The following is a 54,684-nucleotide window of genomic DNA, read 5'->3' on the forward strand; positions in this document are numbered from 1 at the left end:
CGGGCGAGAAGCGCGAGATGGCCGTGGTGTTCTATGTCGATCCGGCGCTGGCGAAAGACAGCGAGAACGACACGCTGAAGACGATCACTTTGTCCTACACCTTCTTCCCGGTGCGCGATGCTGCGCCGAAGCCGGTGGCGGCGGGCGAGGCGGATCAGCGCAAGGGCAATTTGTGATGCGGGCATGATCGGCGCGAACGCGGGGCGGTTGCGCGGGATCATGGTCGAGAGATAACGATGAGAGTTAAGACGTGCCTTGCGGCACGCGAATGGAGAGGCGGCAATGGCTGAGGCGCACGTCAAGCATCACGACTACCATCTGGTCGATCCGAGCCCGTGGCCGGTGGTCGGCTCGGTGTCGGCCTTCATCATGGCGCTCGGCGCGATCGGCTGGATGCATCACATGTACTCCGGCGCCCCGATCGTGTTCGGCATCGGCACCATCGGCGTGCTCTACACCATGGCGAGCTGGTGGGGCGACGTGATCAAGGAAGCCCAGTACAAGGGCGACCACACCCGCGTGGTGCAGATCAGCCACCGCTATGGCATGATCCTGTTCATCGCCTCCGAGGTGATGTTCTTCGTCGCCTGGTTCTGGGCGTTCTTCAATTCAGCGCTGTTCCCGGCCGACGCAGTGCATGCCACGCGCGATGCGGTGTTCGGCTGCGGTCCCGGCACGGCGATGGGCGCTTGCAGCGTCCCCGGCACCTGGCCGCCGAAGGGCATCGAGACCTTCGACCCCTGGCATCTGCCGCTGCTCAATACGCTGCTGCTCTTGACCTCGGGCACCACGGTGACCTGGGCGCATCACGCGCTGCTGGAGGGCGACCGCCAGGGCCTCAAGCAGGGCTTGATCCTGACCGTCATCCTCGGCGCCTGCTTTACCTGCGTGCAGGCCTATGAGTACGCCCACGCGACGTTCTCGTTCGGCGGCAACGTGTACGGCTCGACCTTCTTCATGGCGACCGGGTTCCACGGCTTTCACGTGCTGGTTGGTACCATCTTCCTGTTGGTCTGCCTGTTCCGCGCCTATGCCGGCCACTTCACGCCGAAGCAGCACCTCGGCTTCGAGTTCGCCGCCTGGTACTGGCATTTCGTCGACGTGGTCTGGCTGTTCCTGTTCGTCTGCATCTACGTGTGGGGCCGCGGCGCCGAAGCCATGGCGCACGGCGCGCACTGACCGCACCTCCGACGTGCTAAGAGGGGGCGGCCGAACGGCCGCCCCTTTTGCTTTTGAGCGCTCCAACAAGAGAACCGATGACCGAGCCCCTGCCCACCGTGACCCAGAGCGCCGTGCGCGGCATCGCCTGCCGCTGCCCGCGCTGCGGCAAGGGCAGACTGTATGCGGGCTTCCTGACGCTGGCGCCGGCCTGCGAGAATTGCGGCCTCGACTACGCCTTCATCGATGCGGGCGACGGCCCGGCGGTCTTCATCATCATGCTGGCCGGCGCCATCGTGGTTGCGGCGGCGCTGATCGTCGAGGTGAAGTACCAGCCGCCGTTCTGGGTTCATGCGGCGCTGTGGCTGCCGCTGATCGTGGTGACCACGATCCTGCCGCTGCGTTCGATGAAAGCGCTCCTGATCGCGCTGCAATTCCACCACAAGGCGGCCGAAGGCCAGTTGATCCAGCGCGAACCGAAATAAATGAACGACACAGCAACCCGCCGGCCGAGTGCCGCCGGCTTCGGCATCTTCACCCTGATCCTGATCGCGGTCTGTATCTGCCTCGGCGTCTGGCAGTTGCAGCGCCGGGTCCAGAAGCACGCGCTGATCGCGACGCTCGAGACCAAACTGGCAGCCGCGCCCGAGGTGATGCCGCCGCCGTCGGCCTGGCCGACGACGACATCCGAGAAGGATGAATTCCGCCGCGTCACCCTCACCGCCACCTATGCGAAGCTGCCGGACGCCATGGTCTACAGCTCCGGTTCCGCGGTGCGCGACGACATCGCCGGCCCAGGCACCTGGGCGTTCCTGCCGGCGAAGCTCTCGAGCGGCGAGACCGTCGTGATCAACACGGGCTTCGTGCAGAACACGATGCAGGACCGCGCCTTCGAGGATCGCGTCACCGGGCGCCTCGTCACCGGCGAACCCGTCGCGCTCTCGGGCTACATCCGGTTTCCCGAGCCGCCGGGCCGGCTGACGCCGAAGCCGGATGCCGCGAAGCGGCTGTGGTTCTCGCGCGATCACCGCGCGATGGCGCAGGCGCTCGGCTGGGGTGAGGTCGCGCCGTTCTACATCGATCTGGAAACGCCGGTGCCGGACAGCGGCACGCCGAAGCCGGGCCCACTCAAGGTGCGTCTCAAGGACGACCACATGCAGTACGCAATCACCTGGTTCTCGCTCGCCGCCGCCGTCACCATTGCCTTCGGCCTATGGTGGCGCGGCCAGCGGCGGAAGGCGTAGCGCCGTCTTGAGACAATCGTGCTGCAAGCAGTTACGGCGCGCGTGCCTTGCTCCACGCCCCGCTCAGTGCCCGGCGCGCATCGGACCGCCGAGCCTGACCTTACGAAGTGTCAGTGCCAGCGGCACGGCGCAGAGCGAGATCAGCATCAGCACCCAGAACGCATCCATGTAGGACAGGAACGAGGCCTGGTTCTGCACCTGCTGGCCGATCCACTGGATCGCCTGGCTGTGCGCCTCTGCCAGCGACGAGCCCTGGGCTGAGAAGAAATTCGTCACCTGCTGCAGCGTGTCCTGATATTGCACACTTGACGGCGTCACCTGCTCGACCAGCCGGCTCTGGTGGAACTGCTCGCGATGCGTCAGCACGTTGGACACCAGCGAGACGCCGATCGAGCCGCCGGTGTTGCGTGCCGCGTTGATCAGCGCGGAGGCCTGGTCGGTCTTGTCGGGCGGAATGCCGTCATAGGACGCCGCCATGATCGGCACGAAGATCAGCGGCAGACCGACGCCGAGCAGCATGCGCGAGCGCGCCATGAACCAGAAGCCGAGATCGGCATAGACGCTGGTCATGCTGTACATCGAGGCCGCGACCACCAGCGCGCCGGCGGCGATCAGATATTTCGGCTGCACCTTGGCGGCGAGGCGGCCGACCACGAACATCATCGTCATGGTGACGAGGCCGCCCGGCGACAGCACGAGGCCGGCCCAGGTTGCGGTGTAGCCGAAATCCTGCTGCACCAGCTGCGGCAGGAACTGCGTCGTCGCCAGCAGGATCGCGCCGGTCGCCAGCATCACCAGGAAGCAGGCGCCGAACTGCCGGGTCGCCACCATGCGCAGGTCGATCATCGGATTGCGCCGGGTCATCTCCCACGGGATCATCAGCACGAACGCCGAGCCGCAGATCACGGCGAAGGTGACGATGAAGGGCGAGGCAAACCAGTCGTCCTCGAGGCCGCGGTCGAGCATCACCTCGAGCGCGCCGAGAAAGGTCGCAACCAGCATGAAGCCGATGAAGTCAAATCCGGCGTCCTGCGGCTTCGGCGCCTCGTTCTTCGCCGGCAGCACCGCGGCGATCAGCGCGATCGCGAACACGCCGACCGGACCGTTGATCAGGAAGCACCAGTGCCAGGACAGATTGTCGGACAGCCAGCCGCCAAGCGTCGGCCCGACCACCGGCGCCACCACCACGGCGACACCGAACACCGCGAAGGCTTGGCCGCGCTTGGCCGGCGGAAACGCATCGGCGAGGATCGACTGCGCCACCGGCACCATGCCGCCGCCGCCGAGCCCCTGCAGGATGCGGAACAGCAGCAGCGCGTTCAGGTTCGGCGCGAAGCCGCACAAGATCGAACTCACCGTGAAGATGCCGAGGCAGGTCAGGAAGAACGTCTTGCGCCCCAGCAGTCTGGCGAGAAAGCTCGAGACGGTCAGGATGATGGCGTTGGAAACGAGATATGTGGTGACCACCCAGGAGGCTTCGTCCGAGCTCACGCCCATGCCGCCCGCGATATAGGGTAGCGCGACGTTGGCGATGGTGGTGTCGAGCACCTCCATGAAGCTCGCCAGCGCGACCACGATCGCGATCAGCCAGGGATTGGGCGCGATGCTCGGGGCCGCCAGCGCCTTGGCGTCGATGGCGGCGGCACTCATAGCATCCTCCCGAGACTCAGCTTGCCGAGCCGCTCGATCAGCGACGGTGCGGCATCGACCCGCACCGTCGGCACCACTGACATGCCCGGGCCGAGCGCGACGTCGGTCGACGGATTGTCCATCACGATCTTCACCGGCACGCGCTGCACGATCTTGACGTAGTTGCCGGTGGCGTTCTGCGCCGGCAGCAGCGAGAACGCGGTGCCGGAGCCGGGCTGCACGCTCTCGACATGGCCGTGGATCTCGCGGTTCGGATAGGCGTCGATCCGCAGCGTCACCTTCTCGCCCGGCCGCATCCGGTCGAGCTGGATCTCCTTGAAGTTCGCGGTCACCCAGCTCTGGTCGGGCACGAACATCGAGAGGTTGGTGCCGGCCTGCGCGAACTGGCCGACCGCGGCGGTGAGATTGACGACCCGGCCGGGCTGCGCCGCCCGCACCGTGGTGTAGGACAGATTGAGCTCGGCCTGGTCGCGCTGTGCCTGCATCTGCGCGAGGTTCGCCACCGCGCTCTTGCGCTGCGCATTCAGCGCCTCGATCTGCCGCTGCGCCAGGTTGAGGGTTGCCTTCGCGCTCAGCAGCGCGGCCTGCTGCTGATGCAGTTGCGAGGTGAACTGTTCGGAGTTCTGCACCGTGCCGTAGCCGGTCTGCTCCAGATGCTGGAAGCGTGTTGCCTGCTGCTGCGCGAACACCAGCGCCGCCTGCGCCTGGTCGACCTGCGCCTGGCTGGCGTCGATCTGGGCCCGCTGCACGTCGAGTTGCGCGTCTGCGTTCTGGATGTTGGCCTGCGCAGCCGCGACCTGCGCCTCGGCCTGTGCCAGCGCGACGCGATAGTCACGGTCGTCGAGCCGGGCGATCACGTCGCCGGCGTTGACATGCTGGTTGTCGGTGACGGGAACGGCGACGATGTAGCCGGCGACCTTCGGGGCGAGGGCGGACTGCCGCGCGGCGATGAAGGCGTCGTCGGTCGATTCGAAATGATCGGCGTAGTCCATGTAGAGATAGCCGCCGCCGATGGTGGCCGCGATCAGCACGGCGCCGATCGCGGAAACAACGGGACGACGGCGCAGCAAGCCGCTCCGCGGCGCCTTGCCGGTTGTCTCTGGGCGGGCTGCCGCAGGCCCGGCGGGCTCCTTGCCGACCGGACGCTCGGGCGCGGGCGCCCGCGTGGTCTCCGGCAAGCCGAAGTCCGGCTCATATGAGGCCGGAATCGAGGACGAGCCGTCGATGCCCGCGCGCCTCGCCTCGCCACGTTCCAGAACAGTGTCGTCGTACATGGTGGCTGCTCCTGCTTGTCAGGCGAGGTCCGGACGGGCCTGCATAAGGGAACGAAACAGTTTCGTTTCTATGCGGCAAATAGTCCTGCAGTGTCGCAGCGTCAATAGAAACGGTACTGTACCGTTCTATTTACAACCAGATGTGATGAAGGTATGTTGAGCGATGTTGCCAGTATGGGTGGTCAACGGAACCCGGATTTAGCCGCCATGAAAGCCAGTACCCTGAAGCAACCGGCCGCGCCCAAGGCCAAGCGCATCGAGGTCCGCGCCGGACGTCCGCCGAAGGAGCTGGCCGGTGAGGTCGACGGGCGCATCCTCGATGCCGCCCGCCGGGTGTTCCTGCTGCGCGGCTTCGAAGGCGCCAGCATCGACGAGATCGCCGAGGCCGCGCGCTCCGGCAAGCGCACGATCTATGCGCGCTTCCGCGACAAGCGCGCGCTGTTCACCGAGGTGGTGACGCACGACATCCTGGCCCGCATCGCGGAGTTCAAGGTCGGGGCGCCGATCGGCACCACGGTGGAAGAGCGGCTGACCAGCGCTGCGGCCACGCTGTTGCATTGGGGGCTCGATGCCGACCGGATGGGCCTGATGCGGCTCGCGATCGCCGAAGCGCACCGCTTCCCCGAGCTCGCCGCCACCGTCAACCGCCGGGCCCGTGAGCTCAGCACCGAGCTCGGCGTCCACCTGCTGCGCGAGCTGACGCAATCGGACGAGATCGGAAAATTGCCGGCCTTCGGCGCGGATCGCCTGCACGAGACGGCGCGGCTGTTTCTCGATCTGATCGCCGTGCCGATGCTGCTGCGGGCGCTGTTCGAGGTCGATCTCAAGGTCCTCGACGAGGAGATCGACGCGCATGTCGCGCGCGGCGTCGCGTTCTTCCTCGCCGCGTGCCGGAACGAGTGTTGAGCGGCTCGGGAAGCCGGCTCCTCCGGGGCGCTTATCCCGCCGCGCGCTCCACGGCGTGACGCAGCCACACCATTCCGCCCTCGAGAGTCTCGCAGTGGGTCAGCCGCAGCGCCTGTCCGGCGCCGGGGCGATCGCCTTCGGGACCGTGATAGTCGACGATGCATTGCGAGCCGGCGACGCCGTCGACCGCCGGGAAAATCAATGTGCTGAATTCGTCGATCAGGCTGTGCTTGAGGAACGCGCCGTTGATGCCGCCGCCGCCTTCCAGCAGCAGCGTCCTGGCGCCGAACAGTGAAGCCAGCTGCGCCATCGCGCCGGGCAGATCGCCGCCCTTCGCGCCGGCAAACAGATAGGAAGCGCCGTCCTCGCGCAGTTCGGCGAGATGGGCGTCGGAGACCTGCTCGCCCAGCACCGCGACCGCATGATCTCCGCCGACATTGTCCTTGCCGAAATGCACCTTGCCCGACGGATCGATGCCGATCGCAAGCTTGCGGCCGTTGCGGTTGCCGAGATGCGCATCGCGCGAAAACTTCGGCGCATTGGCGATCTGGCGCTGCGTTCCCTTGGCCATCTCGTTCATGGTGACGCGGCCGATGATCCAGCCGTCTGCGTCGAACGCGTCGTGGATCCGCTCATAGTGCGAGCGCAGCACCTCGCGCGAGATGCCGGAAGCCGTCTGCGTGAAGCGGCTCGGATGCAGGCGGCCGTCGATCGACGTGCCCATGTGGCAGATGATGTGGGGGCGCATGAGGCTGCTCTTGTTGCAAGGGGCAGGAAACAGGCCGCGGGCGCGGCGGGTTCGTGGGCACTCTCCATTTAGGTTGCTGCAACGGCGCACTCAACGGCCATCGCGATCCGACGTGTCAACTTTGGTAGTGCCGTGTGAGGCGAGCAAGCCGCACTCAGTGAGGCGAGCACGTCAGTCAGGCTCCCTCCCCCCTTGCGGGGGAGGGTGGGGAGAGGGGTAGCCCCGAGCGAGATGATCGATGGGAGCAGAGCCTTCGCAATCTCGCGCACATGATCGAATGCACATGGAGAGAGCGCACCGTGTGGCACCCCTCTCCCTAACCCTCCCCCGCAAGGGGAGAGGGAACCCTTCCGCCGGTGGCTCCATCACGCTGCTTCCGATTGAAGACCATCAAGGCTCTCACGCGCGGCGTCTTGAAACCTGCGCGAGCTCGTCTAAACTCATCGCCACGGGGACAAGCCAGACTCCCCGTGAGACTTCGGTCCAAGCTCTGCGCGAGACACGATTCGTCGTGGAGCTTTGCACATGGACACCGAACAGCAGACATCCCTTCGTTCCAAGACCCCACTTCGTTCCAGGATTGCCATCCTGTGGCGTGGCGATGCCGCGGCGCGCCGGGAGACGACGGCGCACAACAACCGCTTCGTGCGCGTCTTCGAGGCGCTCGCCGCGTCCGGCATCGAGGCCATTCCCGTCGTCTACGACGAGGCGTTCGCAGATGACGTCCGGGACCAACTCCTGACGATGGACGGCGTCCTCGTCTGGGTCGATCCGATCCATCAGGGCAAGACGCGCGCCGCGCTCGATCCGCTGCTCCGCGAGATCGCGACGCAACGCCCCTGGGTGAGCGCACATCCGGACGTCATCCTCAAGATGGGCGTCAAGGAGGTGCTCTACCGCACGCGCCATCTCGGCTGGGGCACCGATACGCACCGTTACGACACCACGGACACCTTCCGCGCCGAATTCCCGTCACGCCTGCTTGCGGCCGGCCCGCGTGTCCTCAAGCAGAATCGCGGCAATGGCGGGCAGGGCGTCTGGAAGGTCGAAGCCTTGTCGAAAGAATCTTCGCCCAATGCAGATGCGATGGTTCGCGTGCTGCACGCGCAGCGCGGCAGTTACCCTGAGGACATGCCGCTGCAAGCGTTCATGGCGCGCTGCGAGCCGTATTTCGGATGGGGCGGCTGCATCATCGATCAGGCATTCCAGCCGCGATTGCCGGAAGGCATGATCCGTTGCTACGTCAGCGGGTCGAAGGTGGCCGGCTTCGGCCATCAGCTGATCAAGGCGCTGATCCCGCCGCCCCCACAGGGACCCGATTCCCCGGAGGCTCAGCCCGGCCCTCGCATCATGCACGGTCCCGATGCCGCGCAATTCCAGACGTTGCGCAGGCTGATGGAGGACGAATGGATTCCGCAGTTGATCGAGCTGCTGGCGATCGACGGGGCATCGCTGCCGGTGATCTGGGACGCGGATTTCCTCTATGGTCCGCGCGATCTCGATGGCGCCGACACCTATGTGCTCTGCGAGATCAACGCGAGTTCATGCTTTGCCATCCCCGACGAGGCGCCGTTGGCCATCGCCCGGACGGTCAGGGATCGCATCGGAGCCGGCCTTCTGCCTAAGCCGGCTTCCTGACGATCTCGAAGCCTCTGGTCGCCAATTCTCTCAAGATGCTCTGCGCCAAATGAGAGCACTCATCCGGCTTGATCCAGCATGAGCTGCGCCACTCCGGATCGTCCTCTTTGGAATACGCGGTGAACGCTGACCGAATTCCGGCCTCGATTGCATCGGTGGCATCGGCTGGCATGAACGTCTCCACGGCATCCTGGCGAGGCAGGCTTCATGGATATTATGTGGCGGCGTTGATCTGGATCAATGCCGCCGCCGGGTGGTTGCAACCGCGACCGGAAGCTCGGGCAACTCATGTCGCGAGAATGCGAAGCCGCATCCCCGTCACAGCTGTCATCGCCCGGTTCAACCGGGCGATCCAGTAACGCCGCGGCCCATCGATTTACAACGACCGCCTCTGGAATACCGGATCACCCGCATGCGAGGGTGATGACGCCGCGTTGTTGGGCGGACGATCGCGCAACCCGCAATCAACCCGAGCGACCCCGGGACGCATGGTTCGGGCTACCCTTTGCCGGTCCGATCTTCTATGGTGACCGTCCGGTTCGCGCCAAGCGGACACGATAATTCCATGATATCAAAGGCTTGAAGGTTAGGCTGAGGGCCTTTGGAGGGCAGTTTGACGCGGTATATTTCGACCAGGGGCGAAGCCCCGGCATTGGGCTTCTGCGACGTGATGCTGACCGGGCTTGCCCGTGACGGCGGGCTCTACGTGCCCGAGACCTGGCCGGTTCTGTCGCCCGAAACCATCGCGTCGTTGTTCGGCCGGCCCTATTGGGAAGTCGCGGTCGAGATCATCCGTCCGTTCGTTGCCGGCGAGATTTCCGACGCCGAACTCGGGCGCATGGCGAACGAGGCCTATGCCACCTTCCGCCATCCCGCGGTGGTACCGCTCGATCAGGCCGGGCCGAACCAGTTCCTGCTCGAGCTGTTTCACGGTCCGACGCTGGCGTTCAAGGACGTCGCGATGCAGCTGATCTCGCGGCTAATGGATCACGTGCTGGCCAAGCGTGCGCAGCGCACCACCATCGTGGTCGCGACCTCGGGCGACACCGGCGGCGCGGCGGTCGAGGCGTTTGCCAATCTCGACAATGTCGATCTCGTCGTGCTGTTTCCGAACGGCCGCATCTCCGACGTGCAGCGCCGGATGATGACGACGACCGGCGCCGCCAATGTCCACGCGCTGGCGATCGAAGGCACCTTCGACGATTGCCAGGCGCTGGTGAAGGCGATGTTCAACAACCATCGCTTCCGCGACACCGTCGCGCTGTCCGGCGTCAACTCGATCAACTGGGCGCGCATCGTCGCGCAAGTGGTCTACTATTTCACTTCGGCGGTCGCGGTCGGTTCACCCCAGCGCACCGTCGACTTCACGGTGCCCACAGGCAATTTCGGCGACATCTTCGCCGGCTATGTCGCCAAGCGGATGGGGCTGCCGATCCGCTGGCTGCGGATCGCCGCCAACGTCAACGACATCCTGCCGCGCACGCTGAAGACCGGCATCTACGAGGTGCGCGAGGTGCACGCCACGACGTCGCCATCGATGGACATCCAGGTGTCCTCGAATTTCGAGCGCCTGTTGTTCGAGGCCAGCGGCCGCGACGCCGAACAGGTCCGCCGCCTGATGGCCTCGCTGAAGCAGTCCGGCCGCTTCGTGCTGCCGGACGCGACGCTGGCTGCCGTGCGGAAAGATTTCGACGCCGGCCGTGCCGACGAGACCGAGACCGCGGCTGCGATCCGCGCCGCCTGGCGCGAGGCCGGCGATCTGGTCGATCCGCACACCGCCGTTGCTCTCGCGGTCGCCGATCGCGACACGTCCGACTCGAAGATCCCGAACATCTTGCTGTCGACCGCGCATGCGGCGAAATTCCCCGATGCGGTCGAGGCCGCCTGCGGGGTGCGCCCGCAGCTGCCGGCCTGGCTCGGCGGCCTGATGTCGAAGTCAGAGCATATGACTGTCATGAAGAACGATTCCGACGAGATCGAGCGCTTCGTGCTGTCGGTCAGCCGCGCCGCCAAGCAAGGAGCCATCGGATGAGCGTTGAAATCACCAAGCTTCCAAGCGGCCTCACCATCGTCACCGACACCATGCCGCATCTGGAAACCGCGGCGCTCGGCGTCTGGGCCGGAGTCGGCGGCCGCGACGAGAAGCCGAACGAGCACGGCATCTCGCATTTGCTGGAACACATGGCGTTCAAGGGCACCACGCGGCGCTCCTCGCGCGAGATCGTCGAGGAGATCGAGGCGGTCGGCGGCGACCTCAATGCCGGCACCTCGACCGAGACCACGGCCTATTATGCGCGGGTGTTGAAGGCGGACGTGCCGTTGGCGCTCGACGTGCTGTCCGACATCCTCGCCAATCCGTCCTTCCTGCCGGACGAGCTGGAGCGCGAGAAGAGCGTGATCGTGCAGGAGATCGGCGCGGCGCAGGATACGCCCGACGACGTCGTGTTCGAGCATCTCAACGAGCTCTGCTTTCCGGAGCAGCCGATGGGCCGCTCGCTGCTCGGCACCGCCAAGACGCTGAAGGCCTTCAACCGCGACATGTTGCGCGGCTATCTCTCGACGCATTACCGCGCACCCGACATGGTGGTGGCCGCCGCCGGCGCCGTCGATCACAAGCGCATCGTCGAGGACGTCACGCAGAAGTTTTCAAGCTTCGAGGCGACGCCGGCGCCGAAGCCGCAGCCGGCGAAGTTCGGCAAGGGCGGCTCCAAGGTCGTGCATCGCGAGCTCGAGCAGGCGCATCTGACGCTGGCGCTCGAGGGCGTGCCGCAGGCCGATCCGTCGCTGTTCTCGCTGCAGGTGTTCACCAACACGCTCGGCGGCGGGATGTCGTCGCGGCTGTTCCAGGAGGTGCGCGAGAAGCGCGGCCTGTGCTACTCGATCTACTCCTTCCACGCGCCCTACAGCGACACCGGTTTCTTCGGCCTCTACACCGGAACCGATCCCGCCGACGCGCCCGAGATGATGGAAGTCATCGTCGACGTCATCAACGACGCCGTGGAAACCCTGACCGAGGCCGAGGTGGCGCGCGCCAAGGCGCAGATGAAGGCCGGCCTCCTGATGGCGCTGGAAAGCTGCTCGTCGCGGGCCGAACAATTGGCCCGCCACGTGCTTGCCTACGGCCGGCCGCAGACGGTGGAGGAACTGGTGGCGCGGATCGACGGCGTCAGCGTCGAATCGAGCCGCAACGCCGCCCGTGCGCTGCTGTTGCGCAGCCGGCCCGCCGTGGTCGCGCTCGGCAGCGGCAGGGGTCTGGACACGGCGGTGGCTTTTGCGGAAGGATTGACCAGGTCGAAGGCGAAGACGTTGCTGCATTGAGAATTTACCTCTCCCCGCCTGCGGGGAGAGGTCGGATTGCGCTAGGCGATGCGAAGCATCGTCCGGAGCAATCCGGGTGAGGGGGTACAGGTCCCACTAATCGGCTCGCTCGTGGATGGAGCCCCTCACCCGACCCTCTCCCCGCAAGGGCGGGGCGAGGGAGCGCAGGCGGGGGAGTATCGGGCCATGGCCCTGTTTCGTTTGCCATCCAGCGGACCGGCTGCATTGATGCCGCGCGGTCACGGGCTGCTGCTGCGGGCGCCGCAGATGTCGGACTTTCCGCAATGGGCGCAGCTGCGCGAGCTCAGCCGGGCCTATCTCACGCCATGGGAACCGATCTGGCCGTCCGACGACCTGACCCGCTCGGGTTTCCGCCGCCGCCTGCGCCGCTATACCGAGGACATCGCCGCCGACCGCTCCTATCCGTTCATCATCTTCCGCGAGGCGGACGGGGTGATGATCGGCGGCATCACGCTCGCCAATGTCCGGCGCGGCATCGTGCAGGCCGGCACCATCGGCTATTGGGTCGGCCAGCCGCATGCGCATCGCGGCTATATGACGACGGCACTGCGGGTGCTGCTGCCGTCGCTGTTCGGCGAGCTCAATCTGCATCGGATCGAGGCCGCCTGCATCCCCTCCAACGCGCCGTCGATCCGGGTGCTGGAGAAGTGCGGCTTCACCCGCGAGGGCCTGGCGCGGCGCTACCTCTGCATCAACGGGATCTGGCAGGACCACCTGCTGTTCGGCCTGCTGCATGAGGATTTCCGCGGTTGATCTTCGCCTAATGGAACGGCAGGCAGCCCCGCACCAGCTTTGATGCCTTGGGTTCGCCGCCATTGGCTTGCTATAACGCCGGCGAAATCGGCATTTTTGGTTGGAGGCGGTTGAAGCTGACATGGGTGACAAGGGCGTAATCAGGCTCGCGGTTGCGGCGGCGGTTGCGATCGGGCTGGGCTCGGGAATGTTTGCTTCCACGGCATCGGCGCAGTCCCTCAGCGACCGCTTCAAGAGCCTGTTCGGCGGCTCGTCCGAATCGGACAAGCCGGCCACGCCCTCGGCACCGCCGGTACTCGACGACAGCGCCGCCGAGCTGACCTGCCCGCAGGTCACGATCCGCTCCGGCGCCTCGACCTATGCGGTGGCTGCCCCCGGCAAGCAACCGGTCGGCAACGACATCAAGTTCCAGGCCTCGATCTCGCGCACGGCGCGGCAATGCAGCCTGAACAACGGCGAGATCACCGCCAAGATCGGCATCCAGGGCCGGGTGATCGTCGGGCCGTCCGGCGCGCCGCCGACCGTCGAGGTGCCGCTGCGCGTCGCCGTGGTGAAGGGCGGCATCGGCGAGCGGACGGTCATGACCAAGGCCTATGTCACCACGGTGCAGGTCGACGAAAGCGGCAGCGTGCCGTTCAGTCTGGTCGCCGAGGACGTCGTCTACCCGGCGCCGTCGCCGGCCGACAACGACAGCTACGTGTTCTATATCGGCTTCGATCCGCAGGCCCTGAAGGGCGAGCCCAAGGCGCGGCCCCACAAGAAGAAATAGCGGGCCCGGCTGCGGCGACGATGTCGTGCCCGCCGGGACGAACAAGCCCGCCAGGACAGACAAGCTAGGACAAACTAGTCAGGACAAACAAAAAGGCCGGTGCGATCGCTCGCACCAGCCTTTTGTTTGGATCGGGTCTGCGTCAGTTCAGCTTGGAGCGGACTTCGGCGATGCCCTTGCTGACGAGATCGTCGGCGACCGGGCCCTTGACCTGTTGCGCCAGGATGGTCGAGGCGGCGGTGACCGCGGCGTTGGCCGCGGCGGCGCGGACATCGGCCACGGCCTGGGCCTCGGCGAGGGCGATCTTGCTCTCGGCGGTCTTGGTCCGCCGCGCGACAAAATCCTCCATCTTGGTCTTGGCTTCGGCCGCAATCCGTTCGGCCTCGGCCTTGGCGCTGGAGATGATCTCCTCGGCCTCGCGCTCGGCGCTGGTACGGCGGGCCTTGTACTCGCCGAGCAGCTTGGCGGCCTCTTCCTTCAGACGGCGGGCGTCGTCCAGTTCGGCCCTGATGCGGTCGGCGCGATGATCGAGCGCCGTCAGCAGCGTGCGGTGGACGCCGAGATAGCCGAACACGATCATCAGCAGGATGAAGGCGATCGCAACCCAGGTTTCCGGTTCATAGAACATTCGCTTATCCCTTCAGCGAAGCATCGACGGCGCTGCCGACCACGTTCGCGTCCGGCGTCACGCCGGCGAGCCGCTGGACGATGGCGCCGGCGGCATCCGCCGCGATGCCGCGGACGTTGCTCATGGCGTTCGCCCGGGTCGTTGCGATCTGCTTCTCGGCGTCGGCGAGCTTGACGGCCAGCTTGTCCTCCAGCGCCTTGCGTTCGGCTTCGGAGGCCGCGTTCAGCTTCTCGCGGGTCTCGTTGCCAATTGCCTGGGCGCGGGAACGCGCATTCGCCAGTTCGCTTTCATAGGCCTTCAGCGCCGCGTCGGACTCGTCCTTCAGCTTCTGCGCCTCGGCCAGATCGCCCTCGATCTTGTCCTGACGTGCATCGATCGTCCCGCCGACGCGCGGCAGTGCGATACGCGACACGATCAGATAGAGCGCGACGAATGCAATCGCCAGCGACACCAGCTGCGAGGCGAAATTGGACGAATCGAACGGCGGAAAGGCTCCGCCGTGATGTCCGCCATCGGCCTCGGTGTGGGCGCCGGCTTTCTGGCCTTTTGCCTCGCCATGACTCTCAGCCATGGTGTTCTCCTGTTGCTGTCATGCGCGCCGCCCCTGGAATGATCCTTGGAACGATCCTTTGGGCGGCGCGAAGGTTACCGCAGAGCGGAACCGGGGTGCCGCTCAGAGCGGAACGAACAGCAGCAGCAGCGCGATCAGCAGCGAGAAGATGCCGAGCGCTTCGGTCACGGCGAAGCCGAAGATCAGGTTGCCGAACTGGCCCTGAGCGGCCGAGGGGTTGCGCACCGCAGCGGCGAGGTAGTTGCCGAAGATGATGCCCACGCCGACGCCCGCACCGCCCATGCCGATGCACGCGATGCCCGCGCCGATAAGTTTTGCTGCTGCCGGTTCCATATGTAGCTCCTTGAGAGATAGACAGATTGGTGGGTGGAGATTCCCCGGACCGCTTAGTGTCCCGGATGAATGGCGTCGTTGAGGTAGATGCAGGTCAGGATCGCGAACACGTAGGCCTGCAGGAACGCGACCAGCAGTTCGAGGGCGTACAGCGCAATCGTGAGCGCCAGCGGCAGGACGCCGCCGACCCAGCCGAGCGCACCCAGCGAGAAGCCGAGCATCGCGACGAAGCCCGCGAACACCTTGAGCGCGATGTGGCCGGCCAGCATGTTGGCGAACAGACGAACGCTGTGCGAGACCGGCCGCAGGAAGAACGACAGGATCTCGATGAACATGACCAGCGGCAGGATGTAGATCGGAACGCCGTGGGGGACGAAGATGCTGAAGAATTTCAGGCCGTTCTTGTAGACGCCGTAGATCAGGACGGTGAAGAACACCAGCAGCGCAAGGGCTGCGGTGACGATCAGGTGGCTCGCAATCGTGAAGGTGTAGGGAATAACACCGACCAGATTCGAGACGCAGAGGAACATGAACAGCGAGAAGATCAGCGGGAAGAACTTCATGCCTTCCGCGCCGGCCGTGCTGCGGATCGTGGTCGCCACGAACTCGTAGGAGATCTCGGCGACCGACTGCAGCCGTCCGGGGATCAGCTCCCGACCGCTCGCCAGCATCAGCAGTGCGATCAGGAGCACCGCGATGAGCATGAAGAGCGACGAATTGGTGAAGGCGATCGTGTGATTGCCGATGTGGCCGAGCGTGAAGAAGGGCTCGATGTTGAACTGGTGGATAGGGTCGATTTTCATCCGCGCGGCTCTTGGTCCACCGGCCGTGTCGCCGGTTATCGAATTTCAAATGTCGTGACTTCCGTCGGCGCTCAGCGCTTGCCCGAGGCCACGCCCGCGGACCTCACCACGTTGACCACCCCGGCGACGAAGCCGAGCAGCGTTAACACGATGAAGCCGAATGGCGACGTCGACAGCCAACGGTCGACTCCCCAGCCAATCGCCGCCCCGACGGCAACGCCCGCGATCAGCTCCGAAGAAAGACGAAAACCGAGCGCCATCGCCGAAGCTCTGGCCGCACTGTCCCCGCCTTCAGTACCGGATTGATCAGTCTTGCTCCTGCGGCTGTCGCGAATTTCTGACAACCGATGATCGAGACTTCCGAGCCTTGCGGAAAGCGCAGCTTCGTCAGGAGACGATGGATCGCGATTTCCACTTGTGCGGTCGTTGGTGTTTTCAGCCATGCTGCAAACACTAACCGAAGCCGCGGATGATGGAAATTACGCCCGTCCCCGTCAAAAGCCGCGCGGACCATACTTACCGCGTCCAATCAAGTCAAGATTGCGTCGTAACCAGTTATTGCTTTGATTCTGCTGGATTTATTTGGAGATATTCAAGGTCAGAGTGACGCAGTGATCGCGGTGCAACAGCTCGCGCGCGCGAAAGCTCCGCGCCGGCTTTGTAAGCCGTTACGATCGCAGGCAAATTGTCCGGCGGCGCCAGGGGCGCTGCGAATCCGCGGTCGGACGGCGACGAGCGGAACTTCACCGACACATCCCGATTGGCGGCGCGCAAGATCGGCCGCTAGCCGCGCTCATGCGCGTTGAATTCGGTTGGCGAGGCCCATAGTTCACTTAAACAGGGGCAGAATCAGGTTGAGGCGGAGCGAGCCATGCCGACAGCGATATCGCCCTTGAAAATATCCGCCGCGCTTGCCGTTGTGTCCGTTGTCGCCGCCGGCCCGGCGATGGCGCAATCGGCGCCCGACACCGAGAACGGCCGTTACACATTATCCCCGGCAGGCAGCGGCTTCCTGCGGCTCGACACCCGCACCGGCGCGGTGTCGACCTGCACCAACTCGAGCGCCGGCTGGGCCTGCTACATGGTGCCTGACGAGCGCGCGGCCCTGGATGCCGAGATCGGGCGGCTGCAGGCCGACAACGATAAACTGAGGACCGACCTTGCGGCCCGCCAGCCCGCCACATCGGACAAGACCGACGAGGCGCTGCCGAAATCGGACCAACTGAAGAAGGCCGATCCGAAGACGGCCGAGAACGAGCGCAAGATCGAGATCCCGCTGCCGAGCGATCAAGATATGGATCGCGTGATGTCGTTCGTGGAGCGCGCGTGGCGGCGGCTGATCGAGATGGCCAACCGCGTGCAGCGCGACGTCAACGGCGGCAAGATCTGATCGTCTCTTTCCGCAGCGTCGTCCCGGCGAAGGCCGGGACCCATAACCACTGCTGTTCGTTGGTTATGAGAGTGTTACTCCGAGTCTTCGAAATCGAGGGGCTGCGGAGTATGGGTCCCGGCTTTCGCCGGGACGACGCTCGAGAGTGTTGAAAGACTACAGATGAACTCAACAAAGACAATTTCGCGCTCGGCGCCATCTTCAATCACGGCCCCCAGCATCGTCTCATCGCGCCTGACGTTGCAGACATCGGGCGCCGGCTTTACCGACATCACGGCCGAGGTCGAAGAATTCCTGCGCGAAGCGCGTGCCGGCGAGGGCGCGGTGACCCTGTTCATCCGCCACACCTCGGCCTCGCTGACGATCCAGGAGAATGCCGATCCCACGGTGCTCGCCGACCTGATGACGGCGCTCGATCGGGCCGCGCCTGAAGATGGCGGCTGGCGTCACGACACCGAGGGTCCCGACGACATGCCGGCGCATATCAAGACCATGCTGACCGCAACCTCGCTGCAGATTCCGGTGCTCGACGGCGAGATGATGCTCGGCAACTGGCAGGGCATCTATCTCATCGAGCATCGCGCCCGTCCGCACCGCCGCGAGATCGTGCTGCAGTTCATCGGCGCCACGCGCTGACCCGTCCTGAACGCTTCTCAAAAAAACATCGGCCGCGGATCGCTCCGCGGCCGATGCATTTGGAATGCGGATTCCAGTCGATCAGATCTTGCTGATGTCGACGTCCTTGGTTTCCGGAACGAACAGCGCGCCGATCACGACGGTGATCGATGCGAAGATGATCGGGTACCACAGGCCGGAATAGATATCGCCGGTCGAGGCGGTGATCGCGAAGGCGGTGGCCGGGAGCAGGCCGCCGAACCAGCCGTTGCCGATGTGATAGGGCAGCGACATCGAGGTGTAGCGGATGCGGGTCGGGAACAGTTCGACCAGCATCGCGGCGATCGGGCCGTAGACCATGGTGACGTAGATCACCAGGATCAGCAGCAGGCCGATGATCGCGGCCACCTGCGGACGGAAGATGTCGAACGGATGCGCCATCTTCACGATGCCGGCGTCACCCACCTTCGGATAGCCTGCCGCCTGGATCGCCGCGGTGATCGCGGGATTCGACGTCTTGGCGTCCGTGTAGGGGACCTCCTTGTCGTTGACCATGATCTTTACCGGCGCACCAGCGGTGCCCGCGACGGTCGAGTAATTCACCGACGACTGGGCGAGGAAGGCGCGGGCGGTGTCGCAGGGCGCCGTGAAGACACGCGTGCCGACCGGGTTGAACAAGTCGCCGCAGCCCTTCGGATCCGCAACCACCTGCACCTTGACCGTCTCATAGGCCTTTTCCAGCGCCGGGTTGGCGTTGGTCGAGATCATGCGGAAGATCGGGAACAGCGTGAGCGCGCCAATCAGGCAGCCCGCCAGGATGATCGGCTTGCGGCCGATCCGGTCTGACAGGGCGCCGAACACCAGGAAGAAGCCGGTGCCGAGCAGCAGCGACCAGGCGATCAGGAGGTTGGCGGTGTAGCCGTCGACCTTCAGGATCGATTGCAGGAAGAACAGCGCGTAAAACTGGCCGGTGTACCAGATCACGGCCTGGCCCATGGTCAGGCCGAGCAGCGCGAGGATCACGATCTTGGCGTTGCTCCAGGTCCCGAAGGCCTCGGTCAGCGGGGCCTTGGAGCCCTTGCCCTCTTCCTTCATGCGCTGGAACACCGGCGATTCATTGAGCCGCAGCCGGATCCAGACCGAGATGCCGAGCAGCAGCACCGACACCAGGAACGGAATGCGCCAGCCCCATTCGGCGAATTCCTTTTCGCCGACGGCGCTACGGGTGAACAGGATCACCAGCAGCGACAGGAACAGGCCGAGCGTTGCCGTGGTCTGGATGAACGAGGTGTAGTAGCCGCGCTTGCCCTGCGGGGCGTGCTCGGCCACGTAGGTCGCCGCGCCGCCATATTCGCCGCCGAGTGCGAGGCCCTGCAGCAGCCGCAGCGCGATCAGGATGATCGGCGCCGCGATGCCGATCGTGGCCGCGTTGGGCAGCAGGCCGACGATGAAAGTCGACAGACCCATGATCAGGATGGTGACGAGGAAGGTGTATTTGCGGCCGACGATGTCGCCGACCCGGCCGAACACGATCGCGCCGAACGGGCGGACCAGGAAGCCGGCGGCGAAGGCCAGCAGCGCGAAGATGTCGCGGGTCGCGGGCGGATAGGCCGAGAAGAACTGGGCGCCGATGATGCTGGCGAGCGAACCGTAGAGATAGAAGTCGTACCACTCGAAGACGGTGCCGAGCGACGACGCGAGGATGACGAAGCGTTCATCCTTGGTCATGCCTGCCGGGCGCGCCGAAGTTGCAGTCACTGTGGACATCTGGATAGCTCCCCCCGATTTTTGCTGCCAAGCTCGCCCCCGCCTGCCGGGTTCGGGCCGAATAAGCCTTAGGCTTGGTTTCAAGGTAACATCGCAGTGAAACCCGCCCCAATAAGACTTTCGGCTTTTGCACGGCCGATCATATCGTCAGCAAAGAGAATGGGATGCAGGGCTGCCGGGCGCAGCTATTGCGCCGCACAAGCCGGGCGCGGGTTAACCGCGTTGGCATGTGGTATTATCCAGCGCTTGCATGATACAGCCGCGCGAGACACAACCGGGTTGCGCGGGTTTGCCGAAATTCGCTAGTGGGACTGAGATGTCTGCTGCTGTCACTACTCATCTGGTCATTGCCGACGACCATCCGCTGTTCCGCGATGCGTTGCGTCAAGCGGTGTCGAGTGTCGTGACCTCGGCCACCATCAGCGAGGCCGGATCGTTCGAGGACCTCACCGCGCTGCTGGAGCGGGACTCCGAGGTCGACCTGATCCTGCTCGACCTGACGATGCCGGGGATCAGCGGTTTCTCCGGCCTGATCTATCTGCGCGCGCAATACCCGGCGATCCCGGTGGTCATCGTGTCCGCCACCGATGACATCGGAACCATCCGCCGCTCGCTCGATTTCGGCGCTTCCGGTTTCATCCCCAAGCGGTTCGGCGTCGAGACGCTGCGGGATGCCATCATGAAGGTGATGGACGGCGACGTCTGGGTTCCGCCGGACACCGATTTGTCGGCGGCCGGCGACCCCGAGATGACGCGGCTGCGCGACCGCCTGGTGACGCTGACCCCGCAGCAAGTGCGGGTGCTGATGATGCTGTCGGAGGGGCTGCTCAACAAGCAGATCGCCTACGAGCTCGGCGTCTCCGAGGCGACCATCAAGGCGCATGTCTCGGCCATCCTGCAGAAGCTTGGTGTCGAAAGCCGCACCCAGGCCGTGATCGCCGCCGCCCGCATCGCCGGCGGTCAGTGGCGCCAGGGCACCCCGACGACCTGACAGGAAGCGTAGGATGGGTGGAGCGAAGCGATACCCATCATCTCGCCCCGGCACGCAGGCATGACCGGCTACCGCCGCAATTTCGTTGCCGGCGGCTGCTATTTCTTCACGGTCAACCTCGCGGATCGGCGGCAGGAGCTGTTGACCGAAAATGTCGAAGCACTGCGGACCTCCTTCCGCGAGACGCAACAACGCCATCCATTCTCAATCGATGCGATCGTGGTGCTGCCTGACCATCTCCATGCCGTCTGGACATTGCCGGAAGGGGATACGGACTTTTCCATGCGGTGGCGGCTTATCAAAACCTCGTTCTCGCGGAGGCTGACCGCTGGCGAGGCGGTCTCAGACAGCCGCGCCGCAAAAGGGGAGCGAGGTATCTGGCAGCGACGCTACTGGGAACACACGATCCGCGATGAGGGCGATTTCGCGCGCCACATCGATTACGTTCATATCAATCCCGTCAAGCACGGGCTGGTAACGCGCGTGAGCGATTGGCCGTATTCGTCGTTCCATCGCATGGTGAGGGACGGTGCTTATCCGGAAGACTGGGCGGGTGACGCTACTGGTCTCGACGGGGAGTTTGGTGAAAGACGCTAGTGCTGAGTGGAGAGGTGATGGGTATCGCTGCGCTCCACCCATCCTACGGTCTTTACTGCCTTTGCGCTTCCGCTACTCCGCCGCCACCATCTGCTGCGTTCGCCACTGTCCGAGCAAGGCGCGCAGCGAGGCGGGCTTCACCGGCTTGTTCAGCACCGCGATGTTCTCCTCGCGCGCGGCGGCGCGGACGGCGGGGCTGCGGTCGGCGGTGATCAGGATCGCCGGGATGCTGTCGCCGAAGCGGCGGCGGATCTCGCGGATCGCGGCGACGCCGTTGCCGCGATCGAGATGGTAGTCGACCAAGACGCCGGTGACGCGGCCGCCGGCGGCCTCGATCGCGCTCATCGCGCCCTCGGCGTCGAGCACCGCGATGACCTCGGCATCCCACGCCGTCAGCAGCGTCTTCATGCCGTCGAGGATGGCCGGATCGTTCTCGATGCAGACGATCAGCGCGCCGCTCATCGGCGTCTTCGACAGCGGGGTGGCGCTGGTGACGGCCGCGGTGTGGTTGACGGCGGTCGCGATCGGGACCGTGACCGAGAACGCCGAGCCGCCGCCGGCATTGGCCGAGATCGCGATGCGATGGTTGAGCACGCGCGCCAGCCGCTCGACGATCGACAGGCCGAGGCCGAGGCCGCGCGCGATCCGCGCGCCCTGTTCGAGACGGTGGAACTCCTTGAAGATCTCGCCGCGCTTCTGCACGGGGATGCCGACGCCGGTGTCGTAGATGCTGATCTGCAGGTGCTCGCCGCGGCGGCGGCAGCCGACCAGCACGCGGCCGCGCGGGGTATACTTGATCGCGTTGGAGATGAAGTTCTGCAACAGCCGGCGCAGCAGCGAGCGGTCGGACTCGGCCGCGAGCGAGCAGGGCACGAAGCGCAGGTCGAGGCCCTTGTCGCGGGCGATCGGCAGGAACTCGATCTCCAGCGAGCGCATCAGGTCGGCCATCCGGAAGCTCGTGATCGACGGCGTCATGGCGCCGGCATCGAGCCTGCTGATATCGAGCAGCGCGCCCAGAATGTCCTCGATCGCCTCGAGCGAGTCGTCGATGTTCTCGACCAGGCGGGAATCCTCGCCGCCGTTCTGGCGCTCGACGAGGCTCGTGACGTAGAGCCGCGCCGCATTGAGCGGCTGCAGGATGTCGTGGCTCGCCGCGGCAAGGAAGCGCGTCTTGGAAGCGTTGGCGTCTTCCGCGATACCCTTGGCGAGCGCGAGCTCGGAGTTCAGCCGCGTCAACTCCTCGGTACGGTCGCGCACCCGCTTTTCCAGCGTCGCATTGGCGCGCTCCAGCGCCTCGGCGGCTTCGAAGCTCGGCGTGACGTCGGAGAAGGTGATGACGAGGCCGCCGCCGGGCATCCGGTTGGCGCGCACCTCGATCACCAGATGGCGGTCGGTGAAGCGCTCCAGATAGGGCTCGCCCTCGGTGGTGTAGGCGCGCAGGCGCTGCTGCAGCAGGAAATCGCTGTCGACGGCCGCCGTCGGGCTGACCGCAGCCATGAATTCGAGGATCTCGGGCAGCGGAATGCCGAGTTGCATCAGATGCGGCGGCAGCGCGAGCAATTCGGCGAACTGCCGGTTGGAGCAGATCAGCTGCAGGTCGGCATCGAACACCGCGATGCCCTGGCGCACATGGTTGAGCGCGGTCTGCAGGATCTCGCGGTTGAAATGCAGTGCGGCGTGGGAATCGTCGAGCAGCTTGAGCGCGGCCTTGGCCGACACGGTGCGCCGCTGCAGCAACAGCGACATCACGAGGCGCGAGGAGGCCGCGCCGATCGACGAGGCGATCAGCCGCTCGGCGTGCTGCAGCAGCTCGAAATCCGCCGGCGCCGCCGGGTCGAGCGCGATGTTGCGGTCGGCGGCGAACGCGATGAAAGCCTCGCGGGCGCGGTCGGGGCCGAGATATTGCGTCACCGTGCTCTGGATGTCCTGCACCGTCACGGTGGTGCGCCAGCGGCGGAAGCTGGGTGCGATCGGGGCGAGTGCATTCGGCACGAACACGTCGGCCTGCAGCAGCTCGATCGACGACGGCGCGTGCGCCAGCGAGAACACGACATAGGTGAGGATGTTGAGCGCAAGGCTCCACAGCACGCCGTGCAGCAGCGGCGGCAGGTCGGCGCCGAACAGCGCCTGCGGCCGCAGCGCTTCGATGCCGAACGGCCCGTGCTGCAGCAGCATCAGCCCGGCGGTCGAGGTTTCCAGGAAGCTCGGCACGAACAGCGTGTAGAGCCACATCGCAAAGCCGACCAGCATGCCGGCCATGGCGCCGCGCGCGGTGGCCCGGCGCCAGAACAGGCCGCCGAAGAACGCCGGCGCCAGTTGCGCGATCGCGGCAAACGACAGCAGGCCGATCGAGACCAGCTGGGTGTTGCCGAGCGCGCGGTAATAGAAATACGCCATCACCATGATGGCGAAGATCGAGAAGCGGCGCGCCTTCAGCAGGAAGTCGCCGAAATCCTTGTGGCCGGCGCGCGCATCGTCGCTGCGCGGCAACACCAGCGGCAGCACGATGTCGTTGGAGACCATGATCGAGAGCGCGACGCATTCGACGATCACCATCGCGGTGCCGGCCGACAGGCCGCCGACGAACACGGCGAGGCTGAGCAGCTGCGAATTGCCTTCCATCGGCAGCGCCAGCACGAACATGTCGGCGTCGACGGCGCCGAACGGGAAGATGACGAGGCCGGCGATCGCAATCGGGATCACGAACAGGTTGATCAGCACGAGGTAGAGCGGGAACAGCCAGCGCGCCCGGCTGACGTCGGCGCTGGTCGAATTCTCCACCACGCTGACATGGAACTGGCGCGGCAGCAGCATGATCGCGCAGAACGACAGCAGCGTCATGATCAGGAAATTGCCGATCGACGGCACATATTCGATCGCACGCAGCGCCTCCGGCGTCTTCAGCGCGCGCTCGTAGAGCTCGCCGGGGGAGAACATCCAGAAGGTGACGAAGGCGCCCGCGGCGATGAAGGCGACCAGCTTGACGATGGATTCGGTCGCAATCGCCAGGATCAGGCCGTGCTGGTGCTCGGTCGCGTCGGTGTGGCGGGTGCCGAACAGCACCGCGAACACCGCCATCGCCAGCGTCACCATCAGCGCGATGTCGCCGATGATCGGGATCTTGGAGAAGGCCTGGTCCTCGCTCAGGATGGTCTCCAGCGAGGACGCCATCGCCTTGAGCTGCAGCGCGATGTAGGGCACCGAGCCGATGATCGCGATGCAGGCGACCGTTGCCGCCACCGCCTGGCTCTTGCCGTAGCGGGCGGCGATGAAGTCGGCGATCGAGGTGATGTTCTGCGACTTGGCGAGCGCGATGACCCGGCGCAGCAGCGGCGTGCACAGCCCGACCATCACGATCGGGCCGACATAGATCGCGAGGAAGTCGATGCTGGTGCGGGTGGCGAAGCCGACCGAGCCGAAGAAGGTCCAGGAGGTGCAGTAGATCGCCAGCGACAGTGGATAGATCCACTGGCTGGCGCGGCCGCGCTCGCCCGGCGCCATGCGGTCGCCGCGGCTGGCCACGAAGAACAACAATCCGATGTAGGCGAACGCCGTAGCGATGACGCCCCAGTCGTGCAGCATCGCTGCTCATCTCCCGTCCCGGCCGGGGGAGAGGCCGGGTGCAGGATTATAAACGCATTGGGCCGGCCGCGCATCGCACGACCGGCCCAAATTCGGTGGGAACGAAGATACGGTTACTCGGCCGCCAGCGGCTTCTGGTGCAGGGGCAGGCCGAGCCGGTCCCAGACCTGGAGCAGGGCCTCGGCAAGCGCGTCGATCAGGCCGTCCTCGTGATAGGGCGAGGGGGTGATGCGCAGCCGCTCGGTGCCCTTGGCGACCGTCGGATAGTTGATCGGCTGGATGTAGATGCCGTGCTCCTCCAGCAGCAGGTCGGAGGCGCGCTTGCACTTCTCGGGGTCGCCGACGAACAGCGGCACGATATGGGTGTCGCTCGACATCACCGGCAGGCCGGCGGCGGTCAGGATCGCCTTGGTGCGGGCGGCGCGGTCCTGGTGGCGCTCGCGCTCCCAGTTCGAGGTCTTCAGATGCCGGATCGCGGCGGTCGCGGCCGAGCAGATCGCCGGCGGCAGCGCGGTGGTGAAGATGAAGCCCGGCGCATAGGAACGCACGGCGTCGATCACCGCGGCTTTGCCGGCGATATAGCCGCCGAGGCAGCCGAACGCCTTGGCCAGCGTGCCCTCGAGGATGTCGATGCGGTGCATGACGCCGTCGCGCTCGGCGATGCCGCCGCCGCGCGGGCCGTACATGCCGACCGCATGGACCTCGTCGACATAGGTCATGGCGCCGTATTTCTCGGCGAGATCGCAGATTTTCGCCAGCGGCGCGACGTCGCCGTCCATCGAATACAGGCTCTCGCAGACGATCAGCTTCGGCCTATCAGGCCCGGCGGCGATCAGCAGCTCTTCGAGATGCGCGACGTCGTTGTGGCGGAAGATCTGGCGGTCGCAGCCGGCCTGGCGCACGCCCTCGATCATCGAATTGTGGTTCAGCGCATCCGACAGGATCAGGCAGTTCGGGATCAGCTTGGCGAGCGTCGAGATGCCGGTCTGGTTGGAAACGTAGCCGGACGTGAACAGCAGCGAGGCTTCCTTGCCGTGGAGGTCGGCGAGTTCCGCCTCGAGCTGCACCAGCGGATGATGGGTGCCCGCGATGTTGCGGGTGCCGCCGGCGCCGGTGCCGACGCGGGTCGCGGTCTCGACCATGGCGCCGACCACCTTGGGGTGCTGGCCCATGCCGAGATAGTCGTTGGAGCACCAGATCACGACGTTGCGGCTGCCCTTCGGCGAATGCCAGGTCGCGTGCGGGAAGCGGCCTGCGATCCGCTCGAGGTCGGCGAACACGCGATAGCGCCGCTCATTGTGCAGGCGTTCGAGCGCGGAATTGAAGAACTGGTTGTAATCCATCGACGTACCCACAAGCGGAACCGGACCGGCGTAGCAGGCCCTACTTAGAGCTTTTCCAGCTCTAATGTCTATGCATTGGCTCACATCTGGGCATGCGCCGCAGTTGGGCAAATTGCCCTAGTTGCGGGAATCTTGCTTGATTTCGATCAATTCGACCGGAGCCCGAGCGTCGGGCTGCGCGGTGCTCAGGTCGTCCTGAAGCGCAGCACGCCGTCGGCCATTTCGGTGGTCAGGCGGCCCTCGACCAGCATGTAGTTGACGTGGGCGACCAGTTCGCCGGCGGCAAAGCCCATCTGGTGCTCGTCCAGCACGTGCTTGTGGAACACCACCGGCACCAGCTGCTTGGAGGTCTGCGGCACCTCGCGGCAGGCTTCGGCGATCAGCCGGCAGCGCTCCTCGTGATGGTCGGCGAGCTGCTTGATCCGGGTCTTCAGCCCGTAGAACGGCACGCCGTGGCCGGGCAGCACCATCACGTCATAGGGCAGCGTCGTTGTCAGGCTGGCCAGCGAGGCCAGATATTCGCCGAGCGAATTCTGCTCGGGCTCGACCGCCCAGACGCTGACATTGGGCGAGATCTTGCTCAGCACCTGGTCGGCGGAGAGGAACAGCTTGTCGGCGGCGCAATACAGCATCACCTGGTCGAGCGCGTGGCCGCCGCCGGTGATCACCTTGAAGCGCCGCGTGCCGATCACGACTTCGTCGCCATGGGTCAGGCGGTGATAGGACGGCGGCAGCACCGAGACCCGCTTCAGATAGTCCTGGCCCCGGCCGAGCAGCTTTTCGGTGAGATCCTCGTCCATGCCGTGGCGGCGGAAGAACAGCCGCTGCGCATTGCGCCGTTCCTCGGTGCCGCGGTTCTGGTGATAGACCGACTGCAGATATTCGACCTGCGACATGAACAGCGGGCAGCCGAACCGCTCGGTGATCCACCCCGCGAGGCCGACATGGTCGGGGTGCGAATGGGTCACGATCAGACGGGTGACCTTGACGTGCTTCAGCGGCCCCTCGAACAGCGTGGTCCAGGCCGCGATCGAATCCTCGTTGCCGAAGCCGGAATCCACCATGGTCCAGCCGTCGCCGTCGGCGAGCAGGTAGACGTTCACATGGTTGAGGCGGAACGGCAGCTTCAGCCGCGCCCACAGTACGCCGGGCATTACCTCCACGACCTGGTCGGGGCCGGGATGGTTCTCCCAAGGGTATCTCAATGCCTCTGCGGAGGAGGCCAAGGTGTCGGCTTTCGAATGCATGCTATCGGCTTAGCGGCACATCGCCCGCCGCGCCAGCCGAAAATCAGGATGGCTGTCCGGAGAATTGGATGGTGGAGAAGCCGTAATTCCGTAGCCCGGATGGAGCGAAGCGCAATCCGGGGTCTTCGTTCGCGGATGGACCTACCCGGATTTCGCTTCGCTCCATCCGGGCTACGGGCCTGCGGGCAGCTACGCCGCCCTGATGTTCGACAGGAAGCCGTCAATCTCCGAGCGTAGCACGTCGGCCTCCCGGCGCAGTGCATCCGAGGCGCTGAGCACCTCGGTCGCGGCGGCGCCGGCTTCCGCCGAGGCGGTGCTCACGCCGACGATGTTGCTCGACACCTCGCTGGTGCCGCCGGCGGCGTGCTGGATGTTGCGGGCGATCTCGCGGGTCGCGGCGCCCTGCTCCTCGACCGCGGCGGCGATCGCGGTGGTGACGTCGTTGATCTCGCCGATGGTGGTCGAGATGTTGCGGATGGCGCCGACCGCCGTGGTCGTCACCTCCTGCATGCTGACGATCTGCTGGCGGATCTCCTCGGTCGCCTTGGCGGTCTGGCTGGCGAGGTTCTTCACCTCGCTGGCGACCACGGCAAAGCCGCGGCCGGCCTCGCCGGCGCGCGCCGCCTCGATGGTGGCGTTGAGCGCGAGCAGGTTGGTCTGCGAGGCGATGGTCTGAATCAGGTCGACCACGACACTGATGCGCGCGGCGTTGTCGGCAAGCCCCTGCATCGTGGTGTCGGTCGCCCTCGCTTCCTCCACCGCCTTGCGGGCGATTTCGGCCGAGGTGACAACCTGGCGGCCGATTTCCGAGATCGACGACGACAGCTCCTCGGTGCCGGCCGACACGGTCTGCACATTGACCGAAGTCTCCTCCGCGGCTGAAGCAACGGCGCTGACCAGCGCGCTGGACTGGTCGGCGGTCGCCGACATGCTCTGCGCGGTCGACTGCATCGAGTTCGCCGAGGTCTGCAGGCTGCCGAGCGCCGAACGCACCGTAGATTCGAAATCGGCGATCTGGGTTTCCATGCGCGAGGCACGTTCCGCCTTGGCGACGCGGTCCTGGTTCTGGTTGGCGGTGAGCTCGCGGCCCTCGATCATGCTCTCGCGGAACACCTGCAGCGCGTCGGCCATGACGGCGATCTCGTCGCGCTGGCGGCTGTGCGGGATCTCGGTGTCGAGGTCGCCGTCGGAGAGCAGCTGCATCGAGCGCTGCAGGCCGCGGATGCGGCGCAGGATGTTGCGGCCGACATAGAGCCAGACGAACAGGAAGGAGCCCACCAGGGTCAGCGCGCCGAGCGCGATCATCACCAGGGTCGCGAAGCCGATCTGCTGCCGCGCCTGCGAGGTCGAGCTATCGGTGTCCTTCTGCACGGCGTCGACCAGCTGCTGCACGCTGATGCCGAGGCCGACATTGAGCTTGCGGGTCTCTTCCAGGATGGTCTGGCCATAGTCGATCGAGTCGAGCTCTTTCTGGCGGACCTTGAACACGCCGGTCTTGCCCTCGCCGAGCGCCAGCAGCTTCCCTGCGGTGTCGCGCACCGCGACGAGCGATGGATTCTTCGGCAGGTCCTCGAGGTTGGACTTGATGCGTTCGCGGCCGGCCTTGAACTCGGTCTCGATCGCATCCAGCGTTTCGCTCGAGGTTGCCGACAGCGCGGCGGTCATGTCGGCGGCCATCAGATTGCCGGCGGACAGCACATTGCTGATCTGGGCGACGGTGCGGGCCGCTTCGGTCGCGTCATCAGCGGAGACCTCGGCCGCGGCGAGGATGGCATTGAGCCGCGTCTGCGCGTCGAGCATCGCCGGATTGGCGGCGGCGACGAAGGCCGCCTGCGCCTTGCGCAGCGTGTCGTACTGCTTGTCGCGCAGCGCGCTGACCTCGAGCCGCTCGCGCGCCGCCGAGATCAGGCTCTTGGTGGCCTCATCGGTGTTCTTGACGTTCTCCTGCAGCGCGCTGACGACGGACTTGTCGGCGCCGAGCTGGATGATCTCGCCGAGCTTGGCGCTGGTAAGCCGCGCGACCTCCTGCACCTTCTTGGTGCGCTCGTTCAGCGCGTCCTCGGTCTGCACGGCGAGCAGGCCGGGTCCCTGGGCGGCGAGCGAAGCGCTCTGCGCGGAGAGCTGCAGGCTGGCGGCAAGCCGCGGAATGTCGCGGCCGCCGAGGTCGGTCATGGTGCCGCCGAGCTGATGCAGCACCCAGCCGGCGCCGGCGCTGATCACCAGCGCCATGCCGGCGATCACGGCGAACGCGGCGAACAGGCTGCCCCTGACGCCCATCTGCGGAAGACCGATGCTCTTGAGATTGAGTTTGCCGAGCTTGAACCGAAACGCCATTGCCCCCGTGCCCCACTACCCCTGGATGTTTCCCGGCGCGGGAGTATCGGGGTGGCGGGTTAACAAAATCGGGAAAATTGTGGCGATCTGCGTGATTTTTCAGCGGAGCGCGACGCGCTGCCGCTTTGTTTTGCAGGGCGGAATTGAAGCGCGCGATCAGACGCAAAAAAAGGCCGGCGCAAGCCGGCCTTTCACGTGCGGTTGCAACTGATGGTTTCAGTAGCGCGCGGCCACCGGAGCGCCATAGCCGCCGAAGTTGAAGCGGTAGTTGATGCCGGCCTTCACGGTGTGCTCGTCATTGTGGAAGCTGCCGAACGGCACCAGCGCGGCGGGGCCGGTGAAGCGGCTGTCGCCGAAGTCGTAGTACTGGTACTCGACCTTGGCCGACCAGTTCGGCGCGAACATGTATTCGGCACCGGCGCCGACGGTCCAACCGTTCTGATGGCTGTCGCTGAGCGCGAACGGGATCGCGACGCCGCCGAGCGTCACGTTCTCGTTGTTGTCGGAGTAGGCGTAGCCGCCCTTCACATAGATCAGGCCCGGACCCCAGGTGTAGCCGACCCGGCCGGTGACCGAGGCGATGCCGCGCTGGTTGTTGTTGTAGACATAGCCGCCCGGGAAGATCGCGTTGAGCTGGTGGCCACCGAGCCAGGAGTACTGGCCTTCGAGGCCGATCACCCACATCGGCGACAGCTGCCAGTCATAGCCGGCCTGCACGCCGCCCATGAAGCGGGCGCTCGAATCCGACAGCGCGAGGCCATTGAACGTGTTGCTCCCGGCGAACGCGCCGCCGAGATGGCCGCCGAGATAGAAGCCGGTCCAGTTGTAGAGCGGCGCGGCGTAAGCAGGCGCGGGCTGCTTGTAATAGGAACGGGCGCCGAGATCGGCGGCCTCGGCGGTCGCGCCGAACGCAGCGACGGCAGCAATGGCTGCGGTTGCGAGCAGGAACTTCTTCATCGTAGTCAATCTCCGGACAAGTCCGAGGGCACCGGACGATGGGCCCTCATGACGCGGAGTTAGACCGCATTTGAATAAAATGCTGTCACGGCGGCCGGCGAGCGGGCCGTTTTGCGGTGAAACGCTTTGTTGTGCCTAACGAACGCTTAAGGCCGGAGTGCTGACGCAAACCTGCCCCTAACCAAGCCGCCGGCGGACGTCCTCGCGGATCTGGTCGCGAAACGCCTGCCGCCGCGCCGGGCGGTCGTGCACCGGCACGTCGTGGCGGTCGAACACGTCGAACTTCTCGAGGATCGGATAGCGCTCGCTCGCCATCGCCAGCACGCGCAGCAGTTCGGTGACCTGGGTTGTCGGGCCGGTAACCTCCCACCGACGGATCTTCTCGGCGCCGCCCACGGCCGGCAATCCGCACAGCCTCGCCATGTCGGCCGGCGTCAGGGGGCGCCCGATCGCTTCGCCGAGGTCGTCGCGCAGTTTTCTCAGTTCTGGGCCGGTCACTTGGGTTCAGCTCCGGGGACGGAAAGTGTGAAGTAGGTCACGTGGCGAGCGCCGGGCCGGGTTTATACGGAGGACATATGGAGGACTTGCGACCCCCAGAAGGGAGACGATCATGCAAGGAATCATTGAAAGTCTCAGCCCCGACAACGGACAGATCGATTGGAATTGGGTCGGCAGTATGTTCGTGTTCTACGTCGTGCTGACGATCGGCGGGATGGCGGTGCTGATCACGCATTGAGGTGCGGAAGCCACGGACGACCAGCAGTTCAAACGTTCAGATCGTGCGATGCGTCGGCCTCTCTTCGTCGAGAGGTCGGCCGTAGTCGTAGTTCGTCCAGCGCGTCTGCGTTGCGACGCCCCCAATCGTAAAGCATCTCGAGCGGCTCGATGAAGCGAACACCCAGCGGTGTCAATTCGTAATCGACCGCCGGCGGGATCGTGGGATGATGGTGACGCCTGATGAGGCCGCTGGCTTCCATTTCGCGCAGTGTCTGGGTCATCATCTTCCGGGAGATGCCGGGGATGCTTCGATGCAGGACGCCGGCGCGACATCGATCGCCGTGCCGTGCGTGCAGGACGTGCAGAACCATGCTCGTCCATTTGGTTGCGAAAAGATCGAGGATTCGCCGCGGCGCGCAATCCTCCCGCCAATCATCGTTCGTGTCGTCGTTCAAGGTGGGAACCTTTCGGTGTCCAGGACCCCATTCGGTGCGTTCTGGTCGGGCTTTCTGAGCATCACTACGTGTTGCTTCCGGATATAGGCAAGGATCCTGAAATGACACGTAAGGCTCTCGTCGTCGGTGCAAGCGGAATCGCGGGAAGCGCGGCAATCTCGGCGCTGCTTGCGGGTGGTTGGGAGGTCATCGGATTGGCGCGTCATCCGCCCCGCCGGCCGGACCTGGTTCCGGTCGCCGTCGACCTTCAGGATCCGGTTGCCGTCCGGACTGCATTGGCCGATCTCCGTCCAAGTCACGTCTTCTTTACGAGCTGGGTTCGACAAGCAACAGAAGCAGAAAATATAAGAGTGAACGGGACTATCGTCCGCAACGTGCTCGACGCACTGCGTCCGGCGCGCTCGCTCCGGCACTTTGCGCTCGTCACCGGTCTCAAACACTATTTGGGACCCTTCGAGTCCTATGGGCAGGGAAAGCTTCCGCAGACGCCGTTTCGCGAGGACCAGCCGCGTCTCGAACTCGCCAATTTCTACTATGCGCAGGAAGACGAGGTCTTTGCGGCGGCCGAGCGCGACGGATTCTCGTGGTCGGTGCATCGCCCCCATACGATCATCGGCAAGGCGATCGGCAACGCCATGAATATGGGAACGACGCTGGCGGTTTACGCCAGCATCTGCGGCGCGACCGGCCGCCCTTTCTATTTTCCCGGTTCGCCCACGCAGTGGGAGAGCCTGACCGACATGACGGATGCGCGAATTCTCGCTCGCCATCTGATCTGGGCGGCGACCACACCCGCCGCTGAGAACCAGGCCTTCAACGTCGTGAACGGCGACGTCTTCCGCTGGAAGTGGATGTGGCAGCGGATCGCCGAATGGTTCGGAATTCCAGCCGCGCCGTTCGACGGAACGGTGCGGCCGCTCGAGCAACAGACTGCGGCCGACGCCGGCATCTGGACCACAATCGCCGCCGAGCGGCGGCTGATCGAGCCGAACCTCGGTCGATTGGTGTCGCCTTGGCATACCGACGCCGATCTCGGTCGTCCCATCGAGGTGCTGACGGACATGTCCAAGAGCCGGGCCCTGGGGTTCACGGACTATGAGGCGACCGACAAGGCATTCTTCGATCTCTTCGCGGAATTGCGACGGGACTCACTGATCCCGTGAAATTGCGCTTACAGAGTGCATGTGCGGAGGGGGCGGTCGGTGCGCGAAACGGCGTTCAGCGCCAAAGGTACTGAAAATTCATCCGAAATTCTCGAGGGATGGTGCTGCCAGACAGGATTGAACTGTCGACCTCTCCATTACCAATGGAGTGCTCTACCACTGAGCTACGGCAGCATGCCCGGGAAAAATTGAATCGGCCCTGAGGGCCCGTCCAAGCGGCCGGTTCTTGCCACAGGCCACCCTTTCGCGCAAGCGAAACAGCGCCCCTGCTGCCCGGGAAATCGGCAGAAATTCACGTTCTGCGCCAGTGATTCCGTCGCTTGTGGCCGAATTCCGGCCCGATCGGTTCCGATTGCGCCGGGGAAGTTCCGGATCGCGGGGCCGCCGAATCATGATGGCGATGCGCAACCGGTCGATCGGGCAGGGTGCGCCGGCGTGCGCCATTGCTTATGCTGTTCGGCGCACGCAAGACGTGGCGGTTGAGAATTTGGAATGACGGGCGATCGAGGCAAGAGCGGCGGAGAGGCCGAATCCCACGTGAAGGATTCACGGCAGGACCGGCTGAAGCTGGCCTTGCGCGAAAACCTGAAGCGGCGGAAATCGCAGGCCCGTGGCCGGGACGATGCGGCAGCTTCCGAATTGCGCGACCCGCCGCCGGACGGCGCGGACGGAGACGAGCCCGGACGCTAGCTGCTGCGCGTGATGCCGAAGAAAGTGGGGCGCCGAGAATGGCTGCAGACGACACGACGACGATCAACCGGCTCGAGGCGACCGCCTACGCGTTCCCGCGCCACGAGCAGACCTTTCCGACCCTGACGGCACTCGAGATCGAGCGCATGCGCCGCTTCGGCGAGCTGCGGCAATACAAGGACGGCGAGGCGCTGTTCGAGACCGGCAAGCCCGGACCCGGCATGTTCGTGATCCTGTCAGGCCATGTCTCGGTCACCCAGCGCGACGGCCTCGGCCGTGTCACGCCGATCATCGACCAGGGGCCGGGGCAATTCCTTGCCGAGATCGGCCAGCTCTCGGGGCGCCCCGCGCTGGTCGACGGCCACGCCGAGGGTGAGGTCGAGACATTGCTGCTGCCGCCCGAGCGGCTGCGTGCGCTGCTGGTCGCCGAGGCCGATCTCGGCGAGCGCATCATGCGCGCGCTGATCCTGCGCCGGGTCAGCCTGATCCAGGGCGGCGCCGGCGGACCGGTGCTGATCGGCGAGGCCGGTACCATGGCGCGGCTGGAGAATTTTTTGGCGCGCAACGGCCAGCCGCGTCATGTGCTCGATCCCGAGACCGACAAGGATGCCGCCGATCTCATTGCGCGCTATTCGCCGACCCGCGCCGAGCTGCCGCTGGTGGTCTGTCCGAACGGCACCGTGCTGCGCAATCCGTCGGAGACCGCGCTGGCAATGGCGCTCGGCATGATCGGCGGCAAGAAGCATGACCGGCTGTACGACGTCGCGGTGGTCGGCAGCGGCCCGGCCGGGCTCGCGACCGCCGTTTATGCGGCGTCGGAAGGGCTGTCGGTCGCGGTGTTCGATTCCCGCGCCTATGGCGGCCAGGCCGGCGCCAGCATGCGGATCGAGAATTATCTGGGATTCCCGACCGGCATCACTGGGCAGGCGCTCGCCGGGCGCGCCTTCAACCAGGCGCAGAAGTTCGGCGCCGAGATGCTGATTCCGGTCTCGATCAAATCGCTCGACTGTACCAAAACCTCCGGCGCGTTCGCGCTCGCCACCGATTGCGGGCACACGATGCTTGCCAAATCGGTGGTGGTCGCGAGCGGCGCGCGCTACCGAAGGCCTGTGATCGACAATCTCGAAAACTACGAGGGCCGCGGCGTCTGGTACTGGGCCTCGCCGATCGAAGCGCGGCTCTGCGCCGAGCAGGACGTGGTGCTGGTCGGCGGCGGCAATTCCGCGGGCCAGGCGGCGGTGTACCTGTCGGCGCATGCCCGCAAGGTCATCATGATGATCCGCGGCGGCGGGCTCGGGGCCAGCATGTCGCGCTATCTGATCGAGCGCATCGAAGCGACGCCGAACATCGAGCTGATGTTCAACACCGAGGTGGTCGGGCTCGAGGGCGTCGAAACGCTGGAGCGCGTGCGCTGGAAGAGCCGGCTTGCGCCTGATCAATTCACGATCGACATCCGCAATCTCTTTTTGTTCGTCGGCGCCGACCCGGCCACTTCCTGGCTCGACGGCTGTGGCGTGCAGCTCGACCGCGGCGGCTTCGTGCTCACCGGCAGGCCGAGCGGCGATATCGCGCGCCCGGTGCCGCTGCTCGAGACCACGGTGCCCGGCGTATTCGCCGTCGGCGACGTCCGCTCCGGCTCGGTCAAGCGCGTCGGCGGCGCGATCGGCGAGGGCGCCCAGGTCGTCGCCGCGCTGCATGGCTATCTTGCGGATGCGGGCAGCCCGTCGCTGTAGCCAATAACGAGAGGGTGCAGCTAGATTGCAGCTGATCCCGTCATCCTGACAGATGACGGATTCAACAGGCGCGCAAGTTGAAAGGCATACAATGTCAAAAGGCTGCACCCACATCGCCGGCATCAAGGACGTGACGCCGAGCGCGCTCGGCTGCGAGGAGTGCCTGAAGAGCGGCAGCCGTTGGCTGCATCTGCGGATCTGCCGAACCTGCGGCCATGTCGGCTGCTGTGACGATTCCCCCAACAAGCATGCGACTGCGCATTTCCATGCCACCGGTCATCCCGTGATCGAAGGCTACGATCCGCCGGAAGGCTGGGGCTGGTGCTATGTCGACGAGGTGCTGTTCGACCTGTCGAAGCGCAAGACGCCGCACAACGGGCCGATTCCAAGGTATGATTGATTCAACTTCTCACCGGGTGCATCGGTGGGCGGATGACCTGCAAAATTCTCATCACATGTCGGACATCCTGCCATCGAAGCATGTAGCAATTTCGTGTTACGCATCGTAACGTCTGCAAGGGTTCTCAACGGGGAGTTCGCGGCATGTCGACGTTGGTGCTTGTCCACGTGATCATCAGCCTGATCGCTATCGTCGCCGGCCTGATCGTGATGTTCGGGCTGCTCGGTTCGAAGTCGATGCCCGGGATGACTGCGACCTTCCTGCTGCTCACGATCCTGACCAGCGCCACCGGCTTCGTCATCCCGCCGCTGGTGACCGAGAAGCTGCTGCCCTCGCACATCATCGGCGGTCTTTCGCTGGTGCTGCTCGCGATCGCCTGCATCGCGCTCTATGTGATGCGGCTCAATGGCATCTGGCGCCCGGTCTACGTCGTCACCGCGATGGTCTCGCTCTATCTCAACGTCTTCGTGCTGGTGATCCAGAGCTTCCTCAAGGTGCCTGCCCTTGCTGCGCTGGCGCCGGCCGTGGCGCCCAACCCGCCGTCCGGACCGGTGTTCGCCGCCGTGCAGGGCATCGTGCTGGTGTTCTTCGTCGTGGTGACCATCGGCATCTGGCGCCGCTATAGGCCGATGCGCCTCGCCTGATCGCGCGCGCCCTCAAGGCGCCGCGTGGGACACGCGCCGGCGTGAGCCCGGAGCCATGAAATCATTCGATCGAGATTTCGGGTTCGGCACTACGCGTCGCCCGAAATGACGCTTACCCGAGCAAAGGAGCAAAGCATGCCCACCATCACCACCAAAGACGGCGTCGAGATCTTCTACAAGGATTGGGGCTCGGGCCAGCCGATCGTGTTCAGCCATGGCTGGCCGCTGTCGTCGGACGATTGGGACACGCAGATGCTGTTCTTCGTCGGGCGCGGCTTTCGCGTCGTCGCCCATGACCGCCGCGGCCACGGCCGTTCCGCCTTGGTCGCCGACGGCCACGACATGGACCACTATGCGGACGACCTCGCGGCGGTCACCGCGCATCTCGACCTGAAGAATGCTGTCCATGTCGGCCATTCGACCGGCGGCGGCGAGGTCGTGCGTTACATCGCCCGCCACGGCGAGAGCCGGGTCGCCAAGGCGGCGATCCTCTCCGCGGTGCCGCCCCTGATGGTGCAGACGGCGAATAATCCGGGCGGCCTGCCGAAATCGGTGTTCGACGACCTGCAGGCCCAGCTCGCCGCCAGCCGCTCGCAATTCTACCGCGATCTGCCGACCGGCCCGTTCTACGGCTACAATCGGCCCGGCGCGAAGCCGTCTGAGGCGGTGATCCAGAACTGGTGGCGTCAGGGCATGATGGGCGGCGCCAAGGCGCATTACGACGGCATCGTCGCGTTCTCGCAGACCGACTTCACCGAGGACCTCAAGAAGATCACCGTGCCGGTGCTGGTGATGCACGGCGACGACGACCAGATCGTGCCCTACGCCGATTCCGCCCCGCTCTCGGCCAAGCTTCTGAAGAACGGCACGCTAAAGACCTACAAGGGCTTCCCGCACGGCATGCCGACCACGGAAGCGGAGACGATCAACGCGGACCTGCTGGCCTTCATCAAGGGGTGAGGTGCGGGCTGCCGTATCCGCGAACTTCGCCTCTCCCGCTTGCGGGGGAGGCCGACGCGCTCAGCGGCCGGGTTCCCTCGGCCGCTTTTCGTCCGGCAGCGTGGTCCCTCCGGCGCCGTCAGGCGTTATAAGTACGTCATGTCCGAGCCCGCTCCCCTCAAGCTGATCGCCCTCGACGCCGATGACCTCGCCGTCATCTCCGCCCATGTCCAGGACGCCCGCGTCCAGGCCTGCGACATCGTGTGGCGCCAGAACGAGAAACGCCTCGTGATCGGCATGAACCGGCTGGACTGGGAGCCCACCCTGTCCGGCGGCACCTGCTCGCGGCGGCTGGTCGCCGCGCTGCGCTTCGACCGGGTGCTGGCCTGCAAATCGCGCAATATCGACCTTCAGGCCCCCGAAGCCAGCCTGGAACTGCTCGGGATCGAATTTCACGCCTCCGACCCGCCCGGCGGCTGCGCGCTCCTGATGTTCGGCGAGGGCGCCGCGCTTCGGCTGGATGTCGAGTGCCTGGAGTGCGAATTGACCGACCTGGGGACGGACGAGCTGGGTACGGCGCCATGATGCCGTCGTCCCGGCTTTCGCCGGGAGGACGGGCGCCAAGGGTTGACGGCCATAATCCGCCGCGCCATTGAGCAGGGGACCCGATCCCGAATCCCCGTTAGAAAGCCGCCATGCCCGTTCGCCTGGACCGACAGAGCGCCGATTTCGACCAGCGTTTCCGCGACTTCCTGGCGGCCAAGCGCGAGGTATCGGCCGACGTCGAGCGCGCCACCCGCGCCATCGTCGACGACGTGGTGGCCCGCGGCGACGCCGCGCTGCTCGAGGCGACCAAGAAGTTCGACCGGCTCGACATCGCCGCCGCCGGCCTGCGCATCACCGCGGCCGAGATAGCCGCCGCGGTCAAGGCCTGCGACCCCAAGACCGTCGACGCGTTGAAATTCGCCCGCGACCGGATCGAGACCTTCCACCGCCGCCAGTTGCCGAAGGACGAGCGCTTCACCGATGCCGAAGGCGTCGAGCTCGGCTGGCGCTGGAGCGCGGTCGATGCGGTCGGCCTGTACGTGCCCGGCGGCACCGCGGCCTATCCGTCCTCGGTGCTGATGAACGCGGTGCCGGCCAGGGTCGCCGGCGTGCCCCGCGTCGTGATGGTGGTGCCGGCGCCGGACGGCAAGCTCAACCCGCTGGTGCTGGCGGCGGCCGATCTCGGCGGCGTCTCCGAGATCTACCGCGTCGGCGGCGCCCAGGCGGTGGCCGCGCTGGCCTATGGCACCGCGACGATCGCGCCGGTGGCCAAGATCGTCGGCCCCGGCAACGCCTATGTCGCCGCCGCCAAGCGGCTGGTGTTCGGCAAGGTCGGCATCGACATGATCGCAGGTCCCTCCGAGGTGCTTGTGATCGCCGACGACACCGGCAATGCCGACTGGATCGCCGCCGATCTGCTGGCGCAGGCCGAGCACGACGTCAGCGCGCAGTCGATCCTGATCACCGACAGTCCGCGGCTCGCCGCCGATGTCGAGCGCGCGGTCGAGGCCCAGCTTGCGACGCTGCCGCGCCACGCCATCGCGCGCGCCTCGTGGAACGATTTCGGCGCCATCATCCAGGTCGCAAAGCTCGATGACGCGGTCGAGCTGGCCAACGCGATCGCCGCCGAGCACCTGGAGATCATGACCGCCGACGCCGAGGGCCTGTCGGCCAAGGTCCGCAACGCCGGCGCGATCTTCCTCGGGGCGCATACGCCGGAGGCGATCGGCGATTATGTCGGCGGCTCCAACCATGTGCTGCCGACCGCGCGCTCGGCGCGGTTCTCCTCCGGCCTCGGGGTGCTTGACTTCATGAAGCGAACCTCGATCCTGAAGTGCGGGCCGGATCAGCTCCGTGCGCTCGGGCCCGCCGCGATGACGCTCGGCCAGGCCGAGGGTCTCGATGCCCATTCACGTTCCGTCGGATTGCGCCTCAACCTCTCATGACCAAGTCCCCCGCCGACGAGGATTCCAACAATCGCATCGTCGCGGTGACGCTCGACGAGGAATCGATCGGCCGTTCCGGGCCCGATATCGAGCATGAGCGCGCGATCGCGATCTACGACCTGATCGAGCAGAACGTGTTCGCGCCCGAGGGCGCGGCAACGGGGCCCTACACGCTGCATATCGCGATCACCGGCAACCGGTTGATGTTCGACATCCGGAAAGAAGACGGCGCGCCCGTGGTGGCGCATCTTTTGTCGCTGACCCCGTTCCGCCGCGTCGTGAAGGACTACTTCATGATCTGCGACAGCTACTACCAGGCGATCCGCACCGCGACGCCGGACAAGATCGAGGCGATCGACATGGGCCGCCGCGGCATCCATGACGAGGGCTCGCGCACGCTGCAGGAGCGCCTCAAGGGCAAGGTGCGCGTCGACTTCGAGACCGCGCGCCGGCTGTTCACGCTGATCACTGTGCTGCACTGGAAGGGTGAGGGCGCATGATGATGAGCGACGGGGGCGTGCCCCGGCCGAAAAAAGCCTGATCGGATGGAAGCGCCGCGCGCGCGCAATCCCCAGGCCGTGCTGTTCGCATGCGGCCACAACGCCGTGCGCTCGCCGATGGCTGCCAGCCTGTTGCAGCAGATGTTCCCGCAAGGCCTCTATGTCCGCTCGGCCGGCGTCAAGAAGGGCGAGCTCGATCCGTTCGCGGTCGCCGTGATGGGCGAGCTCGGCCAGGACATCTCCGGGCACAAGCCCACCACCTTCGAGGAACTCGAGGATTGGGAAGGGCTGAACTTCGACCTCATCATCACGCTGTCGCCGGAGGCGCACCACAAGGCGCTGGACCTCACCCGCACGGTCGCTGCCGACGTCGAATACTGGCCGACCCACGATCCCACCAACACCAGCGGCAACCGCGAGCAGAAGCTCGACGCCTATCGCGAGGTCTGCGACGGCCTGTTGCTGCGCATCCGCCGCCGTTTCGCGAGAACCGGGGCGGCGAGCGTGTAGATGCGTAGGATGGGTGGAGCGCAGCGATACCCATCACGTTACGCGGGGAAATGATGGGTATCGCTGCGCTCCACCCATCCTACGGCCCCTCGAAATGCGCTCCACTTTGCCCCTTGTCGCCAGACTGACAAACAGCTGTGCTTATGGGGCCCTGTCGCCCTCGGGGAGCGCGATTCGCGGCCGGGTTCCCTGGTTGTGCAACCATGCCTCATCCGATAGGTTCCGCGCGCTCGCCCGTCCCGCCGATTCCAGCCAAAAAGCCGAATGTTAGGCCGTCCCAAATTCGTTCTTGCTTCCGGTTCGCCGCGGCGGCTGGCCCTGCTCAACCAGGCCGGCATCGAGCCTGATGCGCTGCGCCCGGCCGATGTCGACGAGACCCCGCGGCGGGGCGAGCTGCCGCGCGCCTGCGCCAACCGCCTGGCGCGCGCGAAAGCCGACGCAGCGCTGAAATCGGTGCAGCTCGACGACGATCTGCGCGGCTCCTTCATCATCTCGGCGGATACCGTGGTCGCGGTCGGCCGCCGCATCCTGCCCAAGGCCAATCTGGTCGACGAGGCCGCGCAGTGCCTGCGGCTGCTGTCGGGCCGCAACCACCGCGTCTACACCGCGATCTGCGTGGTGACGCCGCGCGAGGCGTTCCGCCAGCGCCTGGTCGAGACCCGCGTCCGCTTCAAGCGGCTCAGCGAGGACGACATCCAAGCCTATATCGGTTCCGGCGAATGGCGCGGCAAGGCCGGCGGCTATGCCGTGCAGGGCATCGCCGGCTCGTTCGTGGTCAAGATGGTCGGCTCCTACACCAACGTCGTCGGCCTGCCGCTCTACGAGACCGTGACCCTGCTCGGCGGCGAAGGCTTTCCGATCCGCCACGGCTGGCTCAACGCCGTCGCGGTGTGAGTGGCTGGGCCCGTCGCAGGGGGCGCCTGGCCAAAACACGAAGAACAACCCCATGCAAAGTAGCCGGCGGCTGCCAGCGTTCGACACGGCCGCTTGACACGTCGGGCAACTCAGCGGTATTCTTCCATTATTCCGAAATCATGCAGGCGCCATCGCTCCCACCCGCAAGCGGGAACGGGGCAGGGCGGAACATGCGTCGGCCTCTTACATTTCCAATCGATGCTAACCTGTCTGCCGCCATGACCGACCAAGCCGAAAAGCCCCAAAGTCCCCCGCGCCGCTGCCCGATCTGCGGCAAGCCCGTCGAGCAGGCCTTCCGCCCGTTCTGTTCCCCGCGCTGCCGCGACGTCGACCTGAACCGCTGGCTGAGCGGCTCCTACGTGGTCCCCGGCCGCGAGGGGGACGAAGAGGACGCGGATTAGCGGCGCTCTCCGATTCCGCCCCGTTCCCCGGTGCGCGCCGGATTGCTTTCGCCGCCCCCCGTCGCCACACTCGCGCCAACTGCACGACCCGAGGCCAATCGGACGATCAGGGAGGAGAGGACCGATGCTGAACCGCCGCAACTTCGTCGGGCTTGCCGCCATGGCCGCGCCCGCAATCCTGACCGGGCGCGCGTGGGCGACCGGCTGGCCGGCCAAGCCGGTGCGGATCGTGGTGCCGTTCACGCCGGGCGGCTCGACCGACATCACCGCGCGGCTGGTCGGCAACCGCCTGCAGGAGGTCTGGGGCCAGACCGTCGTGGTCGAGAACAAGCCCGGCGCCGGCGGCAACATCGCCGCCGACCTCGTCGCCCATTCCGACCCGGACGGCTACACCGTCTTCATCGTCGGGCCCGGCATGGCCACCAACCCGTTCCTCTATCCGTCGCTGAGCTACGATCCGGTCAACGATTTCGCGCCGGTGACGATGCTGATCACCCAGCCCAACCTGATGTGCGTGCCGAATACATCGCCGGCGCACTCGGTGAAGGAGTTCATCGCCTACTGCACCGGCAACCGCGGCAAGGTGACCTTCGCCTCGTCGGGCAACGGCACCACGCTGCATCTCAGCGGCGAGCTGTTCAAGCGGCTCGCCAATGTGGAGATGACGCACATTCCCTATCGCGGCGGCGCTCCGGCCATCAACGACCTGATCCCCGGCCGCGTCGACGTCATCTTCGACAACATGCCCTCGATCCTGTCGCACGTGCAGGCCGGCCATGTGCGCGCCCTCGCGGTCACGACGAAACAGCGCGTCGGCGTGGTGCCGGATATCCCGACGCTGGACGAGGCCGGCGTGCCCGGTTTCGACGTGTTCTCGTGGTTTGCCTTCTTCGTGCCCGCCAAGACCCCGCCGGAGGTGATCGCCAAGATCCACGACGACACCAACGCCGCGCTGGTCCACCCGCCGGTAAAAACCCGTTTCGAGCAACTCGGCGCCAACCCGAAAGGCTCGACCCCGACCGAACTGGCCGCGTTCCTGAAATCCGAGACCGACAAATGGGGCCCGGTGATCCGCGACGCCCGCATCAAGGTGGAAAACTAGGAGGGCCGTCTCCACCACGATCACCCGATCGCAGCGCGCAGGGTGGCCTAACTCCCGTCGGGCAATTGGAATAATGTCATTTTTTCAATGTGTTGCGGGCGGCCCCAAAGCCGGGCTCGCCGCGCCGAAGCCAACGGCGAAGGCGGGTGGACACAGCCCTCCGACCTCTCTATAAACCGCCCGCTCGCTTCGGCCTTTGACGGCCCAGCCGGTATGCCCAGGTAGCTCAGTTGGTAGAGCATGCGACTGAAAATCGCAGTGTCGGTGGTTCGATCCCGCCCCTGGGCACCACGCTTCGCCCTGCGGGCTGCGCGTGGCGCCGCCCCGCTAGGCGACAGGATCAGTGTAGACGCACTGCCGTTATCTGAAAAAAGCTCCGTAGCTCCATTGCAACTGCGGGCTCCTGCAGCCGCTGAGCAGCAGCTTCTTGGCCCGGATGGCGTTGAAGCGGCTCGGCTTCGATGTCTTTCATGACCTGCATGTCTTTGCACATCTCCGCGATCAGCGATGCGATCGAGGCTTCGTTGTCCTGAACCCGCTTCGCTGGATCGCGTCGGCGTACTTCCCACTTCAATGCTGTTGTTGGCCGGGTTGTCGAGCCAGAGCGGACGCGTCCGGATGGGAGTTCGGCAGATCGAAAGCTAGTGCCAGTGCAGCGACCAACAGCGCCAATAGGATATACTTCAACTTGAAAATCGACAGAACCTGCAGCCAGGCCTTGGTAGGTTCCGGCTCCCCCGCAGCAGAGACAATTTCGCCATTTCGGAGAAAAGGAACCCAGAACTTCCGGCAGAAGTCAGCCTTCAGGAAGTGCCCGTGTCCGGCTCCATTGTGCCATCGGTCACGGACCAGCGGGCGTAGAAAGCCATATGTTCCGGCGGAGCCATAGCCTGTCGTGATGCTCTCTGCGATGGCGGGCCAAATGTCACGAGTGCCGACCTCGTTGATGATGGGAGCGGAGAACCGGTCCTGAAGTTGTTCAAATCCAAACTTATAGGGGACGACACTTCCGCAAAAGATGATGCGGTGAAATTTTCGATCGAAGCCTTCTTTCATCAAATGCGAGACGACGAACGTCCCAAAACTATGCGCAATGATCGAAATCGGTCTGTTGGGGTTGTTCTGGACGACAATGTTGATTTGATTCTCCACATCCTCGATCGCCTGCCGCCGAAAGTGCCAGATCGGCAGCAGGAATTTGATCAAGTTGAAGCGGCCATAGTTCGTGGGCTCGACCTTGAAGCCTGCTTCCTCCAATGTTCTGCGGATAGTGGTTTGCCAGAGCGCAAAATCGCGGATGCCGTGAACGAGGACGACAACGTCGTTCTCCGCCGCGCTCGCATTAGTGCTCAACGGGTTTTCCAATCGCTGAACAAAACTCTCGCTTTGTGTTTTGCGCCGCTCAGTCATTGGTCACCATCTTTGACCAAATCTGTGATGGGCGGCAGCTCTCTTTTTTTGCCGGAGATCTTTCCTAGGTCCTCCAGAACTCCGTTCAGCTCACGATGCAATTCGCGAAAATTCTTTGCCGTCAATGCGTGTACTTCTATCAGCCACTCTTGTCCCGCGGCGGCGATATATTTGTCCATTTCAAAATGTTCATCGTCTCTTTTACGTACCAACTGCCACCGAGTGCTTCCGTAGAACGTTGTCCACAAACCTCCGGCTTCGTACAAATGTGCCGCACCCCGGTTGACCCACTTTTCGTAAGCTAGCCACAGCAGATCGTACGCCCGCTCGGTCCGCTCCGTGACAGGTGAAGGTCTGCGGTCTTCGCGATCAGGTTTCAGCAAAAATAGAGCAGCGGACCCCATGAGCTTGGAAAACAAAATGCCCGGGGCGACAAACCCCTTCGACATAAGCTCAACTAGTGCCTCTGGGGCTGGTTTCCCCGACGCCACAAGGCGGTCAACCAAACCGCGTAAATCGAATTTTTGCTCTTCCATCGTTGTCCCCACACCATTGAGCCAACTGAACGTGGATTTTGTTCGTCTTCACTCTCCATGGGCGTCGCAGCTTGTGTCACGCAAACCTGAAGTAACCCATTGATTGTTTTCGAGCAGTGAGACACGTTTAGCTTGCTTGAGCCCACGATTCAACAGCTAACACTAAGCCTGAAAATCGCGGTGTCCGTGTTTGATCCCGCCCCTGAGCACTACGCTTCGACCTGCGGGTCATGAGAGCGCAGACCGACCGCGCTTGCCCGAAAAAACTCCGTAGCTTCCTCGCGACCAACTCCGGCTTGCCGACGTTGTCGGCGGCGATGTGGTCGGCTTTGGCAGGCTCGATCCGTGCGGCGCGCGGCAGCACGCCGGCGAGGGCGTCGAGCGCGGTCCTGAGGAATTGCGGGCTTTTGCCGCCGCCGAGCAGCAGCGTGTCGGCGCGGATCGCGCTGAAGGGCTGCAACGGCGCGGCTTTGCCGAAGTGCGTAGCGCAACCTGGTTTTTGCTTGATGCAACCCCGCATTTCGCTTCGCTCATGCGGGCTACTTGCTGATATCCGAAGTGGGTCCGCTTCTGGCCCATAGCCGGCCTTTGCTCGGAAGGCCGCAATGTCCGCTGCACCGAATGAAGCGGATAGAGGCCAAGCAGGCTGCCTAGTCGGCTTGTGACCCATAGCGGAACAAAGATGGCTTCCCTATAGAGGGTAGCGCCATTTCAGCGCGCGGCGCAGGAAAAGCAAAGCCACGATGATGGCGATGGCGGCCCACCAAAGGATAGCCGGGACCGGCGAGTGCTGATTGTGAGTGTAGGCAATGCAAAGCACTAAGGCCAACAGGACGGCGACCAGCGCGTTTGAGACCCAATACAAAGGCGAGCGTAGAATCCCTGTTGCTGCGAGTTCGGCAGTTCGTTCGCGCGCCCGCGCAACGCGCCACCAACAGAAGCCGACGAAAGCCAGGGTAATGATCCACTCCATTGCCAAGCTATTCTCATGCGATTCTGTAAATAGTCTTAGTCAAACGCCTCAAATTGACTTCGGCTTTTGACCCGAAGCGGTCGTTCGAAACCGACGGAACCGAAGTTTCGGAAACCCACGTGACGCTTGCTTTCAGTGCCGCGACGGAGGCGCTATCGATCCATAGTTGGGACAGTTCGTGGCCAACGCCGCCCACATCTGGTCAAGAACTGCGCCCGTTTTGTCGCGCTCGATTTTTGCGGCGGTGGCGTTGTCTATGAAATTACTCTCTTGGCGCATGACCTCGAAATCACCGCCGGACGGCCTCTGATAGAGCACCACATAACCGCAATGTCGGTCTATGTTCACGAACTGAGTGGCGACGTCGATGGCAGCATACACTCCGCGAAACGGCGCGGCGGCTGGATCTTTGGTCCAAGTGACCTTCAAAATATTCCGCCGCACTAACGTGCCCGATCGTTCACGAAATTCACGATTCTTCTGGATGAACTGCGAAAGAGGTAACGAATTCCGGTTGGCTTCGGCCATCATGGCGTACGTGCGCTCATACTGTTGCTGATCGAGTGCAGAAAAGTAGTCGCTTGTCTCTTTGAGAACCTGCTCCTCTTGGATACGGGAGGGTAGCCAGCCCGGCGCTGAGTCGCTCGTTATGTTTACCTCGCGGCGAGGGCTCGACCTTGCAGGGTCTTGCACTGGAGAGTTCTGAGTCCTCCCAGCCGATCCAAAGATCCCTAGCGCCGCTATCGCTGTCATCAAAGCCGCAAAGATTGGCGACAATTTCATTGTCTTCCTCGGGTCGCACAGCAATTTCTCATACAAGGGAGTCACAACGCAAGGTGTTGCTCCACATAGTTTATCGATTGGTACGGGAGATTCCGGTATTGGCCCTTACCCGACCTCTGATCAGAATGTACCAATGTCCGCTGCACCGAACGAAACGGACAGAGGCCAAGCAGGCTGCCTAGTCGGCTTGTGACCCAAGGCGGACTTCGTCGAATTTTTCTCACTGGCCGCGTCGGCTTGCTTGGTCGCACAAGGCAATTCCGCGACCTCGGATGTCAATACGGACGATAGTAGCCGCGGCCGAAGCGGCCGATGCTCTGCTGGCTCCATTGCGGGGGAGGCTGCCTAAACCGGGATAACCGCTGCCCGGCGTCGGGACAGTGATGCAACAGGCCCCTTGCAGGCGTCGGTTGGTGGTGCGGCCTCAATACCGAACGTTGTGGCAAGTTCTCTGACGCCAGCGGGAGTCACGAGGAGCGCGCGGCTATCGCGGATATGCTCGACCCAGTCGTGCTCGAGGGCGTGGCGAAGAATGGCGGCGCCGACCGCCCCGGCCAGATGCGGCCGGCGCTCGCTCCAGTCGAGACAAGCTCGGCAGAACACCCGGCGCCTGGAGGCGAGGCAAAGATCGACGCCCAACGCATCGAAGAATGACCGACCGGCATCGGTCAGTTGGCCGCCATCCTCGTCGAGCAGAACAAACGACTGCTGGACCAGCCGGTCGGCGATTGCAACGGCGATGCGGCCAGCCATGTGGTCATAGCACGTGCGCGCGTGTCGAAGCGTCTCGCCGCCGCGCCAGAGATTGCGCTGTTGCGCGGGACCTTCCTGCGCCACCACCATGAGAGCTTCCAGCATGCGTGCGACAAGCGGAGAGGCCAGGCGGAAATATCGTCGTCGGCCCCGCCTTTCGAGCGCGAGCAGTCCGGCGTCGCTGAGTTTCGCGAGATGGCCACTCGCCGTCTGCGGCGCCACGCCGGACAGATAGGCGAGCTCCGTGGCGGTCAATGTTCGGCCATCCATCAGCGCACTCAGCATGTTGGCGCGCGCGGGATCGCCGACGAGTGCCGCGACCTGCGCGATCTTGGGTCCCGTGTCCATGTCTTGATCCTACATGTCTTGATCCTACGCCGCCCAGGACGCAGCGCCAAGCACGAACACTTCGGCGAAGATCGTAGTGTTTCCGCGAGACCGGCGCGATCGCGGGACATAGATCTGAGCCGTCAAATCCTCACAGACAACCGAGTGTGATCAATGCAGCCAACTTTGCTCGACACAAGGCGTCGGGAACAAGCCCGCTCCGACAACACGTCATTGCATTCGCAACTCGCCAAGCCGCTGGCGCTTGCGGCCATGAGCCTCGGCCTTGGCGTGGTGCAGCTCGACATCACCATCGTCAACACCGCGCTGAGCAGCATCGGGACCTCGCTCGGCGGCAGCGTCGCCGAACTGCAATGGGTGGTGACCGCCTATACCATCGCGTTCGCTGCCTTCATTCTGACTGCCGGCGCGCTCGGTGACCGCGTTGGCGCCAAACGGATATTCATGGCGGGCTTTGCCATCTTCACGCTGGCTTCGCTCGCCTGCGCACTGGCCTCGTCGGCGCCGTTCCTGATCGCCGCGCGCGCCGTGCAGGGCCTGGCGGCGGCGATCCTGGTGCCGAACTCGCTGACGCTGCTCAATCACGCCTACGCCGATCCGAAGGCGCGCGGCCGCGCGGTCGGCTTCTGGGCTGCAGGTGCGAGCGTCGCATTGACCGCAGGGCCGTTCGTCGGCGGTGCGCTGATCGCGCTGGTCGGCTGGCGCTCGATCTTCCTGGTCAACCTGCCGATCGGCGCCGCCGGCCTCTGGCTCGCATGGCGTTATGCGGAGGAGACGCCGCGAATAGCGCAGCGCGAGATCGATCTGCCGGGCCAGATCGCGGCGATCGCAGCGCTCGGCACGCTGGCCGGGGCCCTGATCGAGGGCGGCGTGCTCGGCTGGAGCCATCCGCTCGTCATCATGGGCTTCGCGGCGGCGGCCGTGATCGGACTCCTGTTCGTATGGCGCGAGGCACGCGCGCCACAACCGATGCTGCCGCTCTCGCTGTTCGGCCATCGCATGTTCGCGCTGACCGCGCTGGTCGGGCTCCTCTTCAACATCGCCTTCTACGGCCTGATCTTCGTGCTGAGCCTCTATTTCCAGCAGGTCAGCGGCTGGTCGCCGTTCGCAACGGGCCTCGCCTTCGTGCCCATGATGGCCATGGTGCTGCCCGCCAACCTCGTCGCCGCGTCGGTCAGCGAGCGGCTGGGCGCGCCGCAAACCATCGCGCTGGCTTCGATGATCACCGCCGCGGGCTGCATCGCGCTGCTGCCCATGACCTCAGGCACGAGCTACTGGGCGATCGGCGTGCAACTCGTCGTCCTCGGCGGCGGCCTCGGCCTGCTCGTGCCGCCTTTGACCTCGACACTGCTCGGCAGTGTCGAGAAGTCGCGATCCGGCATCGCCGCAGGCGTGCTGAATGCGACGCGACAAACAGGCAGCGTGCTTGGTGTCGCCCTGTTCGGCTCGCTGGTCGAAGGGGACAACGGGTTCATTGCAGGCGCACATGCCTCGCTGGTGATATCGGCTGCCGTGTTGCTCGCAGGTGCGGTCGTGATCTGGCTTGGCCGGTCAACGAAGGGATGATGAAGAGGACATGTGCGGACCGGGTAGGAACCACGGAACGCGGGAGCGCCCGCGTCACGAAGCATCCCGGCTTCGCGCTGCTCGCCAGGGCGTAAGCCGTGGAATCCAGCGCGGGACGTTGGCGCGGAAATCCTCGTACTGGGCGCCGAAGCTCTCGGCCAGCACCGGCTCCTCGTAGGCCACGACAAAGCCGTGGAACGCGAGCCACAAGAGCCCGCCGTAAATCAACAGACGCCCGTCGCCGAACAGGATCCCCTGGCCCAGGATGATCGCGACGACGGCGACGTAAATGGGATTGCGCACGTAGCGATAGAGCCCTGTCACCACCAGGTTCTGCGGCGGTGCGATCGGCGCCGGCGTGCCCAGCCCCTGCAGCGCAAAGCGTCCAAACGAGTCGATGAGCCCGGGCAGACCGGCGGCGATCAACAGCATCCCGACCGCGCGCGTCGCCTGCAGGTCGAAGAACGGCGGCCGAAACTGCCAAAGCGTGATCGACCACGGGATGAGCCCCGCCAGGACGCTGGGCGCAACCGCAAAGAAGAGGGCAGAACCCAGGACCGCGATCGTTTTCTGCACGGCGCCTCCTTCCCCTTCCTGTCGCAATGCTAATGCAAACATGTCCGGTCAGTGCGTTCAGCGGCTCAATCGCGACGGCGTTGCGAAAGCGTCTCGACCAGCCCCACTGTCCAGCACATCGGGCATCCGCGTAGCGCGACGAGGGCGGCAACGCCCGCGCCGAGGGATAGCCAAGGGTGTGCGGTCTGCTGGACGATGGCCCAAGCGAGGAGCGCCGCCGCAGCCGCGCCGCGCATCAGGTGTGCGCCCAGGAAAGCGCTCCCGAACATGCCTAATCCACGAAAGTAGTTCATGTGCTCTCTCGCTCGCTATCCTTTGCGCCGTCCTTTGCGCTGTCTTTTGTGCCGAGCAAGTATTCGCGCACCAGTGCGCGGGCGCGGCGCAGGCGGCTTTTGGCCGCTTCGCGCGTCACGCCGAGCCGCCCGGCGATTTCCCAGATCGTCAGATCTTCGAGATCTCGCAGCAGCAGCACTTCGCGATGCGACGGCGAAAGCGACTCGATCGCATTGACCAGGTCTATGCGCAACTCGTCCGGCGGGACCTTTGCCAGCTCGCGCGACTCTTCCAGGCTGGCGAGCTCCTCGACGCCGCGCATCAGCATCAGCGCCGGCAGCATGCAAAGGCGTGCGATCACGGTCAGCAGCCAGCCGGCGAGTGCGGCCGGACTGCGGATCGTGCCCACGCGCCGGTACACGACGATGAGTGCTTCCTGCACCACGTCCTCGATAACCGAGGCGCGGTAGCAAAGGCGCCGGGCGTAGCGTCGAATATCCGGCTGCAGCGCCACCAACAGCTGGGTCAGCGCGTGCCGGTCACCCGACTGCGCCGCGAGCAGGAGATCGTCTGGTATGCGCGCCAAGGCAGTCACCCCTTCAAAGGCGGTCACCCCTTCAGAGGCTCGCGCCCGGCGACGGCGCAGGCAGGACAATAGCCGAACACGCCGGTGACCAGCGTCACGACACCCGCGCCGCCGAGCAGGAGCCCGAGCGGCGAAGCGTGCAGTGCAACTACGCCGCAGACGAGCATCAAGCCCCCGCCGATCAGCCTGGCCGCGCGCTCCCACCCGCCAACGTTCCTCTTATACCACATGGTTCTGTGCTCCGGTTCGTGACACGCCGCCATGGCGTGTTCACCCGGACAAGAGGGCGCAAACCCGGCTCCGGGGTCGCGGCACAAAAATAATTTGGGGCATGGCGGCTCAGCGGCCCCTGCCGCTACCCGAAAAAGGTCCGTAGCTCCCTCGCGACCAGCTCCGGCTTGCCGACATTGTCGGCGGCGATGTGGTCGGCCTTGGCAAGCTCGATCCGCGCGGCGCGCGGCAGCACGCCGGCCAGGGCGTCGAGCGCGGCCTTGAGGAATTGCGGGCTCTTGCTGCCGCCGAGCAGCAGCGTGTCGGCGCGGATCGTGCTGAAGGGCTGCAGCGGCGCGGCTTCGATGTCTTTCACGATCTGCAGGTCGTTGCGCATCGCTTTGATCAGCGAGGCGATCGAGGCGTCGCCGTCTTTCACCCGCTTGGCCTGCGCATTCAGGAGATAGCCGAACAAGGGGCGGAACACGGCGTGCGGCACCAGACGAAACAGCGTGGTGTCGCCGGTCCCCTTGAGCACAATCAACATGGCTCTCGCGAGATCGTTGCGCCGCATCGCCTCTTCATATCCCCGCGCCATCTCGTCGAAGGTCGCGCGATAGCTTTCGAGCGGCAGCGGCGGCTCGTAGACCGCGAGCTTCTCGATCGCAGGCGAGGTGGCCGCTGCCTGCAGCGCGAGGATGGCGCCGGAGCTCAGTCCGAACACGCGGCGCGCGCCGGTCTTCGACAGCAGCGCCGCGACGTCCTCGACCTCGCGCTGCAGGCCGATCGCGTTGCAGGGCAGGCTCATGCCGCGACCGCGCCGGTCGGGCACGTGGACGGTGAACGCATCGGACAACAGCTCGGCCAGCCTGACGAAGTTCTGCGACGCCTGCAGGCCGCCGTGCAGCAGCACGAGCGCCGGGCCGGAGCCGAAGGTGCGATAGCCGATCCGGCTGCCGTCCGCCGCGATCACGCTGTCAACGATCTGTGCCTGCATTCCCAACGTCCATCAGCCGTCAATTCGGCTGCACCTGATCAGAGCAGACTAGCACGACGCTGCGGCGACGGACCGGCGCGGCGATCGCCGAGCAGGCACGCTCCGCCGCCCTCCATTTCCTAACGAAGCGTTACACGCCAGCCCCGAATTTCGCTGCTCAAGCGAAGTTGACGTTAAATCGACATGCTCATCATCGGCGATCCAGGCAATCGGACGCTCGAGGGCAGCATGACCTCCCCTGCGGGATTGGAAGCTGGAATACCCTCGCAAATGAGGCTGCAAGCAAGGTTGGTGACGATGATGACGGCGTGGCGCGCGCGCCTGCGCGGCTTTGCGCGCGACGAATCCGGCAGCTATGCCATCCTGGTGGCGCTGCTGATGCCCGTGCTGGTCGGCGCGGCGGGCCTCGGCACCGAGGTCGCGTGGTGGTTCTACAAGCACAAGAACATGATGAGCGCCGCGGATTCGGCGGCCGTCAGCGCGGCCACGGCCGGCACCAATCTTCTCACCGAAGCCAACGCCATCACGGCGTTCTACGGCTATTCCAACGGCGTCGACAACGTCACCGTCGCGGTCAACCAGCCGCCCTCGACCGGCAGCTTCGCGACTGGCTCGCAGGCCGTCGAGGTCATCATCACCCAGCCGCAGCCGCGGCTGCTGTCGGCGCTGTTCGGCTCCGGCGCGGTGCCGGTCACGGCGCGCGCCGTCGCGCTCGGCAATATCGGAACGGGCTGCGTGCTGGCGCTCGACCCCACGGCAAGTCCGGCCGCGTCCGTGAAGGGCAGCGCGCAGCTCAATTTGATCAACTGCAATCTCTATGACAATTCCAGCGGCGGCCCGGCGCTGACCGTCACGGGCAGCGCCACGATCAACGCGCGGATGGTCGCCGTGGTCGGCGGCGTCACCGGTTCGAGCAGCATCACCACGACTGCCGGCATCCGGACCGGCGTGCGGCCGACGCCGGATCCCTACGCCAACGTCACGCCGACGATGCCCGGCTATTGCGACCATTCGAACAAGTTCAACGTCAAGGGGTCGACGACGCTCAGCCCGGGCAGCTATTGCAACGACATCTCGGTCAACGCCGGCGCCACGCTGACGCTCGATCCGGGCATCTACTATCTCAAGGGCAGCAACCTGTCGGTGGCCGGCAACGCCACCATCACCGGAACGGGTGTCACCATCGTGTTCACCAACTCCGGCTCAAGCTGGAGCTCGGCGAACATCGGCAGCAACGCCAATGTCAGCCTGACCGCGCCGACCAGCGGGGTCACCGCCGGCATTGCGTTGTATGGCGATCGCAACATGCCGGTCGGCACCACCTTCAACCTCACCGGCGGCGGCACGCAGAACCTCGCCGGCGCGGTCTATCTGCCGAAGGCCGATCTCAGCTTCAGCGGCGGCAACGGCACCAGCACCACGTGCACCCAGATCATTGCAGATACGATCACCTTTACCGGGAATTCGAATGTTCAGGTCAACTGCGCGGCGATGGGCGGTAGCGCCATCGGCTCGGCAACCGCGCAGCTCGTCGAGTAAGCCGATCGTCAGCATGGAGGCCGACATGACAGGTGGTGAATGCCATTCGCGAAGGCGTGACATTGTACGTCGCATCCCGGCGCGCCGCATCTTCGGGCGCTTCCGGAAGGACCGGCGCGGCGCCGCTGCGGTCGAATTCGGCGTCCTGGTGCCGCTGCTGGCGCTGATGGCGGTCTCGGTGGTCGATCTGGGTCTGGCGATCTATCGCAAGATGCAGGTCGAGAACGCGGCGCAGGCCGGGGTGGAATATGCCATCGCGCACGGCTTCGACGCCAACGCGATTGCCGCGGCGGTGGTCAACGCGACCAATGCCACGACGATCACGGCGACGCCGGCGCCGACCAAATATTGCGGCTGCGCGACCTCCACCGGCGTCACCAGCGCGACCTGCGGGGCGACCTGCCCGGGCGGCAAGCTGGCGGGCACCTACACCACCGTGTCGGCGCAGGCGAGCTACTTTACCATCATCAACTATCAGGTCGTGCCGGTCAGCTATGCCTTCAGCATGCAGTCGAAGGTGAGGCTGCAATGATGCGGGCCGTTCGCTTCTGGCGCGATCGCAGCGGTGCGTCCGCGCTCGAATTCGGCCTGATCGCGCCGCTGTTTTTCGCCTTGATCTTCGGCATCGTCGAGATCGGCCTGCTGCTGTGGACCCAGGCGGGAATGCAGCACGGCGCCGCGCTCGCCGCGCGCTGCGCCACGGTGAACGTCACGCTGTGTCCGACCAGCAACCCGACCATGATCACCACCTATGCAAGCCAGCAGGCCTTCGGCCTCAATCTGCCGGCCTCGACCTTCGCCTACGCCGCGCCGGCCTGCGGCAACCAGGTGACCGCAAGCTACCAGTTCCAGTTTCCGCAGATCCTCAATTTGTCCCCGGTGACGTTGACGGCAGCGTCGTGCTTCCCGGCATGAGCGGGATCCGCCACACCCTGCGCCGTCATCGCCCGGCTTGACCGGGCGATCCAGTATTCCAGAGGCAGCGGTTATTGAGCGGATAAGCCGCGGCGTACTGGATCGCCCGGTCAAGCCGGGCGATGACAGTGGAGTGTGCGGCGCGAGCGCGCCGCGATCAACTACGCCGCGCCGACCAGTAGCCTGCGCAGCGTTCGTTTCCCGAATAGCCGCGCCAGGTACCGCGGCCGGAGTTGCCTGACAGGCGTCCAGAGCCGCCGGCGTGCTTGTCATGCACGGTCACCGAGGCGCGGACGGCGCCCGACCTTGCGACATAGCCCCTGAACTTCACGAGGTTCGGATGGCTGACGATGCCGTTCGAGATGTTGACGGTGAAATTGTAGCTCGGATCGCAACCGCCGCTCTGGGTGACGAAGACGAGA

Annotated in this window: 60 protein-coding genes and 2 tRNA genes (2 of these 62 cut by a window edge); 33 read left to right on the top strand and 29 right to left on the bottom strand. The window is 65.1% G+C overall.

Annotation, left to right across the window (positions count from 1 at the left end; all coding sequences use genetic code 11):
- The 4 genes from JQ633_RS06915 to JQ633_RS06930 all read left to right on the top strand — a co-directional run.
- A protein-coding gene (locus JQ633_RS06915) for a cytochrome c oxidase assembly protein (RefSeq protein WP_211983803.1) crosses the window boundary here: on the top strand, positions 1–176 show its 3' end. 481 nt of this gene lie to the left of the window's left edge; only the last 176 of its 657 coding nucleotides appear in the window; the start codon falls outside the window, past its left edge; the stop codon is at positions 174–176.
- Between the two features lie 106 nt (positions 177–282).
- A complete protein-coding gene (locus JQ633_RS06920) occupies positions 283–1,179 on the top strand; it encodes a cytochrome c oxidase subunit 3 (protein WP_211983805.1) in 897 nt (298 codons plus the stop codon).
- A gap of 77 nt (positions 1,180–1,256) precedes the next feature.
- Positions 1,257–1,643, top strand: a complete 387-nt coding sequence (locus JQ633_RS06925; protein ID WP_211983807.1) for a DUF983 domain-containing protein — start codon at positions 1,257–1,259, stop codon at positions 1,641–1,643.
- Positions 1,644–2,402 carry an SURF1 family protein gene (locus tag JQ633_RS06930; protein ID WP_211983809.1) on the top strand — a complete coding sequence of 253 codons (759 nt, stop codon included), beginning with the start codon at positions 1,644–1,646 and terminating at the stop codon, positions 2,400–2,402.
- Positions 2,403–2,465: 63 nt separating this feature from the next.
- Here the strand turns inward: JQ633_RS06930 and JQ633_RS06935 are convergent, their stop codons facing one another.
- Both JQ633_RS06935 and JQ633_RS06940 read right to left on the bottom strand, forming a co-directional pair.
- Complete coding sequence (locus JQ633_RS06935) at positions 2,466–4,052, bottom strand: DHA2 family efflux MFS transporter permease subunit (RefSeq protein WP_211983811.1); 1,587 nt, start codon at positions 4,050–4,052, stop codon at positions 2,466–2,468.
- A complete protein-coding gene (locus JQ633_RS06940) occupies positions 4,049–5,326 on the bottom strand; it encodes an HlyD family secretion protein (RefSeq protein ID WP_211983813.1) in 1,278 nt (425 codons plus the stop codon). Before JQ633_RS06940 ends, JQ633_RS06935 begins: the two co-directional genes overlap by 4 nt.
- Positions 5,327–5,533: 207 nt before the next feature.
- Between JQ633_RS06940 and JQ633_RS06945 the strand changes: the two genes are divergently transcribed.
- Positions 5,534–6,232, top strand: coding sequence for a TetR/AcrR family transcriptional regulator (locus JQ633_RS06945; protein WP_211983815.1), 699 nt, complete (start codon positions 5,534–5,536; stop codon positions 6,230–6,232).
- Between the two features lie 31 nt (positions 6,233–6,263).
- On the opposite strand, the gene JQ633_RS06950 is transcribed toward JQ633_RS06945, so the two are convergent.
- Positions 6,264–6,980, bottom strand: coding sequence for a dihydrofolate reductase family protein (locus JQ633_RS06950; RefSeq protein ID WP_211983816.1), 717 nt, complete (start codon positions 6,978–6,980; stop codon positions 6,264–6,266).
- Between the two features lie 525 nt (positions 6,981–7,505).
- On the opposite strand from JQ633_RS06950, the gene JQ633_RS06955 reads away from it, so the two are divergent.
- The 5 genes from JQ633_RS06955 to JQ633_RS06975 all read left to right on the top strand — a co-directional run bounded on the left by JQ633_RS06955 (position 7,506) and on the right by JQ633_RS06975 (position 13,479).
- Complete coding sequence (locus JQ633_RS06955; RefSeq protein ID WP_211983818.1) at positions 7,506–8,618, top strand: Cj0069 family protein; 1,113 nt, start codon at positions 7,506–7,508, stop codon at positions 8,616–8,618.
- Between the two features lie 613 nt (positions 8,619–9,231).
- Entirely contained in the window at positions 9,232–10,650 is a 1,419-nt protein-coding gene (gene thrC, locus JQ633_RS06960) for a threonine synthase (RefSeq protein WP_211983820.1), read from the top strand.
- Entirely contained in the window at positions 10,647–11,936 is a 1,290-nt protein-coding gene (locus tag JQ633_RS06965; protein ID WP_211983822.1) for a M16 family metallopeptidase, read from the top strand. The genes thrC and JQ633_RS06965 overlap by 4 nt, the downstream gene beginning before the upstream one ends.
- A gap of 186 nt (positions 11,937–12,122) precedes the next feature.
- A complete protein-coding gene (locus tag JQ633_RS06970) occupies positions 12,123–12,710 on the top strand; it encodes a GNAT family N-acetyltransferase (RefSeq protein WP_211983824.1) in 588 nt (195 codons plus the stop codon).
- Positions 12,711–12,831: 121 nt separating this feature from the next.
- Positions 12,832–13,479: a hypothetical protein gene (locus JQ633_RS06975; RefSeq protein ID WP_211983825.1), complete on the top strand. Its 648-nt coding sequence runs from the start codon at positions 12,832–12,834 to the stop codon at positions 13,477–13,479.
- A gap of 142 nt (positions 13,480–13,621) precedes the next feature.
- Here JQ633_RS06975 and JQ633_RS06980 read toward each other — a convergent pair whose 3' ends face one another.
- From JQ633_RS06980 to JQ633_RS07000, 5 genes are all read right to left on the bottom strand, one after another.
- A complete protein-coding gene (locus JQ633_RS06980) occupies positions 13,622–14,107 on the bottom strand; it encodes an ATP F0F1 synthase subunit B (RefSeq protein WP_211983827.1) in 486 nt (161 codons plus the stop codon).
- Between the two features lie 4 nt (positions 14,108–14,111).
- Positions 14,112–14,678, bottom strand: a complete 567-nt coding sequence (locus JQ633_RS06985; protein ID WP_211983829.1) for a F0F1 ATP synthase subunit B — start codon at positions 14,676–14,678, stop codon at positions 14,112–14,114.
- A 102-nt stretch (positions 14,679–14,780) separates the two neighbouring features.
- Positions 14,781–15,011, bottom strand: coding sequence for a F0F1 ATP synthase subunit C (locus JQ633_RS06990; protein WP_016847054.1), 231 nt, complete (start codon positions 15,009–15,011; stop codon positions 14,781–14,783).
- 53 nt (positions 15,012–15,064) lie between these two features.
- Entirely contained in the window at positions 15,065–15,814 is a 750-nt protein-coding gene (locus JQ633_RS06995; RefSeq protein WP_211983831.1) for a F0F1 ATP synthase subunit A, read from the bottom strand.
- Positions 15,815–15,885: 71 nt separating this feature from the next.
- A complete protein-coding gene (locus JQ633_RS07000; protein ID WP_211983833.1) occupies positions 15,886–16,257 on the bottom strand; it encodes an AtpZ/AtpI family protein in 372 nt (123 codons plus the stop codon).
- A 428-nt stretch (positions 16,258–16,685) separates the two neighbouring features.
- Between JQ633_RS07000 and JQ633_RS07005 the strand changes: the two genes are divergently transcribed.
- Positions 16,686–17,204, top strand: a complete 519-nt coding sequence (locus JQ633_RS07005; protein ID WP_211983835.1) for a hypothetical protein — start codon at positions 16,686–16,688, stop codon at positions 17,202–17,204.
- Positions 17,205–17,366: 162 nt separating this feature from the next.
- The gene (locus JQ633_RS07010; RefSeq protein WP_211983837.1) at positions 17,367–17,840 is read left to right on the top strand and encodes a secondary thiamine-phosphate synthase enzyme YjbQ; all 474 of its coding nucleotides are present in this window, start codon (positions 17,367–17,369) and stop codon (positions 17,838–17,840) included.
- Between the two features lie 81 nt (positions 17,841–17,921).
- Here the strand turns inward: JQ633_RS07010 and JQ633_RS07015 are convergent, their stop codons facing one another.
- Entirely contained in the window at positions 17,922–19,547 is a 1,626-nt protein-coding gene (locus JQ633_RS07015; RefSeq protein ID WP_211984178.1) for an MFS transporter, read from the bottom strand.
- A 355-nt stretch (positions 19,548–19,902) separates the two neighbouring features.
- Between JQ633_RS07015 and JQ633_RS07020 the strand changes: the two genes are divergently transcribed.
- Both JQ633_RS07020 and JQ633_RS07025 read left to right on the top strand, forming a co-directional pair.
- Positions 19,903–20,577 carry a response regulator transcription factor gene (locus JQ633_RS07020; protein ID WP_211983839.1) on the top strand — a complete coding sequence of 225 codons (675 nt, stop codon included), beginning with the start codon at positions 19,903–19,905 and terminating at the stop codon, positions 20,575–20,577.
- 60 nt (positions 20,578–20,637) lie between these two features.
- Positions 20,638–21,174, top strand: coding sequence for an REP-associated tyrosine transposase (locus tag JQ633_RS07025; protein WP_211983840.1), 537 nt, complete (start codon positions 20,638–20,640; stop codon positions 21,172–21,174).
- A gap of 72 nt (positions 21,175–21,246) precedes the next feature.
- Here JQ633_RS07025 and JQ633_RS07030 read toward each other — a convergent pair whose 3' ends face one another.
- From JQ633_RS07030 to JQ633_RS07055, 6 genes are all read right to left on the bottom strand, one after another.
- The gene (locus JQ633_RS07030; RefSeq protein WP_211983842.1) at positions 21,247–24,756 is read right to left on the bottom strand and encodes a PAS domain-containing hybrid sensor histidine kinase/response regulator; all 3,510 of its coding nucleotides are present in this window, start codon (positions 24,754–24,756) and stop codon (positions 21,247–21,249) included.
- A gap of 113 nt (positions 24,757–24,869) precedes the next feature.
- Positions 24,870–26,099: a 5-aminolevulinate synthase gene (gene hemA, locus JQ633_RS07035; RefSeq protein WP_211983844.1), complete on the bottom strand. Its 1,230-nt coding sequence runs from the start codon at positions 26,097–26,099 to the stop codon at positions 24,870–24,872.
- Positions 26,100–26,284: 185 nt separating this feature from the next.
- Positions 26,285–27,346, bottom strand: a complete 1,062-nt coding sequence (locus tag JQ633_RS07040) for an MBL fold metallo-hydrolase (protein WP_211983846.1) — start codon at positions 27,344–27,346, stop codon at positions 26,285–26,287.
- A gap of 189 nt (positions 27,347–27,535) precedes the next feature.
- On the bottom strand, positions 27,536–29,680 hold the full coding sequence (locus tag JQ633_RS07045; RefSeq protein ID WP_211983848.1) for a methyl-accepting chemotaxis protein: 2,145 nt from the start codon (positions 29,678–29,680) through the stop codon (positions 27,536–27,538).
- 216 nt (positions 29,681–29,896) lie between these two features.
- Positions 29,897–30,637 carry an outer membrane protein gene (locus tag JQ633_RS07050; RefSeq protein WP_211983850.1) on the bottom strand — a complete coding sequence of 247 codons (741 nt, stop codon included), beginning with the start codon at positions 30,635–30,637 and terminating at the stop codon, positions 29,897–29,899.
- Positions 30,638–30,814: 177 nt separating this feature from the next.
- The gene (locus JQ633_RS07055; protein ID WP_211983852.1) at positions 30,815–31,135 is read right to left on the bottom strand and encodes a hypothetical protein; all 321 of its coding nucleotides are present in this window, start codon (positions 31,133–31,135) and stop codon (positions 30,815–30,817) included.
- Positions 31,136–31,247: 112 nt separating this feature from the next.
- Between JQ633_RS07055 and JQ633_RS35405 the strand changes: the two genes are divergently transcribed.
- Positions 31,248–31,373 carry a hypothetical protein gene (locus JQ633_RS35405; protein ID WP_283812750.1) on the top strand — a complete coding sequence of 42 codons (126 nt, stop codon included), beginning with the start codon at positions 31,248–31,250 and terminating at the stop codon, positions 31,371–31,373.
- 28 nt (positions 31,374–31,401) lie between these two features.
- On the opposite strand, the gene JQ633_RS07060 is transcribed toward JQ633_RS35405, so the two are convergent.
- Positions 31,402–31,809 (bottom strand): winged helix-turn-helix transcriptional regulator, encoded by a 408-nt coding sequence (locus tag JQ633_RS07060; protein WP_211983854.1) that lies wholly within the window; start codon positions 31,807–31,809, stop codon positions 31,402–31,404.
- Between the two features lie 101 nt (positions 31,810–31,910).
- Between JQ633_RS07060 and JQ633_RS07065 the strand changes: the two genes are divergently transcribed.
- Positions 31,911–32,972, top strand: coding sequence for an SDR family oxidoreductase (locus tag JQ633_RS07065; RefSeq protein ID WP_211983856.1), 1,062 nt, complete (start codon positions 31,911–31,913; stop codon positions 32,970–32,972).
- 99 nt (positions 32,973–33,071) lie between these two features.
- Here the strand turns inward: JQ633_RS07065 and JQ633_RS07070 are convergent.
- Positions 33,072–33,146, bottom strand: a tRNA-Thr gene (locus tag JQ633_RS07070).
- Between the two features lie 318 nt (positions 33,147–33,464).
- On the opposite strand from JQ633_RS07070, the gene JQ633_RS07075 reads away from it, so the two are divergent.
- From JQ633_RS07075 to JQ633_RS07135, 13 genes are all read left to right on the top strand, one after another.
- Positions 33,465–33,662 carry a hypothetical protein gene (locus JQ633_RS07075; RefSeq protein WP_211983857.1) on the top strand — a complete coding sequence of 66 codons (198 nt, stop codon included), beginning with the start codon at positions 33,465–33,467 and terminating at the stop codon, positions 33,660–33,662.
- 38 nt (positions 33,663–33,700) lie between these two features.
- Entirely contained in the window at positions 33,701–35,395 is a 1,695-nt protein-coding gene (locus tag JQ633_RS07080; RefSeq protein ID WP_211983859.1) for an FAD-dependent oxidoreductase, read from the top strand.
- A gap of 91 nt (positions 35,396–35,486) precedes the next feature.
- Complete coding sequence (locus JQ633_RS07085; RefSeq protein ID WP_211983861.1) at positions 35,487–35,795, top strand: UBP-type zinc finger domain-containing protein; 309 nt, start codon at positions 35,487–35,489, stop codon at positions 35,793–35,795.
- 143 nt (positions 35,796–35,938) lie between these two features.
- Complete coding sequence (locus JQ633_RS07090) at positions 35,939–36,439, top strand: hypothetical protein (protein WP_211983863.1); 501 nt, start codon at positions 35,939–35,941, stop codon at positions 36,437–36,439.
- 135 nt (positions 36,440–36,574) lie between these two features.
- Positions 36,575–37,399 carry an alpha/beta fold hydrolase gene (locus JQ633_RS07095; protein ID WP_211983865.1) on the top strand — a complete coding sequence of 275 codons (825 nt, stop codon included), beginning with the start codon at positions 36,575–36,577 and terminating at the stop codon, positions 37,397–37,399.
- A 138-nt stretch (positions 37,400–37,537) separates the two neighbouring features.
- On the top strand, positions 37,538–37,963 hold the full coding sequence (locus JQ633_RS07100) for a DUF2948 family protein (RefSeq protein ID WP_211983867.1): 426 nt from the start codon (positions 37,538–37,540) through the stop codon (positions 37,961–37,963).
- Between the two features lie 110 nt (positions 37,964–38,073).
- Positions 38,074–39,369, top strand: coding sequence for a histidinol dehydrogenase (gene hisD, locus JQ633_RS07105; protein ID WP_211983869.1), 1,296 nt, complete (start codon positions 38,074–38,076; stop codon positions 39,367–39,369).
- Complete coding sequence (locus JQ633_RS07110) at positions 39,366–39,869, top strand: UPF0262 family protein (protein ID WP_211983871.1); 504 nt, start codon at positions 39,366–39,368, stop codon at positions 39,867–39,869. The genes hisD and JQ633_RS07110 overlap by 4 nt, the downstream gene beginning before the upstream one ends.
- Before the next feature lie 45 nt (positions 39,870–39,914).
- On the top strand, positions 39,915–40,379 hold the full coding sequence (locus tag JQ633_RS07115) for a low molecular weight phosphatase family protein (protein WP_211983873.1): 465 nt from the start codon (positions 39,915–39,917) through the stop codon (positions 40,377–40,379).
- 264 nt (positions 40,380–40,643) lie between these two features.
- Entirely contained in the window at positions 40,644–41,273 is a 630-nt protein-coding gene (locus JQ633_RS07120) for a Maf-like protein (protein WP_050423304.1), read from the top strand.
- Positions 41,274–41,512: 239 nt separating this feature from the next.
- A complete protein-coding gene (gene yacG, locus JQ633_RS07125; protein ID WP_211983875.1) occupies positions 41,513–41,695 on the top strand; it encodes a DNA gyrase inhibitor YacG in 183 nt (60 codons plus the stop codon).
- Between the two features lie 124 nt (positions 41,696–41,819).
- Complete coding sequence (locus JQ633_RS07130) at positions 41,820–42,797, top strand: Bug family tripartite tricarboxylate transporter substrate binding protein (protein ID WP_211983882.1); 978 nt, start codon at positions 41,820–41,822, stop codon at positions 42,795–42,797.
- A 215-nt stretch (positions 42,798–43,012) separates the two neighbouring features.
- Positions 43,013–43,088, top strand: a tRNA-Phe gene (locus JQ633_RS07135).
- 279 nt (positions 43,089–43,367) lie between these two features.
- On the opposite strand, the gene JQ633_RS07140 is transcribed toward JQ633_RS07135, so the two are convergent.
- The 6 genes from JQ633_RS07140 to JQ633_RS07165 form a co-directional block, all read right to left on the bottom strand.
- Positions 43,368–44,207 carry an esterase/lipase family protein gene (locus JQ633_RS07140; RefSeq protein ID WP_211983884.1) on the bottom strand — a complete coding sequence of 280 codons (840 nt, stop codon included), beginning with the start codon at positions 44,205–44,207 and terminating at the stop codon, positions 43,368–43,370.
- A complete protein-coding gene (locus tag JQ633_RS07145; RefSeq protein WP_211983886.1) occupies positions 44,204–44,743 on the bottom strand; it encodes a hypothetical protein in 540 nt (179 codons plus the stop codon). Before JQ633_RS07145 ends, JQ633_RS07140 begins: the two co-directional genes overlap by 4 nt.
- A gap of 127 nt (positions 44,744–44,870) precedes the next feature.
- A complete protein-coding gene (locus tag JQ633_RS07150; RefSeq protein ID WP_211983888.1) occupies positions 44,871–45,263 on the bottom strand; it encodes an alpha/beta fold hydrolase in 393 nt (130 codons plus the stop codon).
- Positions 45,264–45,434: 171 nt separating this feature from the next.
- Positions 45,435–45,716: a hypothetical protein gene (locus JQ633_RS07155; RefSeq protein WP_211983890.1), complete on the bottom strand. Its 282-nt coding sequence runs from the start codon at positions 45,714–45,716 to the stop codon at positions 45,435–45,437.
- 132 nt (positions 45,717–45,848) lie between these two features.
- Positions 45,849–46,499, bottom strand: a complete 651-nt coding sequence (locus JQ633_RS35410) for a DUF4019 domain-containing protein (RefSeq protein ID WP_211983892.1) — start codon at positions 46,497–46,499, stop codon at positions 45,849–45,851.
- 345 nt (positions 46,500–46,844) lie between these two features.
- A complete protein-coding gene (locus tag JQ633_RS07165) occupies positions 46,845–47,600 on the bottom strand; it encodes an ArsR/SmtB family transcription factor (protein ID WP_211983894.1) in 756 nt (251 codons plus the stop codon).
- A 153-nt stretch (positions 47,601–47,753) separates the two neighbouring features.
- On the opposite strand from JQ633_RS07165, the gene JQ633_RS07170 reads away from it, so the two are divergent.
- Entirely contained in the window at positions 47,754–49,166 is a 1,413-nt protein-coding gene (locus tag JQ633_RS07170; protein ID WP_249158892.1) for an MFS transporter, read from the top strand.
- 54 nt (positions 49,167–49,220) lie between these two features.
- On the opposite strand, the gene JQ633_RS07175 is transcribed toward JQ633_RS07170, so the two are convergent.
- From JQ633_RS07175 to JQ633_RS07195, 5 genes are all read right to left on the bottom strand, one after another.
- The gene (locus tag JQ633_RS07175) at positions 49,221–49,742 is read right to left on the bottom strand and encodes a methyltransferase family protein (protein WP_211983896.1); all 522 of its coding nucleotides are present in this window, start codon (positions 49,740–49,742) and stop codon (positions 49,221–49,223) included.
- A 65-nt stretch (positions 49,743–49,807) separates the two neighbouring features.
- A complete protein-coding gene (locus JQ633_RS07180; RefSeq protein WP_211983898.1) occupies positions 49,808–50,035 on the bottom strand; it encodes a hypothetical protein in 228 nt (75 codons plus the stop codon).
- Entirely contained in the window at positions 50,032–50,628 is a 597-nt protein-coding gene (locus tag JQ633_RS07185) for an RNA polymerase sigma factor (RefSeq protein ID WP_349631528.1), read from the bottom strand. The genes JQ633_RS07180 and JQ633_RS07185 overlap by 4 nt, the downstream gene beginning before the upstream one ends.
- A complete protein-coding gene (locus tag JQ633_RS07190) occupies positions 50,625–50,831 on the bottom strand; it encodes a YgaP family membrane protein (RefSeq protein WP_211983905.1) in 207 nt (68 codons plus the stop codon). The genes JQ633_RS07185 and JQ633_RS07190 overlap by 4 nt, the downstream gene beginning before the upstream one ends.
- Before the next feature lie 125 nt (positions 50,832–50,956).
- Complete coding sequence (locus tag JQ633_RS07195; protein ID WP_211983907.1) at positions 50,957–51,808, bottom strand: alpha/beta fold hydrolase; 852 nt, start codon at positions 51,806–51,808, stop codon at positions 50,957–50,959.
- Between the two features lie 270 nt (positions 51,809–52,078).
- On the opposite strand from JQ633_RS07195, the gene JQ633_RS07200 reads away from it, so the two are divergent.
- From JQ633_RS07200 to JQ633_RS07210, 3 genes are read left to right on the top strand one after another with little or no spacing between them, the layout of a single operon-like run.
- Positions 52,079–53,347: a TadE/TadG family type IV pilus assembly protein gene (locus tag JQ633_RS07200; protein ID WP_249158896.1), complete on the top strand. Its 1,269-nt coding sequence runs from the start codon at positions 52,079–52,081 to the stop codon at positions 53,345–53,347.
- A gap of 25 nt (positions 53,348–53,372) precedes the next feature.
- Positions 53,373–53,879 (top strand): TadE/TadG family type IV pilus assembly protein, encoded by a 507-nt coding sequence (locus tag JQ633_RS07205; protein WP_211983908.1) that lies wholly within the window; start codon positions 53,373–53,375, stop codon positions 53,877–53,879.
- Positions 53,876–54,262, top strand: a complete 387-nt coding sequence (locus JQ633_RS07210; RefSeq protein WP_249158898.1) for a TadE/TadG family type IV pilus assembly protein — start codon at positions 53,876–53,878, stop codon at positions 54,260–54,262. The genes JQ633_RS07205 and JQ633_RS07210 overlap by 4 nt, the downstream gene beginning before the upstream one ends.
- Positions 54,263–54,419: 157 nt before the next feature.
- On the opposite strand, the gene JQ633_RS07215 is transcribed toward JQ633_RS07210, so the two are convergent.
- Positions 54,420–54,684: the 3' portion of a hypothetical protein gene (locus JQ633_RS07215; protein WP_249158900.1), read on the bottom strand. The gene runs 95 nt beyond the window's last position; only the last 265 of its 360 coding nucleotides appear in the window; its start codon lies beyond the right edge, outside the window; it ends in the stop codon at positions 54,420–54,422.

The sequence above is a fragment of the Bradyrhizobium tropiciagri genome (genome assembly GCF_018130505.1).
Classification (GTDB): Bacteria; Pseudomonadota; Alphaproteobacteria; order Rhizobiales; family Xanthobacteraceae; genus Bradyrhizobium; species Bradyrhizobium tropiciagri_B.

Bases quoted from the DNA above. Each gene is read 5' to 3' on its own strand.
- JQ633_RS06920 (WP_211983805.1), top strand. From the start codon at position 283: ATGGCTGAGGCGCACGTCAAGCATCACGACTACCATCTGGTCGATCCG.
- JQ633_RS06925 (WP_211983807.1), top strand. From the start codon at position 1,257: ATGACCGAGCCCCTGCCCACCGTGACCCAGAGCGCCGTGCGCGGCATC.
- JQ633_RS06930 (WP_211983809.1), top strand. From the start codon at position 1,644: ATGAACGACACAGCAACCCGCCGGCCGAGTGCCGCCGGCTTCGGCATC.
- JQ633_RS06935 (WP_211983811.1), bottom strand. From the start codon at position 4,052: ATGAGTGCCGCCGCCATCGACGCCAAGGCGCTGGCGGCCCCGAGCATC.
- JQ633_RS06940 (WP_211983813.1), bottom strand. From the start codon at position 5,326: ATGTACGACGACACTGTTCTGGAACGTGGCGAGGCGAGGCGCGCGGGC.
- JQ633_RS06945 (WP_211983815.1), top strand. From the start codon at position 5,534: ATGAAAGCCAGTACCCTGAAGCAACCGGCCGCGCCCAAGGCCAAGCGC.
- JQ633_RS06950 (WP_211983816.1), bottom strand. From the start codon at position 6,980: ATGCGCCCCCACATCATCTGCCACATGGGCACGTCGATCGACGGCCGC.
- JQ633_RS06955 (WP_211983818.1), top strand. From the start codon at position 7,506: ATGGACACCGAACAGCAGACATCCCTTCGTTCCAAGACCCCACTTCGT.
- JQ633_RS06965 (WP_211983822.1), top strand. From the start codon at position 10,647: ATGAGCGTTGAAATCACCAAGCTTCCAAGCGGCCTCACCATCGTCACC.
- JQ633_RS06970 (WP_211983824.1), top strand. From the start codon at position 12,123: ATGGCCCTGTTTCGTTTGCCATCCAGCGGACCGGCTGCATTGATGCCG.
- JQ633_RS06975 (WP_211983825.1), top strand. From the start codon at position 12,832: ATGGGTGACAAGGGCGTAATCAGGCTCGCGGTTGCGGCGGCGGTTGCG.
- JQ633_RS06980 (WP_211983827.1), bottom strand. From the start codon at position 14,107: ATGTTCTATGAACCGGAAACCTGGGTTGCGATCGCCTTCATCCTGCTG.
- JQ633_RS06985 (WP_211983829.1), bottom strand. From the start codon at position 14,678: ATGGCTGAGAGTCATGGCGAGGCAAAAGGCCAGAAAGCCGGCGCCCAC.
- JQ633_RS06990 (WP_016847054.1), bottom strand. From the start codon at position 15,011: ATGGAACCGGCAGCAGCAAAACTTATCGGCGCGGGCATCGCGTGCATC.
- JQ633_RS06995 (WP_211983831.1), bottom strand. From the start codon at position 15,814: ATGAAAATCGACCCTATCCACCAGTTCAACATCGAGCCCTTCTTCACG.
- JQ633_RS07000 (WP_211983833.1), bottom strand. From the start codon at position 16,257: ATGGCTGAAAACACCAACGACCGCACAAGTGGAAATCGCGATCCATCG.
- JQ633_RS07005 (WP_211983835.1), top strand. From the start codon at position 16,686: ATGCCGACAGCGATATCGCCCTTGAAAATATCCGCCGCGCTTGCCGTT.
- JQ633_RS07010 (WP_211983837.1), top strand. From the start codon at position 17,367: ATGAACTCAACAAAGACAATTTCGCGCTCGGCGCCATCTTCAATCACG.
- JQ633_RS07015 (WP_211984178.1), bottom strand. From the start codon at position 19,547: ATGACCAAGGATGAACGCTTCGTCATCCTCGCGTCGTCGCTCGGCACC.
- JQ633_RS07020 (WP_211983839.1), top strand. From the start codon at position 19,903: ATGTCTGCTGCTGTCACTACTCATCTGGTCATTGCCGACGACCATCCG.
- JQ633_RS07025 (WP_211983840.1), top strand. From the start codon at position 20,638: ATGACCGGCTACCGCCGCAATTTCGTTGCCGGCGGCTGCTATTTCTTC.
- JQ633_RS07030 (WP_211983842.1), bottom strand. From the start codon at position 24,756: ATGCTGCACGACTGGGGCGTCATCGCTACGGCGTTCGCCTACATCGGA.
- hemA (WP_211983844.1), bottom strand. From the start codon at position 26,099: ATGGATTACAACCAGTTCTTCAATTCCGCGCTCGAACGCCTGCACAAT.
- JQ633_RS07040 (WP_211983846.1), bottom strand. From the start codon at position 27,346: ATGCATTCGAAAGCCGACACCTTGGCCTCCTCCGCAGAGGCATTGAGA.
- JQ633_RS07045 (WP_211983848.1), bottom strand. From the start codon at position 29,680: ATGGCGTTTCGGTTCAAGCTCGGCAAACTCAATCTCAAGAGCATCGGT.
- JQ633_RS07050 (WP_211983850.1), bottom strand. From the start codon at position 30,637: ATGAAGAAGTTCCTGCTCGCAACCGCAGCCATTGCTGCCGTCGCTGCG.
- JQ633_RS35405 (WP_283812750.1), top strand. From the start codon at position 31,248: ATGCAAGGAATCATTGAAAGTCTCAGCCCCGACAACGGACAGATCGAT.
- JQ633_RS07065 (WP_211983856.1), top strand. From the start codon at position 31,911: ATGACACGTAAGGCTCTCGTCGTCGGTGCAAGCGGAATCGCGGGAAGC.
- JQ633_RS07075 (WP_211983857.1), top strand. From the start codon at position 33,465: ATGACGGGCGATCGAGGCAAGAGCGGCGGAGAGGCCGAATCCCACGTG.
- JQ633_RS07080 (WP_211983859.1), top strand. From the start codon at position 33,701: ATGGCTGCAGACGACACGACGACGATCAACCGGCTCGAGGCGACCGCC.
- JQ633_RS07085 (WP_211983861.1), top strand. From the start codon at position 35,487: ATGTCAAAAGGCTGCACCCACATCGCCGGCATCAAGGACGTGACGCCG.
- JQ633_RS07090 (WP_211983863.1), top strand. From the start codon at position 35,939: ATGTCGACGTTGGTGCTTGTCCACGTGATCATCAGCCTGATCGCTATC.
- JQ633_RS07095 (WP_211983865.1), top strand. From the start codon at position 36,575: ATGCCCACCATCACCACCAAAGACGGCGTCGAGATCTTCTACAAGGAT.
- JQ633_RS07100 (WP_211983867.1), top strand. From the start codon at position 37,538: ATGTCCGAGCCCGCTCCCCTCAAGCTGATCGCCCTCGACGCCGATGAC.
- hisD (WP_211983869.1), top strand. From the start codon at position 38,074: ATGCCCGTTCGCCTGGACCGACAGAGCGCCGATTTCGACCAGCGTTTC.
- JQ633_RS07110 (WP_211983871.1), top strand. From the start codon at position 39,366: ATGACCAAGTCCCCCGCCGACGAGGATTCCAACAATCGCATCGTCGCG.
- JQ633_RS07115 (WP_211983873.1), top strand. From the start codon at position 39,915: ATGGAAGCGCCGCGCGCGCGCAATCCCCAGGCCGTGCTGTTCGCATGC.
- JQ633_RS07120 (WP_050423304.1), top strand. From the start codon at position 40,644: ATGTTAGGCCGTCCCAAATTCGTTCTTGCTTCCGGTTCGCCGCGGCGG.
- yacG (WP_211983875.1), top strand. From the start codon at position 41,513: ATGACCGACCAAGCCGAAAAGCCCCAAAGTCCCCCGCGCCGCTGCCCG.
- JQ633_RS07130 (WP_211983882.1), top strand. From the start codon at position 41,820: ATGCTGAACCGCCGCAACTTCGTCGGGCTTGCCGCCATGGCCGCGCCC.
- JQ633_RS07140 (WP_211983884.1), bottom strand. From the start codon at position 44,207: ATGACTGAGCGGCGCAAAACACAAAGCGAGAGTTTTGTTCAGCGATTG.
- JQ633_RS07145 (WP_211983886.1), bottom strand. From the start codon at position 44,743: ATGGAAGAGCAAAAATTCGATTTACGCGGTTTGGTTGACCGCCTTGTG.
- JQ633_RS07150 (WP_211983888.1), bottom strand. From the start codon at position 45,263: ATGCGGGGTTGCATCAAGCAAAAACCAGGTTGCGCTACGCACTTCGGC.
- JQ633_RS07155 (WP_211983890.1), bottom strand. From the start codon at position 45,716: ATGGAGTGGATCATTACCCTGGCTTTCGTCGGCTTCTGTTGGTGGCGC.
- JQ633_RS35410 (WP_211983892.1), bottom strand. From the start codon at position 46,499: ATGAAATTGTCGCCAATCTTTGCGGCTTTGATGACAGCGATAGCGGCG.
- JQ633_RS07165 (WP_211983894.1), bottom strand. From the start codon at position 47,600: ATGGACACGGGACCCAAGATCGCGCAGGTCGCGGCACTCGTCGGCGAT.
- JQ633_RS07170 (WP_249158892.1), top strand. From the start codon at position 47,754: ATGCAGCCAACTTTGCTCGACACAAGGCGTCGGGAACAAGCCCGCTCC.
- JQ633_RS07180 (WP_211983898.1), bottom strand. From the start codon at position 50,035: ATGAACTACTTTCGTGGATTAGGCATGTTCGGGAGCGCTTTCCTGGGC.
- JQ633_RS07190 (WP_211983905.1), bottom strand. From the start codon at position 50,831: ATGTGGTATAAGAGGAACGTTGGCGGGTGGGAGCGCGCGGCCAGGCTG.
- JQ633_RS07195 (WP_211983907.1), bottom strand. From the start codon at position 51,808: ATGCAGGCACAGATCGTTGACAGCGTGATCGCGGCGGACGGCAGCCGG.
- JQ633_RS07200 (WP_249158896.1), top strand. From the start codon at position 52,079: ATGAGGCTGCAAGCAAGGTTGGTGACGATGATGACGGCGTGGCGCGCG.
- JQ633_RS07205 (WP_211983908.1), top strand. From the start codon at position 53,373: ATGACAGGTGGTGAATGCCATTCGCGAAGGCGTGACATTGTACGTCGC.
- JQ633_RS07210 (WP_249158898.1), top strand. From the start codon at position 53,876: ATGATGCGGGCCGTTCGCTTCTGGCGCGATCGCAGCGGTGCGTCCGCG.